The 57,671-nt window shown below is 64.3% G+C and carries 37 protein-coding genes, 1 tRNA gene and 2 pseudogenes (2 of these 40 cut by a window edge); 18 read left to right on the forward strand and 22 right to left on the reverse strand.

Annotated elements, in window-relative coordinates:
- Nucleotides 1-1,021 carry the 5' portion of a sensor histidine kinase gene (locus ABS769_RS00505; protein ID WP_043889402.1) on the reverse strand. Its footprint begins 173 nt before the window's first position, so only the first 1,021 of its 1,194 coding nucleotides appear in the window; its start codon is at nt 1,019-1,021; the stop codon falls past the left edge of the window.
- A gap of 292 nt (nt 1,022-1,313) precedes the next feature.
- Here ABS769_RS00505 and ABS769_RS00510 point away from each other — a divergent pair, with 292 nt between their 5' ends.
- From ABS769_RS00510 to ABS769_RS00520, 3 genes are all read left to right on the forward strand, one after another.
- Nucleotides 1,314-1,751, forward strand: coding sequence for a DUF2946 family protein (locus ABS769_RS00510; RefSeq protein WP_317059814.1), 438 nt, complete (start codon nt 1,314-1,316; stop codon nt 1,749-1,751).
- Nucleotides 1,752-1,946: 195 nt separating this feature from the next.
- Entirely contained in the window at nt 1,947-3,947 is a 2,001-nt protein-coding gene (locus ABS769_RS00515; protein ID WP_317059937.1) for a TonB-dependent receptor, read from the forward strand.
- Nucleotides 3,947-5,653, forward strand: coding sequence for a PepSY-associated TM helix domain-containing protein (locus tag ABS769_RS00520; protein WP_317059815.1), 1,707 nt, complete (start codon nt 3,947-3,949; stop codon nt 5,651-5,653). The genes ABS769_RS00515 and ABS769_RS00520 overlap by 1 nt, the downstream gene beginning before the upstream one ends.
- 137 nt (nt 5,654-5,790) lie before the next feature.
- Here the strand turns inward: ABS769_RS00520 and ABS769_RS00525 are convergent, their stop codons facing one another.
- The 3 genes from ABS769_RS00525 to ABS769_RS00535 all read right to left on the reverse strand — a co-directional run bounded on the left by ABS769_RS00525 (nt 5,791) and on the right by ABS769_RS00535 (nt 10,175).
- Nucleotides 5,791-6,516 (reverse strand): phosphoadenylyl-sulfate reductase, encoded by a 726-nt coding sequence (locus ABS769_RS00525; RefSeq protein ID WP_047127131.1) that lies wholly within the window; start codon nt 6,514-6,516, stop codon nt 5,791-5,793.
- Complete coding sequence (cysI, locus tag ABS769_RS00530) at nt 6,513-8,219, reverse strand: assimilatory sulfite reductase (NADPH) hemoprotein subunit (protein ID WP_317059818.1); 1,707 nt, start codon at nt 8,217-8,219, stop codon at nt 6,513-6,515. The genes ABS769_RS00525 and cysI overlap by 4 nt, the downstream gene beginning before the upstream one ends.
- A gap of 108 nt (nt 8,220-8,327) precedes the next feature.
- Nucleotides 8,328-10,175, reverse strand: coding sequence for an assimilatory sulfite reductase (NADPH) flavoprotein subunit (locus ABS769_RS00535; RefSeq protein WP_317059819.1), 1,848 nt, complete (start codon nt 10,173-10,175; stop codon nt 8,328-8,330).
- A gap of 180 nt (nt 10,176-10,355) precedes the next feature.
- On the opposite strand from ABS769_RS00535, the gene cysD reads away from it, so the two are divergent.
- The 4 genes from cysD (at nt 10,356) to ABS769_RS00555 (ending at nt 17,707) form a co-directional block, all read left to right on the forward strand.
- Nucleotides 10,356-11,264, forward strand: a complete 909-nt coding sequence (gene cysD, locus ABS769_RS00540; RefSeq protein WP_317059938.1) for a sulfate adenylyltransferase subunit CysD — start codon at nt 10,356-10,358, stop codon at nt 11,262-11,264.
- Nucleotides 11,264-13,240 (forward strand): sulfate adenylyltransferase subunit CysN, encoded by a 1,977-nt coding sequence (cysN, locus tag ABS769_RS00545; RefSeq protein WP_317059820.1) that lies wholly within the window; start codon nt 11,264-11,266, stop codon nt 13,238-13,240. Before cysD ends, cysN begins: the two co-directional genes overlap by 1 nt.
- A 259-nt stretch (nt 13,241-13,499) precedes the next feature.
- A complete protein-coding gene (locus ABS769_RS00550; protein WP_317059821.1) occupies nt 13,500-14,585 on the forward strand; it encodes an efflux RND transporter periplasmic adaptor subunit in 1,086 nt (361 codons plus the stop codon).
- On the forward strand, nt 14,582-17,707 hold the full coding sequence (locus ABS769_RS00555) for an efflux RND transporter permease subunit (protein ID WP_317059822.1): 3,126 nt from the start codon (nt 14,582-14,584) through the stop codon (nt 17,705-17,707). Before ABS769_RS00550 ends, ABS769_RS00555 begins: the two co-directional genes overlap by 4 nt.
- 122 nt (nt 17,708-17,829) lie before the next feature.
- On the opposite strand, the gene ABS769_RS00560 is transcribed toward ABS769_RS00555, so the two are convergent.
- From ABS769_RS00560 to ABS769_RS00575, 4 genes and pseudogenes are all read right to left on the reverse strand, one after another.
- Nucleotides 17,830-18,480 (reverse strand): hypothetical protein, encoded by a 651-nt coding sequence (locus ABS769_RS00560; RefSeq protein ID WP_317059823.1) that lies wholly within the window; start codon nt 18,478-18,480, stop codon nt 17,830-17,832.
- Nucleotides 18,481-18,520: 40 nt separating this feature from the next.
- Nucleotides 18,521-22,165 carry a hypothetical protein gene (locus ABS769_RS00565; RefSeq protein ID WP_430544114.1) on the reverse strand — a complete coding sequence of 1,215 codons (3,645 nt, stop codon included), beginning with the start codon at nt 22,163-22,165 and terminating at the stop codon, nt 18,521-18,523.
- Nucleotides 22,166-22,679: 514 nt separating this feature from the next.
- Nucleotides 22,680-23,309 carry an imm11 family protein gene (locus tag ABS769_RS00570; RefSeq protein WP_317059824.1) on the reverse strand — a complete coding sequence of 210 codons (630 nt, stop codon included), beginning with the start codon at nt 23,307-23,309 and terminating at the stop codon, nt 22,680-22,682.
- A 46-nt stretch (nt 23,310-23,355) separates the two neighbouring features.
- Nucleotides 23,356-24,306, reverse strand: a pseudogene (locus ABS769_RS00575) (hypothetical protein); the annotation flags it as partial.
- Nucleotides 24,307-24,409: 103 nt separating this feature from the next.
- On the opposite strand from ABS769_RS00575, the gene ABS769_RS00580 reads away from it, so the two are divergent.
- The 4 genes and pseudogenes from ABS769_RS00580 to ABS769_RS00595 all read left to right on the forward strand — a co-directional run bounded on the left by ABS769_RS00580 (nt 24,410) and on the right by ABS769_RS00595 (nt 29,987).
- Nucleotides 24,410-27,085, forward strand: a complete 2,676-nt coding sequence (locus ABS769_RS00580; RefSeq protein ID WP_317059826.1) for a M1 family metallopeptidase — start codon at nt 24,410-24,412, stop codon at nt 27,083-27,085.
- A gap of 66 nt (nt 27,086-27,151) precedes the next feature.
- Nucleotides 27,152-27,311 (forward strand): annotated as a pseudogene (locus tag ABS769_RS00585) (GNAT family N-acetyltransferase); the annotation flags it as partial.
- Between the two features lie 241 nt (nt 27,312-27,552).
- Nucleotides 27,553-28,476 carry a TrmH family RNA methyltransferase gene (locus ABS769_RS00590; protein WP_317059828.1) on the forward strand — a complete coding sequence of 308 codons (924 nt, stop codon included), beginning with the start codon at nt 27,553-27,555 and terminating at the stop codon, nt 28,474-28,476.
- A complete protein-coding gene (locus ABS769_RS00595) occupies nt 28,476-29,987 on the forward strand; it encodes a carboxylesterase/lipase family protein (RefSeq protein WP_430544109.1) in 1,512 nt (503 codons plus the stop codon). The genes ABS769_RS00590 and ABS769_RS00595 overlap by 1 nt, the downstream gene beginning before the upstream one ends.
- Nucleotides 29,988-30,048: 61 nt before the next feature.
- Here the strand turns inward: ABS769_RS00595 and ABS769_RS00600 are convergent, their stop codons facing one another.
- Together ABS769_RS00600 and ABS769_RS00605 are read right to left on the reverse strand one after the other, a co-directional pair.
- A complete protein-coding gene (locus tag ABS769_RS00600) occupies nt 30,049-31,464 on the reverse strand; it encodes a neprosin family prolyl endopeptidase (RefSeq protein WP_317059829.1) in 1,416 nt (471 codons plus the stop codon).
- 370 nt (nt 31,465-31,834) lie between these two features.
- Nucleotides 31,835-33,799: a glycoside hydrolase family 97 protein gene (locus tag ABS769_RS00605; RefSeq protein ID WP_350498043.1), complete on the reverse strand. Its 1,965-nt coding sequence runs from the start codon at nt 33,797-33,799 to the stop codon at nt 31,835-31,837.
- A 219-nt stretch (nt 33,800-34,018) separates the two neighbouring features.
- Here ABS769_RS00605 and ABS769_RS00610 point away from each other — a divergent pair, with 219 nt between their 5' ends.
- Together ABS769_RS00610 and ABS769_RS00615 are read left to right on the forward strand one after the other, a co-directional pair.
- Complete coding sequence (locus ABS769_RS00610) at nt 34,019-37,486, forward strand: glycosyl hydrolase 2 galactose-binding domain-containing protein (RefSeq protein WP_317059831.1); 3,468 nt, start codon at nt 34,019-34,021, stop codon at nt 37,484-37,486.
- Nucleotides 37,487-37,626: 140 nt separating this feature from the next.
- Entirely contained in the window at nt 37,627-40,563 is a 2,937-nt protein-coding gene (locus ABS769_RS00615) for a TonB-dependent receptor (RefSeq protein ID WP_317059832.1), read from the forward strand.
- A 237-nt stretch (nt 40,564-40,800) separates the two neighbouring features.
- On the opposite strand, the gene ABS769_RS00620 is transcribed toward ABS769_RS00615, so the two are convergent.
- The 5 genes from ABS769_RS00620 to ABS769_RS00640 form a co-directional block, all read right to left on the reverse strand.
- Nucleotides 40,801-41,853, reverse strand: coding sequence for a LacI family DNA-binding transcriptional regulator (locus ABS769_RS00620; protein ID WP_317059833.1), 1,053 nt, complete (start codon nt 41,851-41,853; stop codon nt 40,801-40,803).
- A 193-nt stretch (nt 41,854-42,046) separates the two neighbouring features.
- A complete protein-coding gene (locus ABS769_RS00625) occupies nt 42,047-43,465 on the reverse strand; it encodes a M20/M25/M40 family metallo-hydrolase (protein WP_317059835.1) in 1,419 nt (472 codons plus the stop codon).
- Between the two features lie 110 nt (nt 43,466-43,575).
- The gene (gene mscL / locus ABS769_RS00630; protein WP_317059837.1) at nt 43,576-44,007 is read right to left on the reverse strand and encodes a large-conductance mechanosensitive channel protein MscL; all 432 of its coding nucleotides are present in this window, start codon (nt 44,005-44,007) and stop codon (nt 43,576-43,578) included.
- 60 nt (nt 44,008-44,067) lie between these two features.
- Complete coding sequence (locus tag ABS769_RS00635; protein WP_006448454.1) at nt 44,068-44,781, reverse strand: fumarylacetoacetate hydrolase family protein; 714 nt, start codon at nt 44,779-44,781, stop codon at nt 44,068-44,070.
- 88 nt (nt 44,782-44,869) lie between these two features.
- Nucleotides 44,870-45,145 carry a hypothetical protein gene (locus tag ABS769_RS00640; RefSeq protein WP_006448453.1) on the reverse strand — a complete coding sequence of 92 codons (276 nt, stop codon included), beginning with the start codon at nt 45,143-45,145 and terminating at the stop codon, nt 44,870-44,872.
- Between the two features lie 261 nt (nt 45,146-45,406).
- On the opposite strand from ABS769_RS00640, the gene ABS769_RS00645 reads away from it, so the two are divergent.
- Complete coding sequence (locus ABS769_RS00645; protein WP_317059839.1) at nt 45,407-45,745, forward strand: Rieske (2Fe-2S) protein; 339 nt, start codon at nt 45,407-45,409, stop codon at nt 45,743-45,745.
- A 133-nt stretch (nt 45,746-45,878) separates the two neighbouring features.
- Here the strand turns inward: ABS769_RS00645 and ABS769_RS00650 are convergent, their stop codons facing one another.
- From ABS769_RS00650 to thiS, 4 genes are all read right to left on the reverse strand, one after another.
- Nucleotides 45,879-47,741 carry an SLC13 family permease gene (locus tag ABS769_RS00650; protein WP_317059842.1) on the reverse strand — a complete coding sequence of 621 codons (1,863 nt, stop codon included), beginning with the start codon at nt 47,739-47,741 and terminating at the stop codon, nt 45,879-45,881.
- Nucleotides 47,742-47,809: 68 nt separating this feature from the next.
- Complete coding sequence (gene trmB / locus ABS769_RS00655; protein ID WP_317059843.1) at nt 47,810-48,595, reverse strand: tRNA (guanosine(46)-N7)-methyltransferase TrmB; 786 nt, start codon at nt 48,593-48,595, stop codon at nt 47,810-47,812.
- 172 nt (nt 48,596-48,767) lie between these two features.
- On the reverse strand, nt 48,768-49,562 hold the full coding sequence (locus tag ABS769_RS00660; protein ID WP_023904929.1) for a thiazole synthase: 795 nt from the start codon (nt 49,560-49,562) through the stop codon (nt 48,768-48,770).
- A gap of 49 nt (nt 49,563-49,611) precedes the next feature.
- Nucleotides 49,612-49,812: a sulfur carrier protein ThiS gene (thiS, locus tag ABS769_RS00665; protein WP_168959888.1), complete on the reverse strand. Its 201-nt coding sequence runs from the start codon at nt 49,810-49,812 to the stop codon at nt 49,612-49,614.
- Nucleotides 49,813-50,002: 190 nt separating this feature from the next.
- Between thiS and ABS769_RS00670 the strand changes: the two genes are divergently transcribed.
- A complete protein-coding gene (locus tag ABS769_RS00670; protein WP_317059942.1) occupies nt 50,003-51,787 on the forward strand; it encodes an autotransporter outer membrane beta-barrel domain-containing protein in 1,785 nt (594 codons plus the stop codon).
- A 121-nt stretch (nt 51,788-51,908) separates the two neighbouring features.
- Nucleotides 51,909-51,982 (forward strand) — tRNA-Gly (locus tag ABS769_RS00675).
- 121 nt (nt 51,983-52,103) lie between these two features.
- Here ABS769_RS00675 and ABS769_RS00680 read toward each other — a convergent pair.
- Complete coding sequence (locus tag ABS769_RS00680; RefSeq protein WP_317061821.1) at nt 52,104-53,318, reverse strand: MFS transporter; 1,215 nt, start codon at nt 53,316-53,318, stop codon at nt 52,104-52,106.
- Nucleotides 53,315-54,505, reverse strand: a complete 1,191-nt coding sequence (locus tag ABS769_RS00685; RefSeq protein ID WP_317061820.1) for a serine hydrolase domain-containing protein — start codon at nt 54,503-54,505, stop codon at nt 53,315-53,317. Before ABS769_RS00685 ends, ABS769_RS00680 begins: the two co-directional genes overlap by 4 nt.
- A gap of 113 nt (nt 54,506-54,618) precedes the next feature.
- Between ABS769_RS00685 and ABS769_RS00690 the strand changes: the two genes are divergently transcribed.
- Both ABS769_RS00690 and ABS769_RS00695 read left to right on the forward strand, forming a co-directional pair.
- Complete coding sequence (locus ABS769_RS00690) at nt 54,619-55,539, forward strand: LysR family transcriptional regulator (RefSeq protein ID WP_317061818.1); 921 nt, start codon at nt 54,619-54,621, stop codon at nt 55,537-55,539.
- Nucleotides 55,540-55,637: 98 nt separating this feature from the next.
- Nucleotides 55,638-56,060, forward strand: a complete 423-nt coding sequence (locus ABS769_RS00695) for a YqaA family protein (RefSeq protein WP_104552056.1) — start codon at nt 55,638-55,640, stop codon at nt 56,058-56,060.
- Between the two features lie 209 nt (nt 56,061-56,269).
- Here the strand turns inward: ABS769_RS00695 and ABS769_RS00700 are convergent, their stop codons facing one another.
- On the reverse strand, nt 56,270-57,671 hold the 3' portion of the coding sequence (locus ABS769_RS00700; protein WP_350498044.1) for a methyl-accepting chemotaxis protein. It continues 845 nt past the right edge of the window; 1,402 of the gene's 2,247 nt are visible here — the last part of the coding sequence; its start codon lies beyond the right edge, outside the window; it ends in the stop codon at nt 56,270-56,272.

Consider the following 57,671-nt stretch of genomic DNA (forward strand, 5'->3'; position numbering starts at 1 on the left):
CCAGGTTCAGGCCGATGCCGCTGTCGATGATTTCCACCTCGGCATAGCCGGGGCGGCGGCGCACGCCGACCAGCACGCGTCCGCGTTCGGTGTACTTGACCGCGTTGCCGACCAGGTTGCCGATCAGCGTAGTCAGCAGCGTGGCATGGCTGCGCACGCGCAGCGAAGTGGGCACGTGGCGCAAGGCCAGGCATTTGTCGCTCGCCGGTTGCCGCCACACACCGAGGACCGCGTGCAGCACGTCTTCCAGTGCCAGCGGCTGCAGATCCGGGGTGGAGCTCTTGCTCGCGGCGGCCAGTGTGGCCAGTTCGTCGAGGCTGCGTGCCACCATGCCGATCGCATCGCGTGCGGTGACCAGGGTGGGAACGGAATCGACATTGGCGTGCCGGCGCATCTTGTCGATGGCATAGGCCGCAGTGCGCAGCGGAGTTTTCAGGTCGTGCCCGGCGATCGCCATCAGCCGGCTGCGATAGCGGTCGGACTCTTCGGCGTTCTGCAGCGCGCGGCGCAGTTCCAGCTGCGCCATGGTCTGGCGCGCCAGTGCACGCAGCGCTTCGACCTGTTCGTCAGTGAGTTGACGCGGTTGCCGGTCCAGCACGCAGACCGTGCCCAGCGGCAGGCCTTCGCTGGTCTTGAGCAACGCACCTGCATAAAACCGCAGTGGCACCTCGCCGGTGACCAGCGGGTTGCGTGCAAAACGGATGTCTTCGCGCGTGTCGGGTACCACCAGCACGTCGTTGTCGAGCAGCGCATGCGCGCACATCGACTTGAACAGCGGCGTCTCGCGCTCGCCCATGCCGCGCTCGCTCTTGAACCATTGGCGGTCGGCGTCCACCAGGCTGATCAGTGCGATCGGGGTCTGACAGATGATCGAGGCCAGCTTGGTGATGTCTTCGAATGCCGCTTCGCGCGGCGTATCGAGAATGCCGTAGCTGCGCAGCGCCTGGAGACGCAACGCTTCGCTCGCGGGTTTGGGCGCGCAGGGAAAGGGCTCAGCCGCTGGATCGAACAAGACGCTCATGCGCGCGCAGGATGAATGGAATAGAGCGACAAGCATAGGGCATGGCAGGGGCTGGCATGTGGGTGCGATCACGCTCGTGGATGGAACTGTGACTGCCGGCCTCGACAGTGGAGGGGTGGCGTTTTGGTTTGTTTGCGATGTCGTGATGCAGATTGCGCGGTGTGTTGCGGCGGAGCAACGATCAGTACGAAGGGGGTGCGACGACTCAAGGATGCGACACCAGGGTGCGACATCCGGTCGCGCACCGGCCGCAAGCATCGCCGCGCGGCAGGCGGCGGCTTACACTCGCGCGATGCGTTCGTTCCGTCATCACCGTTGGCTGCACCTGCTTGCCTGTCTGGCGGTGGCGCTGATGCTGGTGGCGCCGCTGATCAGCCGTTGGAGCCAGGCGCAGTCGGTCGAACCGATGTGCATGAGCGGGCCGGCATTGGACGCAGGCGGGTCGTTGCACACAGGCCACCAGGCCATGCCGGCGCAGACTGCCGCGCATCATCACGACAGCGCCGCGTCGCCAGCCAAGCCTCCAACTGGCGAACACGCTGCCGGCATGCACGGCGAAGCTTGCGATTACTGCGTGCTGGCTGCGCGCCTGCTGCCGTGGCTGGCGCTGCTGGTGCTGTGTCTGCTGCAACTCCGGTCGGCGCCGGCGCCCATGCACACCCATGCACGGGCGTGGTCGGTGGTGCGCTGGGCCGCACTCGGGGCACGTGGGCCGCCGCTGCAGGCGTGAGTCTGGCCCCATCGCGGGCGTCCGCTGCGTTGTGCTGATTGCACGCCTGATCTTCCGGCGTGCCCGCCTGCCGCTGCATGGACGGCCCGCTTTCCTGAAGTGATGCCTGTGCCCGCTGCTATGCCGCGGCGCACGGCGGTGTTGCCGTGCCGGCACGGCGAAGGGTTGGTCATGCGTCTGCGGTTCTTGAAAACGATGTGGTATGCGCCGTCGTTGGCGTTGGTGTGGTGGCCTGCCTGCCAGGTGCAGGCACAGGATGCGGCGTTGACGCTGGGCAAGGTGCAGGTGAGCCAGACCCAGCGCAGCCCGAACACGGCGCGCGTGCTGAGTTCGGTGGATGTGATCGGCGGCGAGCTGCTGCACGATCAGCACGTGGATTACAGCTGGGAGCTGCTGATGCGCGCGCCGGGTGTGCAGGTCACCCAGTTCCGCATGGGCACCGATGCGGGGCGGTTCTCGTTCCGTGGTTTCAATGGCGAGGGGCGGATCAATGCGGTGAAGCTGCTGATCGACGGCATCCCCAGCAACGACAATGCCGGTGGCATGCCGTATCTGGATGCGGTGTTTCCGCAGGACATCAGCGCGATCGAGATCGTGCGCGGCACCAACGATGCGCGCTATGGTCTGAATGCGATTGCCGGCAGCGTGGACGTGCTGACCCGCACCGGCGGTAACGATGGCCGTTTGAGCGTGACAGGCGGCAGCTTCGGTGCGCGCGAGGTGCAGCTGGGCAAGGGCTTCGAACATGGCGCATGGAGCCAGAACTATGTACTGGCGTGGCGCGATTCCGATGGCTATCGCGACCATGCCGACGCGCGCAAACGCAGCGTGGCCGGCAAGTGGTTCTACACCGACCCGGATGGTGCGTTCCGCGCCGGGCTCACCACGCGTTACTACGACAATCTTGCGCTGGAAGCGGGCTATTTGGATGCGGCCAGCGCGCGTACGGCGCCGCGCAGTTCGCCAGGTTATGCGCAGGACGATCGCAGCGAACGCCAGCTACGGCAGACCGCATTGCATGCGGACGGCAAGCTGGGCGCCGATGCGCAGTGGAGCGCAAAGGCCTATCAAAACGACTATCGTAATCGGCGTTGGGTGCGGTTTTCCGCCGCCGGCCTGCAGCAGGAACGCGATACCGACGAAACCCATCGCGGCCTGCTGTTGCGTGGCAACTGGCAGCCGGATTGGGGCGCGCTGAGCGCCAACCTGGAAGCCGGCGTGGATGCGCAGTGGCAGGACAACCAGTCGCAACGTTACCGCACCGTGGCACGCGTGCGCGGCGCGCAATTGCGCGATTGGGATTACGACCTGCGCACACGCGGAGCTTATGTGCAGGCGGTGCTGACACCGATCGAGCGCCTGCAGGTGGTGCCGGGCTATCGCATCGACCGCGTCGATGGGCAGCTGCACGATGTGCGCACCGGCATTTACGCGCCCACCTACGACTACGGCACCATCAAGCAGCCCAAGTTCAGCGTCAGCTATCGGCTTGTCGGGCAGAGCAGCATGTACGCCAACTGGGGCCGCAGCTTCCAGATCGGCAGCGGCGATGGCGCGTATCGTCGCCAGCCCGGCAACCTGGGCCCATCGATCAACGACGGCTGGGAGGCCGGTTTCAAGTTTGCGCCATCGGCGGTAATGGATGGGCGCCTGGCGTATTGGGAACAGCGCGCCTCCGGTGAAGTCGCCACCATTCTGGGAGTGAACGGCGTGGCCGGTGTCGGCGATGTGGCCAACGTGGGGCGCACGCTGCGGCGCGGCTGGGATGCGCAACTGAATCTGCAGCCGGCCGAACACTGGCGTGCCTGGGTCTCGTATTCGCGGCAGAAGGCCAGCATCGCAACACCCGATCCGAGCGCACCGGCCACGCGCGGCAAGGAGATCGAAAACGTGCCGCACTGGTTGGCGACTGCCGGGCTGGAGTGGCAGCTCACTTCGGCCGTGCAGCTGAGCGCCTGGGGCAATGCGCAAGGCGATTATTATCTGGAGCGCAGCAATACGCTGGGCCGCACCGGTGGTTACGCGCTGCTCAATCTGGGCGCGCGCTGGAACGTGGATGCGCGCAATGCGCTCAGCCTGCAGCTGCGCAACGTGACCGATCGTGCGTATGTGTACGCGTGGTACGACACCGGAAGTTCCGGTTATTCGCCGGGCGACGGGCGTGCGTTGTCGCTGTCGTGGGATTGGAGCTTCTGATGCGCGTATCGACTGCTCAGGGTGCTGGTGCCGAGCTGCGTCAGGACAGCCGCTGGCGCTTCTATCGCGCAGTGTGGCGCTGGCATTTCTATGCCGGCTTGCTGGTGCTGCCTTTCATCATCTGGCTGGCGCTGACCGGTGCGGCGTTTCTGTATCAGGACGCGATCGATCGTAGCGTGCACTACGGGTTGAAGGTCGTGCCGGTGGGCGCGCTGCGGGTGTCTGCGCAGCACCTGGTCGACGCGGCGCAGCGCAGCGATGGCGGCACCTTGTTCCGTTACACCACGCCGAGTCGTGCCGATGCCAGCGCCGAGATCGGCCTGGTCGATGCGCACGGCATGCGGCAGGTGGTCTATGTCGATCCGTACCGCGCACGCGTGCTGGGCACGCTGCCCGAGCATGGCACCATGGGCTGGACGATTCGTCGGCTGCACAGCCTGGAGTTGATCGGGCCGCTTGCGCGCGGGTTGATCGAAATGGCGGCGGGCTGGGCGATCGTGCTGGTGCTGACCGGTATGTATCTGTGGTGGCCGCGAGGGCGACGCGGCGGGGTGTTGAGCGTGCGCGGCAAGCCGGCGCAACGGCTGTTCTGGCGCGATCTGCATGCGGTCACCGGGGCGAGTGTAGGCGCGGTGTTGCTGTTTCTGGCGCTGACCGGCATGCCGTGGTCGTGGCTGTGGGGCGCGCAGGTCAATCGCTGGGTCAATGGGCATGATTTCGGGTATCCGGTCGGGCTGCGAGTGCAGCAGCCGATGTCGCAGCAGCGGTTGACCGAGACGACCGATCCGGCGTGGTCGTTGCGGCAGGCAAGGGTGCCGGAGTCTGTTGTGCCTGAGCGTGGAGCTGTGGGGGTGGATGAGGGTTTGCATGACGGGCGGGTGGGTGTGCCGCGGGCGGATGCGGTGCGTGCGGTCGACCCGCACTCCAACCCCCGCTCCGCGCCCCGGCCCGCGCCAGCAGCGCGGGCGCTCCAAGGCTCGCGCGCCAGTAGCGCGCAAGCGGTTCTTGATCGCCCCGAGGGGACAGGGGCTAACTTCCATCCTGCTCATGCAGAACATCTGGAGCACATAGCGCACATAGCGCACTCACAACACTTGGGACACCTGGAACACTCCGAACACCCAAGCCAGTCGGAACATGCAGCCCACGGCGGCACCGGCAGCGTCGCTGCGCCCGGTCATGGTGCGATAGGGCTGGATGCGGCGATGACGCGCTTCGATGCGCTCGGCATCGTGCCGGGCTACAGCATCTCGCCGCCGCGTGGCGTTACCGGCGTGTACACCGCCTCGGTGTATCCGGCCGACCTGCAACGGCAGCGCGTGATCCATCTGGATCAGTACAGCGGTGCGGTGCTGCTGGACATGACCTATCGCGATTACGGGCCGATCGGGCGCGCGCTGGAATGGGGCATCAATGTGCACCTTGGCCAGCAATACGGCACTGCCAATCAGTTGATCCTGTTGCTGGCGTGCGCGGCGATTGTGTTGTTGTGCGTGAGCGCTGCTGTGATGTGGTGGAAGCGTCGCCCGGCTGGCGGGCTGGGCGTGCCGCCGCTGCCGGCAGATCCACGTACGCTGCGCGGTCTGATGGTGCTGCTGGTGCTATGCGGGCTGATCTTCCCGTTGGTCGGGCTGTCGTTGTTGTTGATGTGGTTGTTCGATCGCTACTGGATGCAGCGCGATCAAACTGGCGTCGCAGCACCATGAGGGGCGGCGTGTCTGCGGCTGCATCGCGCTGAGCATTCGCTGCGGCGAGGCCTTACTTCTTGGGATGGCCAGCAGAAACATTCAGCGCGCCGCAGCGCTTGAAACTTTCGCGAAGAAATCACGACGCGCTGCTGTGCTCAGATGTCCTCGTGAATGCCGCACTCGCGCTTCAATCCGAAGAAACGCGTGTCTTCTTCGCGCATGCCCGGTTCCCAGCGGCGCGTGGTGTGGAAGTCGCCGATCGACACGTAGCCTTGCTCCCATAGCGGGTGATACGGCAGGTCGTGCGCCTGCAGGTATTGCCACACGTCGCGGTCGGTCCAGTCGGCGATCGGGCTGACCTTGTAGCGCTCGCCGCGCTTTTGCACGATCGGCGTCTGTGCGCGGCCGCCGGACTGGCTGCGGCGCAGGCCGGTGAACCAGGTGCCCACGTTGAGCTCGTCCAATGCGCGGCGCATCGGTTCGACCTTGCGCAGGTTGTTGTACTGGTCGATGCCGACCATGCCCTGTTCCCACAGGCGGCCGTGGCGCGCCTCCATCCAGGCGCGGCTGACCAGCGGGCGGTACACCTTGAGGTTGAGCTTGAGCCGGTCGGCCAGCGCGTCGGCAAACCGGTAGGTTTCCGGGAACAGGTAACCGGTATCGATCAGGATCACTGGAATGTCCGGGCGCTGCTGGGTGAGCAGGTGCAGCGTGACCGCCGACTGCGCGCCGAAACTGGACGACAGCGCCGCCTCCTGCGGGCCGTGTTGCAGTGCCCAGGCCACGCGCTCGTCGGCGTGCAGGCCTTCCAGCTGCGCGTTGAGCGCGTCCAGGTCGTCCAACGCGGACGCAGTGATCGATGCAGCGGGCAGCGCGGTCATGCGAGCAATTCCAGGTCGAGGTGACGGTGGGTGGGGTAGGGCGGCAGCGCGATCAGGCCGCTGCGATGCAGGAAATCGCCGAAGCCTTCGTCTCCGGCCTGATCGCGTTCGGCCGCATAGCGCGCCAGCAGCGGTTCCAGTGCGGCGAGAATGTCCGCTTCGGTGATGTTTTCGCGGTACAGCGTGTTCAGGCGCTGGCCGCGGCGGTCGCCGCCCAGCATCAGGTTGTAGCGGCCGGGTGCCTTGCCGACCAACGCGATCTCGGCCAGATACGGGCGCGAGCAGCCGTTCGGGCAGCCGGACAGGCGCAGCACGATCGGGGTGTCGGCCAGTCCGTGCTGTTCCAGCAGCGGCTGCAAGGCGGCGCTGAAGTCGGGCAGATACCGCTCGGCCTCGGCCATCGCCAGGCCGCAGGTGGGCAGCGACACACAGGCCATCGCGCCGCGTGCCAGTGCGGTGGGCGCGCGATTGCCGGCATCCAGACCGTACTGCGCAACCAAGGCATCGACGCGTGCGCGCTCGCTGGCAAGCACACCGGCAATGACCAGATTCTGGTTGGGCGTCATGCGAAACTCGCCGACGTTCAACTGCGCAATCGCACGCAGGCCGCTCAGGTGCGCAGCGGCCTCGGTATCGGCGATGCGCCCGGCCGGTAGCGAGAGAGTCAGATGCCACAGCCCGTCTTCGCCTTCGACCCAGCCGTAGCGATCGCCGTTGTGCTCGAAGGCGAACCGCTGCGCCGGCTGCAGCGCGAAACCTGCGCGGCGTTCGATCTCGGCCACGATGGTGTCCAGACCATGATCGTCGATGGTGTACTTGAAGCGTGCGCGTTTGCGCACTGCGCGATTGCCGAAGTCGCGCTGCGTGGTGACCACCGCAGTGGCAACATCGAGCAACTGATCGCGGGTGACAAATCCAATGACATTGGCCACGCGCGGCCAGGTTTCCGCATCGCCATGGCTGGCACCCATGCCGCCGCCGATGCTGACGTTGTAGCCGAGCAATTGGCCCTCGCGCAGGATGGCGATAAAGCCCAGATCGTTGGCGAACACGTCCACATCGTTGAGCGGCGGCGCGGCGAAGCCGATTTTGAATTTACGCGGCAGATAACGGTCGCCGTAGATCGGTTCTTCTTCGCTGCCGGAGCCGGAGACGCGCTCTTCGTCCAGCCAGATTTCGTAATACGCGCGCGTATTCGGCAGCAGATGCTCGGACACGCGCGCAGCATCGGCATACAGCGTGGCGTGCGCCTGCGACAGCAGCGGATTGGCTGCCACTTGCACATTGCGATTCACATCGCCGCAAGCGGCCAGCGTATCGATCAAGGTCGCATTGATCGCCTGCATGGTCGCCTTGAGTTCGCGCTTGATCACGCCATGGAACTGGAATGCCTGGCGCGTGGTGATGCGCAGCGAATGATTGGCATACCGCGTGGCGATGCTGTCCAGGGCCAGCCACTGCGTGGGCGAGATCACCCCACCCGGCGTGCGCGTGCGGATCATGAACTGATACGCCGGCTCGAGCTTCTGCCGACGCCGCTCATCGCGGATATCGCGGTCGTCCTGCTGGTAGCTCCCGTGGTACTTGATCAGGGTCTGATCGTCCTCACGCAACGCACCGGTCACCGCATCGGCCAGGCTCTGTTCCAGCGACCCGCGCAGACGACGGCTTTCGGATTTGATGTCTTCGACGGAGTGAGTCATGGGAATCGGGAGTCGGGAATGGGGAATCGTAAAAAGCGGCTTGGTCTGCCAGGAAAGGTCAGTTGCGGGCTGTTCCGATTCCCGATTCCCCAATCCCGATTCCCGGCTCTAATAGACATCGCGCGCATACCGCCCCTCCACCTGCAGCTGGGTGAGATACGCCGCTGCGGCTTCGGCATCGAGTGCGCCGTGGGTGGCGACGATGTCGAGCAGGGCGGCGTGCACGTCCTTGCCCATGCCGATCGCGCCGCACACATACACATGCGCGCCGCCTTGCAACCAGGCGTAGACCTCGGCGCCGCGTGCGCGCAGGCGATGCTGCACGTAGATTTTTTCGGCCTGGTCGCGCGAGAACGCCAGGTCCAAGGCATGCAGTTCGCCGCGCTGCAGGGCCTGCTGCCATTCGGCCTGATACAGGAAATCGGTATTGAAATGCTGGGCGCCGAAGAACAGCCAGTTACGGCCCTTGGCGCCGGTTTCCGCGCGCTCCTGCACAAAGCCGCGGAACGGCGCCACGCCGGTTCCCGGGCCGATCATCAGGATGTCGCGATCGGGGTCGGCCGGCACGCGGAAGCGTTCGTTCGGCTCGATATAGACCGGTGCGGTGTCACCTTCGCGCAGCGCGGCAAGAAAGCCGCTGGCCGAGCCCAGGTGTGCATGGCCGTGCGCCTGGTAGGTGAGTTCGTCCACGACCAGGTGCACTTCCTCGCCCACGCGCTTGCGGCTGGAGGCGATCGAGTACAGGCGTGGGGTGAGCGGACGCAGGGCGGCCAGCAGGCCGCCATGGTCCCAATCCGCCGGCCAGCGTCGCAGCACGTCGATCAACTGGTGATCGGCGAGCAACGACGCCAGGCCGGCAGTCTGGGTCGGGGTGAGCAGCGTCTGCAGCTCCTCGGCGCGCGCACGCTCGGCATGTGCGGCCAGCAGCGGCCGCGACAGCTTGGTGAGTTCGCGCCGGGTGGCAAGCCACTCGTTCAAGGCCAGAGTCTCTTCGCCGATGGTGACCGCGACATGACCATCCAGGCGCAGCGTTTCCAGCACTGCATCCACCAGTGCGGGCGGATTGCGATGACGGATGCCCAGCGCATCGCCGGGCTCGTAGCTCAGCCCGCTGCCTTCAAGCGAAAATTCCAGATGACGCACGCGCTTGCCGGGCAGTGCATAGACGCGAAACTGCGGACCCTTGAAGTCGCGCCCGCTGATGATCTGGTTGGCCAGCACCTCTGCAGCGAACGGGTGCTGATGCGACCACACTGCTGCGGCCGCGCTGCTGCGCAATGGCGTGATGGTGGCCGAAGGCGGGCCACTCTTGAGGTGCTCGCGTGCGTGCGTGAGTGCTTGCGCACGCCAGGGTGCGGCGACGCTGTCGATATCCAGATCGGCTTCGCCACGCGGCTGCACGCGGCTGCCGCCGAGTTCGGCCAGGCGCTCGTCGATGCGGCGTGCAATGCCGCAAAAATCCGCGTAGCTGGAATCGCCCAGCCCCAGCACCGCGTACTTGAGCTCGGGCAGCTTGGGCGCGCGCCGGCTGGCCAGAAATTCAACCAGCCCGATCGCATCGTCCGGTGGGTCGCCCTCGCCCTGGGTGCTGATCACCACATACAACAGGCGTTCGCTGGCCAACTCGCGGGTGGGGTAGGCGTCGGCGCGCAGCAGGCGCACGCTCAAGCCCGCAGCCTCTGCCTCGGCGGCCAGTTGCTCCGCTTCGCGGCGGGCATTGCCGGTCTGGCTGCCATACAGCACGGTCAGGCGCTGGCTCGCTTGCGCGATCGCGTGGGGCTGGCCGCCGGGCAGGACCGCGAGCGAGCGCGGCGGCTGGCCTTGTGCCAGCCCGGCGGTGTAACCAGACAGCCACCACAGTGACGCAGAATCCAGGCCGTCCACCAACCGTTCCAGCAGCGCCTTGCGCTCGTCGGGCAAGGGGCTGGGCGGTAGCGCGGAACTGGCGGCGGTCATTTGGATCCGGGGGCGTTGATGAGACCAGTGATGTTATGGAAACGTTGCGGCGGCCAGAAAGGATGAGCCGTTATCGCGTTATGCCGGCCGCTTATTTCTGGTTGCCAACAGACAGCGCAAATAGTCGTGCCTTGGCTTACCATAAGTCTGAACATGCCGCCGAAGCCGATCAAAACTGTGCTGACCTCGCTACCCCTGTCACACCTGGACCGGCTCGAAGCCGAAAGCATCCACATCCTGCGCGAAGTCGCCGCCGAGTTCCGGGCCCCGGTGATGCTGTATTCGGTGGGCAAGGACAGTTCGGTGCTGCTGCATCTGCTGCTGAAGGCATTTGCGCCATCGCCGCCACCGATCCCGTTGCTGCATGTGGACACGCGCTGGAAGTTCGGCGAGATGATCGCCTTCCGCGATCAGCGCGCGGCCGAAACCAGCGTGGACCTGCGCGTGCACATCAACCCGGACGGCATCGCCCAAGACATCGGCCCGATCAGCCATGGCGCGGCGGTGCATACCGACATCATGAAGACGCAGGGCCTGAAGCAGGCGCTGGAGCAGGGCGGCTTTGATGCAGCGATTGGTGGTGCGCGCCGCGACGAGGAAAAATCGCGCGCCAAGGAGCGCGTGTTCTCGTTCCGCAATGCGCGTCATCGCTGGGACCCGAAGAATCAGCGCCCCGAGTTGTGGAATCTCTACAACGCGCGCACCAAACCGGGCGAAAGCGTGCGCGTGTTTCCGCTCTCCAACTGGACCGAGCTGGATATCTGGCTGTACATCTACCGCGAGGCCATTCCGGTGGTGGGGCTGTATTTCGCTGCGCTGCGGCCGGTTGTGGAGCGTGACGGTGCGTTAATCATGGTCGATGACCATCGCTTGCCCTTGCACGAAGGCGAAACACCGCAGCTACGCTCGGTGCGCTTCCGCACGCTGGGCTGCTATCCGCTGACTGGTGCGATCGAATCCACCGCCGACACGCTGGAAGCGGTGATCGCCGAGATGCTGGTCAGCACCAGTTCCGAGCGCCAGGGCCGCATGATCGATCATGTGCCGGGTGCGTCGATGGAGCAGAAAAAGGTTGAGGGGTATTTCTGATGGGCCGGGATTTGGGAGTGGAAATTGGAGATTCGCAACAACGGTTCGCCGTGGACGGAACGGAGGAAGCAGCTGCCTTTGCCAATCCTCAATCCCCACTCCCGAATTCCCGCGCTATCCGCGCCTACCTGCATCAACACGAATCAAAGCCGCTGCTGCGCTTCATCACCTGCGGCAGCGTAGACGATGGCAAGAGCACGCTGATCGGGCGGTTGTTGTACGACAGCAAGCGCTTGTTCGACGACCAACTCGCAGCACTGGAAAGCGATAGCCGCCGGCATGGCACGCAAGGCGAGGGCATCGACTATGCATTGTTGATGGATGGCCTGGCCGCCGAGCGCGAGCAGGGCATCACCATCGATGTGGCGTACCGCTATTTCGATACCGACCAGCGCAAGTTCATCGTGGCCGATTGCCCTGGGCATGAGCAGTACACGCGCAATATGGCCACCGGCGCCTCCACCGCCGATGTCGCGGTGGTGCTGGTGGATGCGCGTAAGGGATTGTTGGCGCAGACGCGCCGGCACAGTTACATCGTGTCGTTGCTGGGCATCCGGCATGTGGTGCTTGCGGTCAACAAGATGGATCTGGTGGACTACGACGCGCAGGTATTCGCCGAGATCGCCGATGCCTATCGCGTGCTGGCCGCGCAGCTGGGCATTGCCGATGTGCAGTGCATTCCGCTATCGGCACTGGATGGCGAAAATCTGTCCAGCGCCTCGACGCGGATGCCGTGGTACAGCGGCCCGCATCTGTTGCAGCATCTCGATACCGTGCAATTGGAGGCGCCGGAAGCGGGCAGCGGGTTCCGCTTGCCGGTGCAGTGGGTCAACCGTCCCAACCAGCATTTTCGTGGCTATGCCGGCACCATTGCGGCCGGGCAGGTGCGGGTTGGCGATGCCGTGGTGGTGGTGCCGTCCGGGCGGCGCACGCAGGTGGCTTCGGTGCTGGATGCCAATGGCGACGTGGATAGCGCGCGCGCCGGCCAGGCGGTCACGCTGACCTTGCGCGAAGAGATCGATATCAGCCGCGGCGACATCATCGCTGCCGTCGACGATCCGCCGGAAGTGGCCGACCAGTTCGCCGCACATCTGTTGTGGATGGACGATGGCGCGTTGCTGCCGGGGCGCCCGTACTGGCTCAAGATCGGCACCCGCACGGTCACCGTGAGCATCAGCGAGATCAAGCACAAGGTCGATGTGAACACGCAGGAGCGGCTGGCCGCCAAGCGGCTGGAGCTCAATGAGGTGGGCTACTGCAATCTGGCGCTGGACGAGCCAATCGCGTTCTCGCCGTATGCGCGCAACCGCGTGCTGGGCGGTTTCATCCTGATCGACCGGCAGAGCAATGCCACGGTGGCCGCCGGCACGCTGGAGTTCGCGCTACGCCGCGCGGGCAACGTGCACTGGCAGCATCTGGATGTGGATCGCGCCGCGCGTGCGCGCATCAAGGGCCAGACCCCGCGCGTGCTGTGGTTCACCGGCTTGTCGGGCGCGGGCAAATCCACCGTTGCCAATCTGGTCGACAAGCGCCTGCATGCGCTGGGCTATCACACCTTCATCCTTGACGGCGACAACGTGCGCCACGGGCTCAACCGCGATCTGGGCTTCACCGACGAAGACCGCGTGGAAAACATCCGCCGCGTGGCCGAGGTGGCGCGCTTGATGGCCGATGCCGGCCTGATCGTGCTGGTGAGCTTCATCTCGCCGTTCCGCGCCGAGCGGCAACTGGCGCGCGAGCGCTTCGATGCCGGGGAGTTCGTCGAGGTGTTCGTGGACGTGCCGCTGGCGGTCGCCGAGGCGCGCGATGTGAAGGGGCTGTACCGCAAGGCGCGGGCCGGGCAGATTCCCAATTTCACCGGCATCGATTCGCCCTACGAGGCGCCGGAGGCGCCGGAGGTCCATCTTCACGCCGATGGTGAGAACGTAGAGGCGCTGGCGCGTCATGTGCTCGAGTTTCTCGGGCTGGAACGCTGAGCGGGGCTGACAGGACATAGCGGCAGGCGTCAGGTGGGTGTGGGCAACGCGACGCCGCAATGCATGAATGCGTACATGCAGCGGCCGAGCGGTGGCCGCGCCCGTCCGGCAGCCACGCCGCCGTGTTGGTGGCTGCGCTGGCCAGCGCATCGCGCCGACGACAGCAAGGGTCTTTGGTCATGGTGCAAAGCACGCCTTTCTGTCAACACCCTGGCGGCTAGGTCGTTAAACTTTCGACGTACCTCGCCAGGATGTTCTGATGCTTGTTCTGCCAAGCGCGCGCTTTTGCGCCGCGCTCTTCTTGGCCGCTGCGTTGGCCGGTTGCAGCCGCCAGGCTGCAGCGCCCGCCGTTGCCAAACCCATTCCGGTCTCTGTGCAGGCGGTGACCACCCAGCCCTGGAACTCGACCGTGCAGTCGATCGCCACCGTGCGTGCGCGCGAATCGGTGGCGCTGACCGCCGCGGTGAGCGATGTGGTGGAGCAGGTCAACTTCGATAGCGGCGACGAGGTCAAGGCCGGGCAGTTGCTGCTGCGCCTGCGCGGCAATTCGCAACAGGCGGCGCTGACCGCTGCCCAGGCCACCTTCGAGGAAACCGATCAGCTGTACCGGCGCCAGTTGAGTCTGGTTGGCCAGCAGTTGGTGGCCAAGTCCACTGTCGATACGCAACGCGCGCTGCGCGATGCGGCACAGGCGCGCGTGCAGCAGATGCGCGCGGAGATCACCGACCGCGAGGTGCGTGCGCCGTTCTCCGGCGTGCTCGGCATCCGCCAGATCAGCCCGGGCTCGTTGATCACCTCCAGCACGGTGATCGCCACGCTGGACGATGTGGAGCGCATGTACGTGGACTTTCAGGTGCCGGAGTCGCAGTTCGGCCTGGTGCAGCTCGGCAATACCGTCAATGGCACCGCGGCGGCGTATCCGGGCGAGCAGTTCGAAGGCGTGGTGGCAGCGATCGATTCGCGCATCGACGAGACCACCCGCGCGGTGACGGTGCGGGCGGATTTCCCCAACGGCGACCGTCGCCTGCGCCCGGGCATGTTGCTGGATGTGCGCCTGTTCCAGCCGGCGCGGCAGGCGGTGGTGATCCCGGAGATTGCGGTGGTGCAGGTGGGGCGCGAGTCCTATGTATTCCGGGTCAAGCCCGACAGCAGCGTGGAGCGCGCCGACGTGCGCCTGGGCGAGCGCCGCGACGGCAAGGTGGAAATTCTCGACGGGGTCAAGGCCGGTGAGCGCATCGTGGTGGATGGCACCGGCAAGCTGCGTCCAGGCTTGAAGGTGGTCGATCAGGCCGCACCCGTGCCTGCATCGACATCTGCAGTGGCGCCCACGCAGGCAGCGCGATGAAACTCTCCGATCTGTCCATTACCCGCCCGGTGATGGCGGTGGTGATGAGCCTGTTGCTGATCGTGCTGGGGGTGATGTCGTTCACCCGGCTCACGCTGCGCGAGTTGCCGGCGATCGACCCGCCCATCGTCTCGGTGGATGTGGAATACACCGGCGCTTCGGCGGCGGTGGTGGAAAGCCGCATCACCCAGGTGCTGGAAGATGCGCTCGCCGGTATCGAAGGCATCGAGACCATCGAGGCGCGCAGCCGCAATGGCTCCTCGGACATCAGCATCGAGTTCGTGCAGTCGCGCGATGTGGAAGCGGCCGCCAACGATGTGCGCGATGCAGTCAGCCGCGTGTCCGATCGCATGCCGGACCAGGCGCGCCCGCCGGAAATTTCCAAGGTCGAAGCCGACGCCGACCCCATCCTGTGGCTCAACATGAGCTCCAGTACGATGGACACGCTGCAGCTGTCCGACTACGCCGAGCGCTATGTGGTGGACCGCTTCTCCAGCCTGGACGGCGTGGCGCAGGTGCGGATCGGCGGACGCCAGCGCTATGCGATGCGCATCTGGCTGGATCGCGACCAACTGGCCGCGCGCGAACTGACCGTGGCCGATGTGGAAGCGGCGCTGCAGAACGAGAACGTGGAACTGCCGGCCGGCAGCATCGAATCGGCGCAGCGCGATTTCACCTTGCGCGTGGAGCGCAGTTATCTCAAGCCCGAAGACTTCGCAAAGTTGCCATTGAGTAAAGGCGAGGGCGGCTATGTGGTGCGGTTGGGCGATGTGGCCAAGGTCGAGCTGACCTCGGCCGAGCGCCGCGCCTACTTCCAGAGCAACGGCGTGCCCAATGTGGGCCTGGGCATCGTGCGCAACTCCACCGCCAACGCGCTGGACGTGGCACGTGAAGCACGCGCGCAGGCCGAGGAAGTGCAGAAGTCGCTGCCGCAGGGCACCAACATCTTCGTGGCCTTCGACACCACAACCTTCATCGATGCGGCGGTGGAGCGCGTCTATCACACGCTGATCGAAGCGGTGGTGCTGGTGCTGGTGGTGATCTGGGTGTTTCTGGGCAGCGCACGTGCGGCCTTGATTCCGGCTGTGACGGTGCCGGTGTGTCTGATCGCCGCCTTCATCGCGCTATACGCGTTCGATTTTTCGATCAATCTGCTGACCTTGTTGGCGCTGGTGCTGTGTATCGGCCTGGTGGTGGACGATGCCATCGTGGTGGTGGAAAACATCCAGCGCCGTATCGACCTGGGCGAGCCGCCGCTGGTGGCCGCCAAGCGCGGTACCGGGCAGGTGGCGTTTGCGGTGATCGCCACCACTGCGGTGCTGGTGGCGGTATTTTTGCCGGTGGGCTTTCTGGAAGGCAATACCGGGCGCCTGTTCCGCGAGCTTGCGGTGGCGTTGGCGGCGGCGGTGGCGATCTCGGCGTTCGTGGCGTTGACGCTGACGCCGATGATGTCGTCCAAATTGTTGCGCTCGCACGGGCAGGCCAAACCCAATCGCTTCCATCGCTGGTTCGATGGCCGCATGCAGGCGGTGTCCGGCGCGTATGGGCGCTCGCTGGAGCGGCATGTGCATCGCACCTGGATCTTCGCGCTGCTGATGCTGCTGGCGCTGGGCGCCAGCGCGTGGCTGATGAGCCGCATTCCCTCCGAGCTGGCACCGGCCGAAGACCGTGGCAATTTCCAGATCATGATCGATGGGCCCGAAGGCGCCGGCTTCGATTACACCGTGGGGCAGATGCATCAGGTCGAAGCGATTCTTGGCCCCTACGTGGGCCCGGACAAACCGATCGTGCGTGCCAACCCGCGCGTGCCCGGCGGATTCGGTAGCAGCGAGGAAATGCACACCGGCCGGGTCAGCGTGTTCCTGCAGGATTGGGAAAAACGCACGCGCCCCACCACCGAAGTGGCCGACGAACTGCAGCAGAAACTCAACGTGCTCAGTGGCGTGCGTGCGCGCACGCAGGTGAGCGGTGGGTTGGTGCGCAGCCGCGGGCAGCCGTTCCAGCTGGTGCTGGGCGGGCCGGATTATGCCGAGATCGCGCAGTGGCGCGATCGCATCCTGCAGCGCATGGAAGCCAATCCCGGGTTGGTCGGTCCCGACTCCGACTACAAGGAAACCCGCCCGCAGATGCGCGTCAATATCGACCGTCTGCGCGCGGCCGATCTGGGCGTGCCGGTGACGGCGATCGGTGGGGCGCTGGAAGCGATGATGGGCTCGCGCCGCGTGACGACGTTCGTCGAAAACGGCGAGGAATACGACGTGATGCTGCAGGCCGGCCGCGAAGGCCGCATGGCGCCGGAAGACCTCACCGCGATCCGCGTGCGTTCGATCCGTGGCGAACTGATTCCGTTGTCCAACCTGGTGAGCTTGAGCGAAGTGGCCGAAGCCGGCACCTTGAACCGCTTCAATCGCCTGCGTGCGATCACCATCAGCGCCGGTCTGGCACCGGGCTACCCGCTCGGCGATGCGATCGCCTGGGCGCAGCAGACCGCACGCGAGGAATTGCCCGAGTACGCGCAAGTGGACTGGAAGGGCGAATCGCGCGAGTACCAGCAATCCGGCAGCGCGGTATTGCTGACCTTCGGTATGGCCTTGCTGGTGGTGTATCTGGTGCTGGCCGCGCAGTTTGAAAGCTTCGCCCATCCGCTGGTGATCATGCTCACCGTGCCGCTGGCGGTGCTGGGTGCATTGGTCGGTTTGTGGCTCACCGGTGGCACGCTCAATTTGTTCAGTCAGATCGGCATTGTGATGCTGGTGGGCCTGGCGGCCAAGAACGGCATCCTGATCGTGGAGTTCGCCAATCAGCTGCGCGACGAAGGCCGCAGCGTGCACGAGGCGATCGTGGAATCGGCATCGGTGCGTTTGCGCCCGATCCTGATGACCTCGATCGCCACCGTGGTCGGCGCAATTCCGCTGGTGGTGGCCGGCGGCCCCGGCTCGGCTAGCCGCGCCACCATCGGCGTGGTGGTGATCTTCGGCGTGTCGCTGTCCACGCTGTTGTCGCTATATGTGGTGCCGGCGTTCTACAGTTTGATCGCGCCATTCACCAAGTCGCCCGAAGCGGTGGCACGCGAGCTGGAGACCCTGGAGGCGCAGACGCCGTCGGTGGGTGGGCACGCGTAAGCGATGCCGGCGCCAAAAGTGCCTTCCGTCTTTTCCTCTCATCGCCCATAACCGCAACCGCTGGGCTCAACTACCAGAGCCTCCCTTTGAACGGGCGCTAAGATCAATGCGACCAAGGGGCATCATTTCCCAGCAGGCAGCGTGCGCACATTGATCGCTCTGTATTGCCTCTGGTTGCCATAACGCGGCCCGTTTTTCTCGAAGGTGGCGCAGAGCCGGCCTTCGCCACAGGGAGCCAGGTCGGCACGCGACACGCGATCCATGTAGTCGATGGATGCGCGAAGCTGTGCGAGTTCGGCTCGCTTCTCGTTGATGATGCCCACCGAGTAAGCAACCGCCCCCAGGCCCAGGATGCCTGCCATGAGCATCGTGGCGGACGCGATGCCCATGCGACGCGTGAGCCGTGTTTCCAAGGATTGCTGGGCCTGCGCGTAACGTCGAGTGGCTTGCTGCAGTGTCTCGTCCGCATGGGCCATCTCTTTGTTGAACCGCTTGGCGGCTGGCTCCAGCGTCTGCGTCAACGCTTGATTGGTCAGCTGCGTCAGTCTCGGCAGTGCGTTCTCCAGCACCCGATTGACCTTTTGGTCGGCGCTGCCCACTGCGTTTTGCAGTACATGGAGTTGTTCGGCGATGAGATCGCGCAGGTTTTGTTCGCGCTGTTGCATCGATGACATCAGCGTGGTCAGCACCTTGATGGTCTCCTGCAAGGACGCATTCGATGCATTCAATGTCGCCATCATTTCCGCCATTGCGGCAGCGTCTTGCCTGTCCATGAGGTCTCCTAATCTCGGCTGGTCACGGAAACGATTTTGACTAACCGCCGCCCCCACCACCACCGCCTCCTCCACCGCCCCCACCGCCGTCTCCACCTCCACCGCCGTCCCCTTGGGGACCGTTCTGCATCGGCCCCTTGGCAAACTCTGGCAAGGTCATCACCATCACCGGCCCGCGGCTGGTGTTGATCTCCGCTGCGACATCCATTCCCAGCGCCTGGCGAGTGGCGACATGCTCCTGAGCCTCCTGCTGGGCCTGCGCCTCAAGAAAGTCGTTGCCTCTTTTGATCAGCGCCTGGGTTGCTGCGCTGTTGGCCACCCGATTCAGCGCCTGCTCAATCGCCAGCTCGTTCTTGCTATCGAGCGCGTAGAGCACCTCGTCCACGTCCGGGTCGCCGGTGATGGATTTCCGCTCAGCTTTCGACGAATCATTTGGGGCATCGCCTCCTCCTGGACCGGCGAAGCGCTGAACTAGAGTTGGGAAGGCATCGGTTTGCTCAATAGCTTCACTAGGAGAGCGGTGGATTTGTTCGTGTGCGCTGAATGCATCAATGCTTCCACTCTCCTGGTCTCGCGCGCCGTCGCGAGCGAAGGGATAGGGTTCTCCTCGCTCGCGATACTCCTTCCATTCCTGGTGGAAGCGTTCGTCTTCCCGATCTGCCAGCTCAATCTCCTGTTGCAGTTGGCGCAACGAGCGCATGGTTTCTTCCAGGAACAGTGCGCCACCCGGGTCTGCGGCGCTGCGGTCCTGCGCCGGGGTCGATTGCGTTTGTTGGTTTTCTAAGTCCGCTGGCACGGCGGGCACGGCGGGCACGCGGGTGTCGGCACTGCTTGCCAATAACTGCTCACGTGCTTGCGCGAGGTGTTCTGGGGGCAGCACCGGCACACCATGATCAGCGAGCAAGACGTTTGAAGGACGAGGCAGTTCTGCTTCGGCTTCTCGCTCAGGCGTGGTAGACGCTGTGGAAAGCGATGCAATCAACGGATCTGCTGTCGCAGGCGTTGTTTGGTCCATGAGACGAACCGGCTCTGCCTCCTGCTGATGCGCCACGTCCTGCTGGTGGACCGATGCTTGCTCAATCTCAGTTTGGAACGCCTGAGCGCTGTAGTCCAGCACTGACGGCACTGCAGTGGCCCCTGCGCTGTGCGGAGTGTGGCTGCGAGATTCCGGAGTCTCGGATGAAGTCACTTGAAGGCGCGCGGCGTCGCGATTCTCCACCGGCTGCACTTCCAGCGTGAGTTCGGCGTCTTGTGCCTGACGCGGCTTCGTATCACCTGGACCAGGCATTTGGTTCAGTGGGTCATGTGTGTAAGGAGCCAGATGTTTGCGTGCTTGCTGGTTCTGCGACTCGGGCTGCTGGCGTGCGTCTTCCTGCCGCGACTGAGCACGCGTCGTTTGTTGAGCCAGTGCGGCAGCTTGAGCATGTGACTGAGTGTCCGGTTGCTGGAGGGCTTGCCGACGTTGGTCTTGCTGCTGGGCTTGCTGAACCTGACCTTCCTGGACCTCAATTTGCCTGGCTTCTTGAGCCTGGCGGTCTTGTTGCTCCCGCTGCTGGTTGTCCTCAGCTCGGCGTTCTTGCGCCTGACGTTGCTGGACGTCGCTTTCCTCGCGCTCCTGCAGCTCGCGTTGCTGGCTGGTCTGTGCCTGGCGCTGCTGTTGCTGGCGTTCTTCCTGTTCGCGTTGCTGCTTCACTTGGCGCTGACCTTCCAGTACGGTGTGCGCCTGGAATGCGTGCTCACTCTGTGTGCGGTCTTCGTGTTCCGACGGTGCCTGCTGGATGTGCTCGCGCACCTGCGCGGCGTGCTGCTCTTGCGAGAGACGATCTTGCTGTTCGCGTTCTTGCCGCGCCTGCGCCGCGACAGACGCCTGCATGCGCGCCTGGATGTCCAGCACCTGCTGCGGGTTGGACGATGCGTTGCTACTCGACGTAGTGCCGTCGGTCGATCCATCCGAACCGTTCGCCGCACTCGCTGTGGCGGCGAGCGGACCTGCTGGCCGGTCGGGCAAGACCGGCGGCGGTTGTTGCCCCGCCCGTACCTCCTGCAACGCCTGGCGGATGTCTTCGCTGCTGGTAACCGCCACGATGCGCTCCACGCCATTAGCATCGCGCTGCAGATGCGCGATGGGGCTATCGGCGCCAAACTGACCGCCCGGCCCGCGCTGCAACTGCATTGCGCTATCGCCAATGAGTCCCTCGGTCGCACGCGTGCGTTGAGTCGCCAGTTCGATCGCTTCGCGCCACTGCGGCTGCAACTCCGTGCCGACGATGCGATAGCGGTAGAGCGTCTGCTCGCGCTGCAACTCCTGCGCCGACGGTGGCGATTGCTGGATGGTGGCAATCGCCTGGGCCTGCTCCGCAAGCGCAGGCTGCAGCATCGCGCGCGTCGTCTCCAGTTCCAGCACGCGGTTGCCATCGGGCGCGGCGCCGTTGGTGGTCCACTGATCATCGATATTGCGGTAGTAGCGCTGGCCGTTGGAGGCAGTCAACGCATCCGGATCGGGCAACACCTGCTGCACTGCTGGCGACATCGGCAGGCCATCGGCTTCCCACCCGCTGCGGTAGTGCGCCAGTTCGTAACGCGCAGCAATTGCACCGGGACTGTTGGCGATGTTGCGGGCGATGACATCCTGCGCTTGCGCGTCCAGTTCGGCTGTGCGGGGCGGCAAGGCAGTTTCCTGCACGTAACTGCCGCGATCATTGGCGCCAGAGATCTCGGCCTTGACCAGCCGATGCCACTGACCGTCCGCTGCATCGCGTCGCCAGTCGGCGCTGCTCAGGCTGGGACGGTCAGTGGCATTGGCCGGCTGGCGATACGGATCCTGCGGAGCGGGCGCATCCTTCAAGGCCAACGCGGCAGCGGCGTTGGTGGCCTGGTAATTGAGTTCGCGTGCCTTCTCGTAGCTGGCGACGATGGGGGTGGAGGTGGGGTTGTCTACCCCGTCGTTGGTGGTGTCGGCCTTGCCCTCGCGTGTCCAGGCGGTGCCATTGAACGACCACTGGGTGCCCTCGCGATCGGTCTGGGTATAGATGGCGCGGTTGTCGAGCAACGCAGCGGCTTTCTCGCCAGCGGCACTCAAGAAATACGCATCGGCCGCGATCAGCACCATCGGCCCGGCGCCAGAGGTGCCCAGCGCGTAGGCAGCAGCGGTACCGCCGGCCCAGCCGCCGACGTTGCGGCCGGCGAAGTGAGCCAACTCGGACTGTGCGGCGAGCGGGTTGTCCTGGCCAAGAAGCTGCGTGGCGCGTTGGCCGGTCATCACCGTGTCGGCGGCGGTGGCGAGCAGGCCGGCAGTGCGCAGTGCCTGGCCTGCGGATAGGTCGCCGGCCAGCAATTCGGCAGTGATAAAGCCGCGCTGCGACAGCGGTCTATACGACGCATGAGGTGCGGCGCTTGCGCCTTGGCGAATACTGCGCGCACCACCGCCGATGGTTGTCGGCGTGTCATCCAATACCTGCTGGACCAACGCCGCATTTGACTCGGATAACCTCACACGCCCGGCATCTTCGGCATGCGCGATGGCCATACGAAATTCTTCTCTGCCGACGATCTCGCGGATGACGGCATCGCGTTCATTCGGGACAGCGACCAGATTTTTGCCCGTCGTGCGTGCGTCATCGATTACTTTTGCGATCCGCTGCTCGGAGTGGGTGATGGCGGCCCATTCGGCTTCGACATTGCTCATGGAGCGCAGCGTCTTCAACTGGTCGGCGTGGGCGGCGCGGTATTGCTCGTACTCGGAGAGCGTTCTGCGGTTTTGCGCGTTGGTTTCGGCCTTGGTCAAGTGATCCGGGGTCGTTGCGAACATATCGCCATTGATCAGGGCGATTTTGATGGTGTCTTGCAGGTCGTGGACTTGGGCAGAGACTCGCTTCAATGCTGCAGCGTCATCGCTCATGGCGGCTTCGCCATCTGGGGACTCAATCAGATCGTCAAGATAGCCGATTATTGCTTTTGTGTAGGAGCTGCGCGTGCGTCCTCTATGTGGGGAAGCTTCGATTTCGTCGGCCAGCTTGCCCTCTACCGGAAGATACAGGCGATTGGTCGATACATCCTTGTCGATCAAGTCATGTTCAAGCAATTTCTTGAGCAAGTCATGGTCTCGAAAGACAATGTTTTCAATGACATGATGACTCTCAAGGATGACGTTACTGGCCGGCATCTGCTTTCACTCCATCAAGCGCTCAAAGATTCATCGCTCAGCAACCGAAAGTATCTATCAGCCAGACGCCGCGCGTCCTGGGCGATTTGCCAAATCCCTGCGCAATCAAGGTGTCGCGCAAGAATTGATCGCAAAAGGCATCTGATGTATAAGGTGTCTTGAAGACATGCGCGGCCCCGATCACGTCTTTCCTGAATGCAAAGTCGGCGCCACCAGCAACACTGTAGTGCTTGCCATTACGGTATCCGGTCAACACTTTGACCCTGGATGCCTCTTCGTCGATGGCGTCAATAATCCGCACTACCTCGCAAAGATAGTGCGGTGCTCCTGGCGTACCATCTTCCAAGCGGAAATCGCATAGCGCAAAAGCAAAGCCCTCCGGGTCCGCAGCTTCAAGGATCAGCTTCAGCGGTTCGGAAACGAGCCAGTACCGCTTGAATCCACTGTGCATGTCATTGGGCATATCGCCGATGCGGCTGTCGTAGCGCAGGCGCGGGGTCTCCTTTAATGCGGCTAGTCCCGAGTCCTCCCCTGGCCGGCTGTAGGCAATGGGGAACGGCACTGCATCTTCGTTCTCGAATTCCACGCCATGCCCGCGACCGCCGCCACGCATGTCGGACCTAAGGAGATAGAACTCACCTTTTTTGGGTTTATTCTGGATAGACACTTTTTGCTCCAAGACACTATTGCGATCAAGCGTAGCAAACTGCGCCACGGTAATAACGCTGGCCGTTTGAGGCGGTCAACGCATCCGAATCGGGCAGCGCCTGCTGCACGGCCGGCGACTTCGGCAGGCCATCGGCCGCCCAGCCGCTGCGGTGGTGCGCCAATTCGTAGCGCGCGGCGATGGCGCCGGTGCTATTGGCGATGTTGCGGGCGATCACCTCCTGCGCCTGCGCGTCCAGTTCGGCTTTGCGGTGCGGCAGGGCGGTCTCCTGCACGTAACTGCCGTGATCATTGGCGCCCGACACATCGGCCTTGACCAGCCGATGCCACTGGCCGTCCGCTGCATCGCGTCGCCAGTCGGCGCTGCTCAGGCTGGGGCGGTCAGTGGCATTGGCCGGCTGGCGATACGGATCCTGCGGCGTGGGCGGATCTTTGAGGGCGAGCGCTGCAGCGGCGTTGGTGGCCTGGTAATTGAGTTCGCGTGCCTTCTCGTAGCTGGCGACGATGGGGGTGGAGGTGGGGTTGTCTACCCCGTCGTTGGTGGTGTCAGCCTTGCCCTCGCGCGCCCAGGCGATGCCGTTGAACGACCACTGCGTGCCCTCGCGATCGGTCTGGGTGTAGATGGCGCGGTTGTCGAGCAACGCTGCGGCCTTCTCGCCAGCGGTACTCAAGAAATACGCATCGGCTGCGATCAGCACCATCGGCCCGGCGCCCGAGCTCCCCAGCGCGTAGGCAGCGGCGGTACCGCCGGCCCAGCCGCCGACGTTGCGGCCGGCAAAATGCGCCAGCTCCGATTGCGCGGCGAGCGGGTTGTCCTGGCCAAGAAGCTGCGTGGCGCGTTGGCCGGTCATCACCGTGTCGGCGGCGGTGGCGAGCAGGCCGGCGCTGCGTAGCGCCTGACCCGCAGATCGGTCGCCGGCCAGCAACTTGGCACTGACAAAGCCGCATTGCCAGAGCGGTGTGTACGACGGATGCGGAGCTGTGCCGGCGCTTTGGCGAGTCTAAAGAGTGGCCTGTCCCAACCCACGCAATGACGAAGGTCACATGACAGTCATGCCCGGCTGTGGTCGACTTCCGCGGTTACCCTGCCCGGAATCGCCAATGCGTCGTCTTGCCTGCCTGCTTGCTCCCTCCCTTCTTGCGCTGTGCTGCGGCACCGCGCTGGCGCAGTCCTCCGGCGAGCCGGTGCCCAATGGCCGCCTGCCGACCTGGGCGGTGCCCGAGCGCTACAGCCTGTCGTTCAAGATCGATCCGGACCAGAGCGAGTTCAGCGGCCGCACCAGCATCCGCGTGCAGCTCAAGCAGGCTTCCGATCACCTCTGGCTGCACGGCAAGGAACTGAAGGTCAGCAAGGTCACGGTCAAGCCGGTCAAGGGCAAGGCACTGACCGCACGCTATGTCGAAGCCGATGCGCAGGCCGGTGTGGTGCGCCTGGATTTCGGCCGCACGCTGCAGCCGCAGACGCTCACCGTGGACATCGTCTACAGCGCGCCGCTCAATCAGCAGCTGCAGGGTCTGTATCAGGTGAAGTACCAGGGCCAGGCCTATGCGATGACGCAGATGGAGCCGATCAGCGCGCGCTACGCGTTCCCCGGTTTCGACGAACCCGCATTCAAGACTCCGTTCGACCTCAGCCTGACCGTGCCCACCGACGACCAGGCGCTGGCCAACACCATCGCCACCTCGACCAAGCCGGCCGGCAAGGGCTGGAAGACGGTGACCTTTGCCCCGACCGTGCCGCTGCCGACCTATCTGGTCGCCTACGCCGCCGGCCCATGGGATGTGGTGGACGTGCCGGCCATGCCGGCCACCCCGCAGCGGCCCAACCCGACCCCGCTGCGCGGCATCGCCGCCAAGGGCCAGGGCCCGCGCATCACCCCGGCGCTGGACCAGACCCCGGCGATCATCGCCGCGCTGGAGGACTATTACGCCTTCGGCTATCCGTTCGACAAGCTCGATCTGGTCGCCGCCCCGGACTTCAGCGCCGGTGCAATGGAAAACCCTGGGTTCGTCACCTTCCGCGACTGGCTGCTGTTGCTGGACAAGGACTCGCCGGCCGAGAACGTGCAGCGCTCCTTCAACACCAATGCGCATGAGCTGGCTCACCAGTGGACCGGCGACGCCGTCACCATGGAATGGTGGGACGACCTGTGGTTGAACGAAGCGTTTGCCACCTGGATGCAGCAGAAGATCACCATGCAGCTGCATCCGGAATACCGCGCCAATCTGGACCGCATCACCGGCGCACAGCACGCGATGGACAACGACAGCCTGGTCAGCGCGCGCAAGATCCGCCAGCCGATCACCGGCAACGGCGATATCGAAACCGCCTTCGACGGCATCACCTACCAGAAGGGTGCGGCGGTACTGGCGATGTTCGAAGCCTTCGTTGGTGAAGACGTGTTCCGCGAAGGCATGCGCGCCTATATCGCCAAGCACAAATTCGGCAGCGCCACTGCCGACGATCTGGTCGATGCGATCGCCGAGGCCGCCGGCAAGGGTGAGGATTTCAAGGCCGCGTTCCGCAGCTTCCTCAATCAGCCGGGCGTGCCGTATCTGCAGACCCAGGTTGCGCGCGAAGGCGGCAAGACAGTGGTCAAACTGCAGCAGCAGCGCTACCTGCCGCTGGGCTCCACCGGCTCCACCGCGCAGCAATGGGGCGTGCCGGTGTGCGTGAAATACGGCAAGGGCAAGAACCAGGTCGGCACCGCCTGCCAGATGCTCGAAGACGGCAGCGGCAGCATCGTGCTGGAAGGCGCGGGGAAAAATACCTGGGTGTTCCCGAACGCGCGCGGCGCCGGCTATTACCGATTCAGCCTGCCGAAGAAACAGCTGGCAGCGCTCGGCAAGCAGATCGGCCAGCTCGACGAAAACGAACAGCTCGCCTACGCCGATGCGATCGATGCGGCCTACCGCCACGGCGATATCGACAGCGATGCGGTGCTGGCGGCGATCAAGCAGTTGGCGCCGTCCGCATCGGCCGATGTCTCGACCGCGCTGCTGGATCGCTTCGTGTGGATCTGGCGTTACCAGGCCACCACCGAGGCGCAGCGCGGCGCTTTGCGCAAGGCGGCCGAACAGGCGTATTTGCCGCGTCTGCAGCAGTTGGGTTACACGCGGCGCAGCGGCGAATCGATCGACGACACCACGCTGCGCGCGTCGCTGGCCGGCCTGTTCGCGCTGCGGCTGCAGAACGCGCAAGTGCGCAAGGCGATGCTCGCGCAAGGCGATGCGGTGCTGGCTGGCGGCAACGGCGCACTGGACTTCTCCAAGGCCAATCCGGATCTGCTCGGCACCGTGCTGGCGGTGACCGCACAGGAACGTGGTGCGCCCGCCGTGCAGGCGTTGATCGACGCATTGCGCACGCATGCCGACCCCGCGCAGCGCAATGCGATGATCACCGCACTGGGCACGCTGCAGGACCCGGCATTGCTCAAGCAGGCGCGCGACTTCGCGCTCACCGATGCGATCAAGGTCGGCGAGATGAAGGGCTTGCTGTCGCGCGGGCACAGTTATGAGGCCTCGCACGATTCGATGTGGGCATGGTTCACCGCCAACTTCGATCGCATCGTGCAGCGCAGCGGCTCGTTCGACGGCGGCGGCTTGCCGGGAATGGGCGCAACCGGCAGCTGCAGCGTGGAAGACGCCGATCGCCTGGATGCGTTCTTCAAACCGCGCCTGGCCAAGCTCAGCGGCGCCGACCGCGGCCTCGCCCAGACCGGCGAAACCATCCGCCTGTGCGCTGCACTGAAGCAGGCGCAAACCGCCAAGCGCTGAGTTGCAGCGTGCGGCCCGGGTGCGCAGTATCGGCAGTGTCGATGCTGCGCACATAGGGGCGGAGCATTGGACGATTCACCGACGCAGCACGGAGCCGGCGTCGTGCTGCGCCGTTGGCGCCAGGACGACCTGGATGTCTTGTTGCGGCACGCGATGACCCGCTGGTGCTGCGCGGCTTGAGCGAGCGTTTCCGCACCCGTATACACACACCGATGGCGAAGCCTTCCAAATGGAGGCACGCCGATCCTGCGCGCCAGAAGTCGGTCCCGGCAGGCAGGCAAGGCTTTGGAAATCGGCTTCATCCCAACCGCCGTACACGGCCCATCGCGCCAGTGGCTTACCATCGTCGTCACTGTTCCTGCGGCAGCGGCCCTGGTGGCGCTGCAGGATGACCGATACAGCAATCGCGGAACGGTCGAGAACGGCCTGTTCCGCACTGCAAGAAACACGAACGACTGGATACGACGATGACACAGCATGATGGACGGGGCTCACGCCCGCCGCGCGATGGCGGCACCTCCGGCGGCGCGCATAACCCTTGGGGCCGCGCCGCGCCGCGTGCACCTGCAGCGCGGCCACCCGCACCGCAGGCGCCTGCGCAGTACACGCCCTCGGCCACGCCCGCTGCTTCTTCAACCTCTGGCGGCAACGCGCGCGAAGTGCGGCTGTACGGCATCAATGCGGTGCAGGCGGTGTTCAAGGCGCGGCCGGAGGCGTTGCGCAAGCTGTATCTGAGCGAGGCGCGCATTCCGCAGTTCAAGGCGCTGCTGGCCTGGTGCGTTGCCCAGCGCATCGGCTACCGCGTGGTCGAGGACGCCGATCTCAGCAAGCTGGCCGCCAGTACCCACCACGAAGGCGTGGTGGCCGAGGTGCTGCGCGTCACCCCGCAGCCGTTGCAGGACTGGCTGGCCGCCTTGCCGGCCGGGCCGGTGCTGGCGCTGTGGCTGGACGGCGTGGGCAACCCGCATAACTTCGGCGCGATTTTGCGCTCGTCCGCGCACTTCGGTGTGGCCGGTTTGCTGCTGCCGGCCGGCTCCACGCTGGGCTTGTCCGGTGCGGCGGCACGCGTGGCCGAAGGTGGTGCCGAAGCGGTGCCGCTGGTGCAACTGCCCGACACTGCATTGGCAATGGCGCAACTGCGTCAGGCCGGATTCGCAGTGGCCGCCACGCTGGCGGACGGTGGTGAAGACGTGTTCGCCGCAGCTTTGCCGCAGCGGCTGGTCTATGTGATGGGCGCAGAAAGCGAAGGCATGGACCGCCAGTTCGCACGCGACTGCGACCTGCAGTTGTCGATTCGCGGCAGTGGCAAGGTCGAAAGCCTCAACGTGGCCTCGGCCACGGCGGTGTTCCAGGCCGCCTGGCGCGCCCGCGTGCTTAGCGGGCAGTCCTGATGCGTGCGTCTGCCTGGTTGCTCGCCATTGGCGGGGTGCTGAGCGCCAGCAGTGTTGCGGCAGCTCCCACCACCACGGCTGCCGCCCCGGAGGTGCGTACCGATCACGGCATGGTGCGCGGGCAGTGGCAGGACGACGGCAGCGCGGTGTTCCGCGCGATTCCCTTCGCTGCCCCGCCATTGGGCGCATTGCGCTGGCGGCCACCGCAGCCGGCTGCGGCATGGTCGGACGTGCGCGATGCCACCCAGGCGGCCACGCCGTGCGTGCAGCCCGCGCTGGGCTGGAACAACGCCATGGCCAAGCGCGGCACCGAAGATTGCCTGTATGTCGAAGTGCAGACGCCGAAGTTGCAGCCGGCCAAGACGCTGCCGGTGTTCGTGTGGATTCACGGCGGCGCCAATGTGGCTGGCGGCGCGGATGGTCATCTGCCGACCAATCTGGTCGCACAGAACATGCTGGTGGTGACGCTGCAATACCGGCTTGGCGCACTCGGTTTTCTGTCGCTGCCGGAACTGCGCGATGGCGACAACCAGGCCGCCGGCAACTACGCCTTGCTCGATCAGATCGCCGCGCTGCAGTGGGTGCGCGACAACATCGCGCAGTTCGGTGGCGATCCTGCGCGGGTCACCATCGCCGGGCAGTCGGCCGGTGGTCAGGACGTGGGCCTGCTGATGCTCAGCCCGCTGGCACGTGGCCTGTTTTCGGCAGCGATCGAGCAGAGCGGCACCGCCGGTTTCGGCTTGCCAGCGCGCTCGCTGGAAGAGAACCGCACGTTGGGTGTGAATATCGCCAAGCGTGCAGGCATCGATGATGCTGCAACGCGTCTGGCACAGCTGCGTGCGCTGCCGGTGGAGCAGGTGATCAAGGCCGCGCAGGGTGTCGACGTGCCGGCCCTGGACGACGATGGCTACATCTGGTTGCAGGCGGTTGTCGACGGACGCGTGCTGCCACGTGCGCCTACCGCGTTACTGGCCGAAGGTGCTCAGGCCAAGGTGCCGCTGTTGATCGGCTACGTGGTGCAGGAGCTGGAATATGGCGGCAAGCAGGGCGCGCAGGCGCGTCTGCGTCGCGACTATCCCGCGCAGGCTGATGCAGTGCTGCAAGTGCAGCGTGCATACGCGGCGCAGCGTGCCGCGCGTCAAGGCGATGCGGCGATGCAGCTGTCCACCGATCTCACCTTCCGTTGCCCGGCAGTGACCGTCGCACAGCAGCAGGCCGCGCTTGGCGTGCCGGTGTGGCATTACGTGTTCGATACCGCCGCACCGGGCGGTAAGGTGACCCATAGCGCCGAGCTGCCATTCCTGTTCAATGATCTGCCGATCGGACAGCCGCCGGTGAGTTTGCAGCGTTATTGGGCCGCTTTCGTGCAGCGTGGCAATCCCAACGCCAAGGGATTGCCGGCCTGGCCTGCGTTCGCGCCCAAGCATGCGGCATTGCAGTTCGATGCCAACGGCGTGCGGCAAATCAAGGATGCGCGCCCGCCCGTGTGTGCAGGCGTGGACTTGCCGTAAGCGATCGTGCGCACCGAAATCGCGCGCACCGAAACGGTACGCGCGATAGACCCTACTCAACTCAGCGTGGGCAGCCCGGCCCGCCGAAGTAAAAGCCGCCGTTCTGCATTTCCGGCGACAAGGTGGTGCGGGTAACGCCAGCGCCCAGTGCATACGGATACGTGTAACCGGCAATGGCTAAGGTGTAACAGCTCGGATTCTGCAGCCCGATCGCATACAGTTGTTTTATCGGATGGTTGACCATCGCCGCATCCCGATAAAAGTGATTGGCCTGGAAAGCCGCCTGGCGGTAACCGGATGCGGCGAACTTGCCGCTACCCATCATAGTGAGAGGTTTGCCGTTGTTGTTGGACGTTTCGCCTCCTGCATTGATGTAGGCCACTCTGCCGTTGGCAAGATCGCCGGAGTACAGCTCGGCCTTGTAGTAGCCGATCCATTCGTTGTTATAGCCAAACCACCAGTAGCCATCTTCATTGCGCTGAAATTCCACACGCATCATCGTCTGCGTGCCGCCAGCCGTGCTGTAGCCGTTACTAGGTACGACACCGAGCACGTTGGCATCGCTGATCTGCACGAAGTCGGCACAGTCCAGATTGTGGCAGCCGGTGGTCGCGTAACCGTCCTGGGTGGAGTAAATGAAAACGATTGGCTTGCTACCCCAGCCGGCGCCTGGTTGCACTTGCCAGCCGGCTTCAAGCGTCTGGTCCTTGCCTTGTGCGCTGGTGCCTACGATCCAGATCTGGCTGATCGATTGCGTTTCGTCGGTATTGCGAATCGTTGGTGCCCAGAGATTGAGGTCTGCGCCTGCCCCTGTGACCGACGAGGTGTCGACGTCCAATGCGACCTGTGCATGAAAGTGATTGCTGTACACGGGTGGCGCGGTAACCGCTTGCGGTCCACTGCGCGGAGGCAGCCCTGCTTTCAGAAAAGCGCGTAGATCGCGGTGTTCGGCAAGCTCGGCGATGCCGATACGTTTCAATGGAACGCTGCCCGCATCGCACCGCTGTGAGACGTTGCGTGCAGGTAAAGCAGCGGCGTTTGCCGCCGGCGCTGTTATCGGTGGCGGTGTGGCGATGGCGCTGCCGTCGCGAAGTCCCGGTTGTTGTTCGCGCGGGATGCAATCGAATACGGTCTGCCCCTGACGCACGCTACGCAACACCGTCAGCCCGTTATAGCGATTGAACAGATAGCGCTGCATTTCGGCAAATGCGGTCTGGTCGGCGACCTTGGCCGTGGCATCGCGGGTGGCGTAGCTGATCTGGGCCTGTGCCTGGAGAAACTGCTTGAACTCGCGCGTGACCTGCGGAAATGCCCGCGACACCGATAGCGACGCGCGTAGCGCATCGCGCTGGGCGGGTGCGACGCTTGCCGTGGCAGGCGTCCGCAGTAGCGGTGGCATCAGCGTGTCGATGCTGCGATCGCTGGTTGCCGAAATCGACGGCGGCAGCAACGCGGCGGCGTGAGTGGCAGGAGCCAATGCACAAACGCAGAGCGCAGCAACGGCGCGGCCGATCGCTATCGGCCGATTGGAACGGAAGGTCATATGTGTTTCCCCTGACGCCAGAACGAAACTGCCTGCACGTGGCGCACCATGCAGCACAGTGCTCTCAGTGTCGCAGTTGCGTCCCGAGGTTCATTCGGTGGCGCATGCCTGCGTTGAAGGCGTGCGCATCCTAACTGTCTAAAAAGGGAATATATCGGCAAGCACGCATTACGTGACATCAGGCACACGCCAAGCGCAATGCGCTAAGCGGATGCCATGTCGATGGTCATGCACACCCTTGCGTACGGCGTATTGCCAATGCGCAAAGGTGTGCACGGTCACTCCGCCATAAGCATGGCTGTTCTTACTTTTTTTGCAGCCTCACTGCAGCGCCGCCGCTTGCAGCCAGCGCAAGCTGCAACGTGTCGTTACGTGTGAGCTTGCGCGTGTCGATACGCACTTCTGTCGGCGCCTCGCCATCGGCGTAGATGGTCGCGGTCCAGGTGCCCTTGCCCAGAAACGACAAGGGCAACTGCAGCGTGCGTGCCTGCTCGTTGGTCATTGCGCCCACATACCAGTCCTTGCCGCTGCGCCGCGCCAGTGCGATGTGTTCGCCGATGGCACCGTCCAATGCCCGCGTCTCGTCCCAGCTTGCCGGCACATCGCGCAGGAACTGCGCTGCCGGCACGTTTTCGTATTGCTCCGGGCTATCGGCCACCACCGCGAACGGGCTTTCGTAGACCACATACATCGCCAGCTGCTGCGCGCGCGTGGTCATCACTTGCGGCGCGATGTGCTGCGCCTTGAAGTCGGCCGGGCGCACATTGCGGAAGCCGCCGGGCGTGTAGTCCATCGGCCCGAGCAACATGCGCGTAAACGGCAACGTGAGGTTATGCGTGGCGGTGATGCGCGTGGTCCACTTGTTGTATTCGGCGCCGAGCACGCCTTCCTGCGTGAGGTAGTTGGGATAGGTGCGGGTCAAGCCGGTGGGGTGATAGGCACCATGCAGATCTACCAGCAATTTGTGCTTGGCGGCCTTGGCGAGCAGGCGGTGATAGAAATCCACCATCTGCTGATCGTCGCGGTCCATGAAGTCGACCTTGATGCCCTTGATGCCGAGCTGCTGATACCACGCAAGCGCTTCGTCCATGTGCGCGTCGAGCGCGCGCCAATGCGCCCACAGCCACAGCCCGACATCGCGCTGCCGTGCGTAGGCCACCAGGCCGGGCAGGTCGAGTTGCTCCACCGGCCTGCGGATATCGGCATCGACGTTGTACTGGCCGTCGCCGGTGCTGCCGAAATACCAGCCGTCGTCGATCAGCATGTATTGCAGTTTCAATTGCTGCGCGTGATCGATATAGCGCTGAATCGTGGCGGTATTCATGCCCGGGTGCGCCACACCGCTGGCCAGCGAGCCGGACCACCAATCCCAAGCCGATTTGCCCGCACGCACCCAGCTGGCATCGAAGTCAGGCGGTGGATTGAGTGTGGAAATCAGATTGGATTCGATCAGGCTTGCCGGGCTGTCGCCGAGCATGATCACCCGCCATGGCGTGGCGAAATCGTGGCCTTTGGCATCGAAATCGACCGCCAGCTTGGGGTCGTCCAGGCGTGGCGATAATTTCGCCGACACCCCCAGCCCGCCATCCTCGCGGCCGGTGAGATACAAGCCGGCGTAATCGCGCAGGTTGGCCTCGGCAATCGCCAACGTGGTGCCGCTCGCATCGGTCTGGCACACCAGCGGCAGTTCAAGCAGATTGTGCGGGCGCAACTTCGAGGCGGCGATCGCATCGTATTCGCCCTCGTGGCTGGTGCCGAAGCGACCGAGATTCAAGGTCCAGCAAGCGTAATCGCGCGGAAATGCAAAGCTGGTGAGCTCAGTGCGAATGCGCACTTCACCGGTGTCGGGCAGCACGTAACGCAGTGCTACGCCATCGTCGTAGGTGCGCAACTCGATGGTGAGTCGCCGCTGTTGTGCATCGGACAACTGCACGCGCAATTGGCGATAGTGATCGCGCATCTGGCGCGTTTTGCCCACGCTCAAGGCGAACTGGCTGTCATGCGTTTCGGTGGTGCTGCTTTGCAGCGTCATATCGCGGCCGAGCTTATTGGCTCTGCCCAGATCCAGCCCAAGCGGTGCATCGTCGAGTACCACTTTGTTGCGATACAGCACGCGATAGGTTGGAATGCCGCCCTCGCGTAAGGTGAATTCCACTTGCGTACGTGCGTCGGGCGATTGCACACGCAAGCTCTGTGCTGCAACCGGCGCAGCGATCACACACAGCAATGCGCATGCCGCCGGTAATGCGGACTGGATCAGGTTTCGCATGAGTCCCTCCTCCTGGGAGCGCCAACCCTAACGCAGAAAGGTTGTTGTCGGTATCTACCTGGGGTAACGTTACCTCGCACCATGGCCGCTGAAACAGGGGCGGCAGCCACGGGCGGCATCACTTGGAAGCAAAGCGACAAGACAGTTGCGAGTCGTCTTGTTGGTTGCGTCCGGCGATGTGCACCGTTGTTTGGCAGTAGAGCTTGGGAGAGGCCTCTAATGCTGATGGTTCGCAAGGCGTTCCGCCGTGGAGCGCTGTGGTTGTTGTGTGGTTGCATCGGTTGGACTGCAGTGGAGGCTGCGCCTGCCGACGATCCGCCGGGTCCTTACGACGTGCGCGTGCTTGCGGGCGGGGTGGGGCTGACCAAGAAGCTCGCCGCCGATACGCCGTTGCTTGCCGCCAACACCGATTGGAGCGTGTCCGGTTGGGTGCGCCTATCCAGTGCAACGACAGGCCCTGCGTTGATCGCCGGTGTGGGCGATCCGCAAGGCACTGGCCGTTATTTTGTTGTCGACGACGGCAAGCTCGGCTTTGTGCAGGCCGGCGACAACTTGCTGCGCAGCAAGCAGACACTGCGCGCAGGGACGTGGACATACGTCGCCGCAGTTGCACAAGGCACGCGTCTGACGCTGTATGCAAATGGCCGTGAGGTTGCCAGCGGCAAGGTGCAGCAGCTCGCGGTTGCGCCAACATTGGTATTCGGCCCGCGTCAGCAACCGGCTGCGTATACACAGCACTTCGGTGGGGAGATCGCGGGCTTTACCGCGCAGGCGGGTGCACTGGATACGGCAGCCATCGCGCGGCTTGCAAGGCAGGCGCCGGATCCTGCGTTGCAGCGCTTTGAAGACGCATCGCCTGGCTGGCGTGTGCAGGTCAAGCAGATGGCTGGGCAGCTTGCGCCGCAGCCTGCGGCGACCTTGCCACGCAGTGCGTCGGCCTTCTCGACGCCGGTTGCCAAGCCGGTGCCGGACGCACCGGCGCTGCAGCCCCTGGATGCCGCGTCATGGCGGGTGGGTGCATGGCAACTTGCTGCAGCACCGGAACTCGGTCAAGCCACCGGTGCAACGCTGTCGCGCAGCGATTACGCAGCGGGCAAGAGCACGTGGCGCGCCGCGACCGTGCCGGGTACGGTGCTCACCACCCTGGTGGATCGCGGCGTGTATCCGGATCCGGATATCGGCCTCAACAACATGGAGATCCCCGAATCGTTGAGCCGGCAGGATTGGTGGTACCGCAGCAGTTTCGATGTGCCTGCGGCACTGCAAGGCAAGCGCCTGGAACTGCTGTTCAACGGCATCAACTATGCCGGCGAGATCTGGGTCAACGGCACTCAGGTCGGGCGCACCCGTGGTGCATTCGCGCGCGGTCGTTTCGATGTCAGCAAGCAGCTCAAGCCGGGCAGGAATGTCATCGCAGTGCGCGTGTCGCCGCCGCCGCATCCGGGCATCGCACACGAACAATCGATGACGGCGGGCGTCGGCGAAAATGGCGGTATGCAGGCGCTGGACGGGCCGACCTTTATCGCCAGCGAAGGCTGGGACTGGATTCCGGCGGTGCGCGATCGCAATGCCGGTCTGTGGCAAGACGTGCAGTTGCATGCAACAGGTCCCGTGGCGCTCGGTGATACGCAAGTGGTCACCGCACGGCTGGCACCGGATCATCACCGCGCGGAACTCGAGGTCAGCGTGCCACTGCGCAACGACACCAACGCAGCAGTGCAGGGCACCTTGCAGCTGGCCTTCGGCGATGTGCGCATCCAGCGCGAGGTCACGGTGCCGGCCGGTGGCAGCACGCTCAAGCTCAGCGCTGCCGATACGCCGCAATTGGTGATCGCCAATCCGCGCCTGTGGTGGCCCAACGGCTATGGCGAGCCTGCGCTGTATACCTTGCAGGTCGGTTTCGATATCGCCGGCACGCGCTCGGACGCGCAGCAGCTGCGCTTTGGCATTCGTCAGGTGACCTACGAACTGTCGTTGTTCGACGACGATGGCGCGCTACGCCGCGTGCTGGTGGATCTCAATCAGGCGCGGCAACGCGGCGAGCGCATTATCGACGTGCGTCATGACGCGATTCGCCCGGTGCCTGGTGGCAATGCACAGTCGTTGTATCCCGGCGCGTTGTCTTCGCCCGCCGTGCAGCAACTCGACGACATTAGTCTGGCCCCGCATCTGGCGCTGCGCATCAATGGCGTGCGGATTGCTGTGAAAGGCGGCAACTGGGGCATGGACGATTGGCGCAAGCGGGTTTCGCGCGAGCGGCTGGAGCCGTACTTCCGCCTGCAGCGCGATGCGCACTTCAATGTGGTGCGCAACTGGGTGGGGCAGAACACCGAAGCCAGCTTCTTCGAGCTGGCCGACGAATACGGCATGCTGGTGTTCAACGACTTCTGGCAGTCCACCCAGAACTACAACCTGGAGCCGGCCGACGCGGCGCTGTTTCTGGACAATGCCGCCGAGGTGATCAAGCGCTTCCGTAATCATCCTTCCATCGTGCTGTGGTTCGGGCGTAACGAAGGCGTGCCGGCTCCCATCCTCAATGAAGGCCTGGACACACTGGTTGCCGAACTCGATGGCACGCGCTGGTACACCGGCAGTTCCAACGAGATCAATCTGCAGGTCAGCGGGCCGTACAACTATCGCGAGCCGGTGGCGTACTTCAACAAGCTGGCGCAGGGGTTTTCGGTGGAAGTGGGCACGCCTTCGTTCTCCACGCTGGAATCGTTCAAGGCGTCGGTACCTGCGGTGCAGGATCAGTGGCCGATCGGTGATACCTGGGCGTACCACGACTGGCACCAGTCCGGTAACGGCGATACCGCAAGCTTCATGCGCTCGCTCACCGACAAGCTCGGCGCGCCGACCAGCCTGGCCGATTTCGAGCGCAAGGCGCAGCTTCTCAATTACGACACCCACCGCGCCATCTTCGAGGGTTTCAACGCGCAGCTGTGGAGCAAGAACAGCGGGCGCTTGCTATGGATGAGCCATCCCGCCTGGCCCAGCAACATGTGGCAGATCTACAGCCATGACTACGATACGCATGCCGCTTACTACGGTGTGCGCAATGCAGCGGAGATGCTGCATGTACAGATGAACCTGCCCGGCCACGAGGTGGTGGTGGTCAATAACGCAGCCGAGCCGGTCAGCGGCTTGCGTGTGCGTGCCGAGATCTACGGTGCCGATGGCAAGCTGCTGCAACAGCGCGAGCAAGCGGTAGAGGCCGCAGCGGTTGCGGTGTCGGCGCCGGTGCTGCAATTGACGCCATTGCTGAAAGAGACCAACGGGCTGGGCTTTGTGCGGCTGCAATTGCTCGATCGCGATGCGGTGGTGCGCTCGCGCAATTTCTATTGGGTGGCGCGCGATGCGGCCGCCATGCGCGGCCTGGATACGCTGGCGGCAGTGCCGGTGCAGCTCAGCACGCAGTTGCAGGATGGTGCGGAGCCGGTGCTGCGCGCCACCGTGCGCAATGCATCGCAGCAGGTTGCGCTCAACACCAAGCTGACCCTGGTGGATGCGCAAGGCCAGCGCATCCTGCCGGCGTATTACAGCGACAACTATCTGAGTCTGGTGCCGGGCGAGCAGCGCGAGGTGGAGATTCGCGGCCCGTCTGCGGCGAGCTTGCGCAATGCCACGCTGCAAGTGCGCGGCTGGAATGTCGAACCATCAACAGGCGCTGCCAACGGGCTTCCGTAGCGGCGCCAGCAAGTTGCCGCGCCGTGCCTTGCACGGCGCTCGTACTGACGTGCCGATCGCACGTCAGCCAATACCGCATTGCCGTGCCTGCAATGCCATTCGAAACGGTCGTGGATTGTCGTCATCCCTGGGAGGGGACCATGAACAAGCTGCATGCGAACACCCGTCACACCCCATTGGCTGCCGCACTCGCGGCGGCGCTCACATTGCTTGCCGGCAGCGTCAACGCGCAGGACGCCAGCACCACTGCTGGCGTCACCGAACTGGACAAGGTCATGGTCAAGGGCGTGCGCGGGGCGCAGGCCGAGGCCATTGAAAACAAGCGTACCGCCGCGCAGATCATCGATTCGATCTCTGCCGAAGACATCGGCAAGTTGCCCGATGTCACCATCACCGATTCGCTGCAGCGCGTGCCCGGTGTGCAGATCCGGCGCTCGGCCGGCGAAGGCTCGCAGCTCAATATTCGCGGCATGCCGCAGGTGCAGACTACCATGAACGGTGAGTTGTACTTGAGTGCCGGCGGTGGCGACCAATACGGCCAGCCCAATATCGGCCGTGCGCAGCCGGACTTCGTGGACATCCCGCCGACCTTGTTCAGTGGCGTGGACGTGATCAAGTCGCCCACCGCCGCCGATCTGGATGGCGGCATCAGCGGCACGGTGTCGCTGAAGACGCGCCGCCCGTTCGATCTGCCGGAAGGCTGGACCTTCAGCGGCCAGGCCGAAGGCTCCTACGGCGATCGCGTGCAGGAACTCAACGAGCTGTACTCAGGCCTGGCCAGCTTCCGCACCGAGCGTTGGGGGGCGTTGCTGGCGGTGTCTTACTCCGATGCCACGCTGGAGAACAAGCACCCCAGCGTGTATTCCAACGGCGCGCAGAAATCCACCGAGCAGAACGTGGGCTTCGATTTCAACGGCGATGGACGCATCGGCAGCAATACCGACCCGAGCAATCTGCCGCGCGATTATTTCTACAACTGGGTGGCCACCGAACTGGATAACCGCAGCACCGATCGCCAGCGCACCGGCATCAACGGCTCGTTCCAGTTCAACATCAACGAGTCGTGGACGGTGCTGGCCGATGCGGCCTACACCAAGCTCGAAGACCAGGACACCTCGGTGGCCGCGCAGCTGCATACCGGCTGGGCAACCAATCAGCTGCAGCCGGGATCGGTGGTCGATCCCAATGGCGTGCTCGAATATGGCCAGTTCCGCTACAACCGCTTTCAAGCGCATTCCATGGCCGGTGTGGCCGATTCGAATGCGTTGAACACCAATCTGGAACTCCGCTTCGACGATGGCGGCCCGTTTCGCGCCTCGTTCCGTTGGGTGCACGGCGATGCCGAGCGCACCTACGACGAAGCGCGTGCCGACGCCGTAGTGACGCGCGGCGACCAGATCACCCGCGCCGGTGGCGTGACGCAATGGGCAAACGCCAATGGCTTGCCAACGGTCGATGCCTCGGTGGATTTCCGTGGCACCTATCCGGCGGTCAACCTCGGCACCGATGTGTCCAACCCGGACAACTGGCAGCTGATGTCCACCTGGGCGCAGGGCAACAAGATCGAAGCGACGATGGATGCATTCCGCGCCGACGGTACCTTCGAGTTCGATGAGGGCGTGGTGCGCGGTTTCCAGTTCGGCATTCGCTACGGCGAGCGCGAGGTCAAGCTGGATACCTATCGCTACCTGTCGCCGGTGTCGAGCAGTTGTGCAGACCCGAACCGCTCGCTGTATTACTTCAAGGATCCGCTGATCGTGGATACCTGCAGCGGCGTCTCCGAAGCGCGCCTGCTGCCGTTCAATTCGATCCCCGGTTACTGGGCCTACTTCAATGACTTCGATCCGCTCAAGGTCACCGGCCTGGGCAGCCAGGGCCTGCCGGCGATCAACCCGCAGGTCATGAAGGACCCGGTGGGCTATCTCAACAGCCTGTACCCCGGCAACGTGGCGTACCAGCAGGCCGCTGATTCGTACAAGGTCACCGAAAAGAGCACGGCGGCGTACTTTCTGGCGAATCTGGAAGGCGGCACCGGCAGCGCGGTCCCGTGGACGGCGAACATCGGCGCACGCATCGTGCAGACCAAGCTGGCGATCGATCAGTATCTGAGCAGCGGCAATGTGTTTATCGGCAATGTCGAATGGAACGGTGTCAGCCCGGCGATCGGTACCAATCGATTGAACCGCCAATACACCGACGTGCTGCCCACCGCCAACCTGTCGCTGGACATCACCGATGCGCAGAAGCTGCGCTTTGCCTACAACAAGGCGGTGGCGCGCCAGGATCTGCCCGATCTCGGTCGCGGCCTGGTGAGCTTCTATGCGGTCAACGGCACACCGCCGCGCAATCCGTCGTTGCCCTCGGATGCAGTGCTGTTCCTCAACGGCCGCTCCGGAAATCCGGATCTGGATCCGTACCGCGCCACCAACTACAACGCCTCGTGGGAATGGTATTTCGCCGATGCCTCGTTAATCAGCGTGGGCGCGTTCCTGATCGATGTGAAGTCGTTTCCCACCACCGTGACCAATATCGAACTGTTGCCTGACGCCGATGGCGTGGTGCGTCAGGGTGGAACGGTCGAGCGCATCGTCAACGGCGGCGGCGGCAAGATCAAGGGTTTCGAAATCGGCTACCAGCAGGCGTTCGATTTCCTGCCCGGCTGGCTCAGCGGCTTCGGCACCAACATCAACTACACCTTCTCCGATGCCGACACCGACAACACCGATATCGACGGCAACACGCTGCCGATCGGCGACAACTCCAAGCATCAGGCCAATGCGGTGCTGTGGTACCAGAAGGACAAGCTGCAGGCACGCGTGGCCTACAACTGGCGCAGCAAGCGCTTCAGCCAGGTCAACAGCGGGGCCTGGGGCGATGAACTGGCGATCTGGAACGACGATGTGGGCTATCTGGATGCATCGCTCAGCTACGACGTCAATGATCACCTGACGCTGTACGCACAGGCCACCAACCTCACCGGCGAAAGCGAACGCCGTTACGCGCAGTGGACCAATCACTACTACGACCAGAACATCTTCGAGCGTCGTTATTACGCGGGTTTGCGTCTGCGCTTCTGATCCGCTTGCACCGATGTGCGACACGGCGCAGCTATGCGCTGTGTCGCACATGTTTGCGTGGTGTCCACTCTCCAAGCGGTCATTGCGCTTTCTTCCCGTCGCCGTTGAATGCGGCGCTGCAGTACGCCCGATGGAAACGTCGGGCACCCTCCCATTCGGCTGCATCGTCGGGAAGCGATGCGGCCGTTTTTTGTGCGGAATGGCACAGGGTTTACACGCTACGGATCGATGTAGCGGTTACCGTGCCGGCGGCCCCGCGGTGGATCCGCGCTTGACCAGCGTGTACTTCATCACCTGATGCACGCCCGGTGCGGTATCGCCCTTGCGTCGCTGACGGATTGCATCGGCCAACAGCGACACTGCAGCGCGTCCCATCGCGGTGACCGGTTGATGCACGGTGGTGAGCTCGGGCCAGATGGTGGTGGCCACCGGGGTGTCGTCGAAGCCTGCGACCGACACGTCCTCGGGCACGCGCAAGCCCAGGCCGTGTGCCACCGCAACGGCCGCAGCGGCCATATCGTCGTTGCTGCAAAAGATGGCGGTGGGCGGTTGTGTTTGTGCGAGCAGGCTGCGCGCAGCGAGCAGGCCGGAGCGATAGGTGAATAATCCTTCGGCGATCAACTCCTCGGCCACCGTCAAACCTGCAGCCTGCAAGCTGTCGAGATAGCCATTGGCGCGTAACGCGCTCGGGGTGTGCTTGGGGTCGCCCTTGATCAAGGCGATGCGGCGATGGCCCAGTTCGATCAAATGATCGACGATGGCGCGCGCGGCCTGATAATCGTCGATGCGCACCGAGCTGATTTGCGCCATCGGCGCGCCGCTGGCCACCGCCACGACCGGGATGCCGCGTGCATCGAGTTCCGCAATGGTCTGGCGCGAATCGCATAACGGTGGCGGCAATATCACCCCGTCCACGCCGGCCGCCAGCAATCGTTCGGTGGCGGCGCGCTGGCTGCGGATGGCGCCGCATTTTTCCACCAGCACCTGGCTGCCATTGAGGCTGCTCTGTTCGAGCAAGCCGAGCATGAACTGATTGAGATAGGCGGCGCTGGGATTGCTGTACAGCACACCGATGCGCAACAGACCGCTGGTGCGTAACGAGCGGCCGGCCAGGTTGGGCCGGTAGCCCAATGCCTGCACTGAGGCTTCCACGCGAACGCGCATGTCTTCACCGACATGCGGGTGGCGGTTGATGACGCGCGAGGCGGTCATCGGCGAGACGCCGGCGTGTTTGGCGACATCCAGCAGAGTCGCTGCAGTGTTCGCACTGCGTTGCCGCTTGGCCGCCATCGTGTGTGCTCGTCCTGGAGTGGAAGCGAAAGGGCAGGTGGTGCGCTTGAAGCCTGCAGCGACTTATATTGTCTTCGCTGCTGGTAAGCGGCGCTGTCGATGTTCGGGATCGGCACCGATAACGCACACCGTGTGCGTCACCTATGCCGCCTATGCTCAACCGACGTCCGCCCGCGGACGTCTTCAGCCGCGCTTACTCGCTCGGTGGCTGCACAACTTTCGCGCGACTACCGAAATCGCCATCTGCTTCGGCCGCCAGATACGCAAACACCGTATAGGCGGCCACGTTTTGCGCGAGCGCCTTCGGGTCGATCTTGTCCAGGGTGTCGTCGGCGGTGTGGTGCAGATCGAAGTAGTCGGTGCCGTCCTGCGCCAGCCATGCCCACGCGCCACCCTTGGCCGAGATCGGGCCGACATCAGGGCCCGGGCCGCCCTTGCTCGGCTCGTAGGCGATGCCCAACGGTGCGAGCACCTCGGCAATCTGCTTGGTCGCCGCACGTGATTCTTCCGGTGCCGCCGAGCCGGTGTTGAACGCATAAATACGCCCGGCACCGAAATCGCTCTCCGCGCCGATCTGATGCAGCGCCATGTCCTTGGCATCCTTGCCGTGCGCGGCCGCGTACGCCTTGCCGCCATACAGGCCTTGCTCCTCGTTGGCGAAGGCCACCACGCGAATCGTGCGCTTGGGCGCCTGTTTGAGTTGGCCGATCAGGTGGCCTGCGGCCATGGTGATCGCAACGCCTGCACCATCGTCGATCGCGCCGGTGCCCAGATCCCACGAATCCAGATGCCCGCCGATCACCACCACTTCCTTCGGCTTGCTGCGCCCGGTGATTTCGCCGATCACGTTGTACGAGGTCGCCGTGCCGTCCCAACCGCAATCCAGTGCCAGCCGCAGACGCGTGCCGCCCAGCGCGGTGAGCCGCGCGAGCTGGTTGGCGTCCGGTACCGACAACGCTGCTGCCGGCACCGGCGTCACGCCTTCATCGAAACGGGTGATGCCGGTATGCGGCACGCGGTGCGAGTCGGTGCCGGCCGAGCGCATCACAAATCCGACCGCGCCCTTGCGAATCGCCTCCGATGGCCCCTTGCTGCGCACCGCACCGCCATTGCGGTAATCCTGGCCGTCGCGCGCCTTGGTCATCTGGTAATCGACGAACGCGATCTTGCCGGTGAGCGAGCCGGCCGGTGCAGCCTGCAATGCAGCGAGATTTTCGAAGCGCACCACCTCGCCTTCGACGGTGCCGCCCGGGCTGCCGCCCAGTGCGGTGATGTGCAGCGGCTGCGCATGCGCGCCGATCACCGTGGCCTGCTCGCTGCGACGCTGCCACTTGGGAAACGTCACCGGCTCGGTCCACACCTTGTCGAAGCCCAGCGCAGTGAACTTGGCCTTGGCCCAGGCCACCGCGCGCGGATCGGCTTCGCCGCCGGCAATCCGCGGGCCCACTTCGGTGGTCAACGATTCCACCACTGCAAAGCCGGTGCTGTCGGCCAACGCCTGCTCGCGCAGCTGTGCGGCGGTGCGCAGCGCGCTATCGGCGATGGTGGTTGGTGCGGCCAGCGCAGGCGCGCAAGCGAGTAGGGCAGAGATGGCGACAGCGAGACGACGCATGCAGGGCGGCTCCAACGACAAGGGGGACCCCGAGCTTATCAGCGCGAGGTCCCCCGTCTGCGTGCGAAAGGTCATCCTCCTGCGCGAAGTTGTGCAGTGGATGTGTCCGCTTACGGCACGCCTGGCGTCTTCAGCGTGTCGTTCTTCAGCGAGTCGCGAATCTCGCGCAGCAGCAGCACTTCTTCGCTCGGGCCTTTGGGAGCATCCGGCTTGCGCTGGGTGAGGCGGTTGATCAGCTTGACCACCAGAAAGATCGCAAAGGCAATGATCACGAACTGCACGACGGTGTTGATGAAATCGCCATAGCCAATGGCCACGGCCGGGATTTCCTTGCCGGTGACATCCACGCCGGCCGGTTTGAGCACCCACGCCAGCCGCGAGAAATCCACATTGCCGATGGCCCAGCCGATCGGCGGCATGATGATCTTCTCCACCAGCGCGGTGACGATCTTGCCGAACGCCGCACCGATGACCACACCGACCGCCAGGTCGATGACATTGCCACGCATCGCGAATTGCTTGAATTCGCTGACCATTCCCATAGCGCACTCCAGATGCGGTCGCGGACCAACTGCCGCAATGAGATCGTAGCGGGCTGCGTGTCAGCCCGCGATGATGCCGTGGCGCTCGGCGACGTTTTCCAGGCGGGCGCTGAACTGATCGCCGGGCAGCAACGGACCGACACCGGCCGGCGTACCCATGAAAATCAGATCGCCCGCGCGCAATGCATAGAGCTTGGAGAGCTCATGCAGAATCTCCGGCACATTCCAGATCATCTGATCCAGCAACGATTGCTGGCGCACCTCACCATTGACCTCAAGCGACAGATTCAATGCGTCCAGCGCGCCCACCTCGCCGGCATGCACCAGCTCGCTGACCGGCGCGGAATGATCGAAGCCCTTGGCGATGTCCCACGGCAGGCCCTTGGCTTTGGCAGCTGCCTGCAGATCGCGACGGGTCAGATCCAATCCCACGCCATAGCCATAGATCAAGGCCTCGGCCTGATCCACCGGCAACTCGCCGGCCGGCGCATCGCGGCCCAGCGCCACCACCAGCTCCACTTCGTGGTGCAGTTCCTTGGTGCCGGGCGGATACGGAATATGGTCGCCGTGACCGACCACGATCGCATCGGCAGGCTTCATGAAAAACGTCGGCTGGCCGCGTTCGGCTTTGGAGGCAGGCGCGGTGGCGCCCATCTCGCGCGCGTGATCGGCAAAGTTGCGGCCCACACAGTAGATGCGGTGCACCGGAAAATTGCCGCCACCAACCACCGGAATGCGCGGAACATCGGCGGCGGGAATCACATCGTGGGTCATGCACGCATCCTTGGAGAACGGGACGCGTGAGTCTAGCCGTTTGGCGGTGTACGACAACACCGTCTGCGCGTCATGCGCGCAGCGTCGCTCAGTGCGACAACGGCAACGCGGGCTTGCGCACCACGCGGTATTCGGCCTCGACCACGCGCGCTTGCTGCGGCGCACGTCGGTTGGACTTGCTCAACAATTTCCAGGCGATGCCGCCCAGGATCATGGCCGCACCGACGAACACGCTGAAGAAGATCAACACCGCAAGAATGACCAGACCCGCCAGACCCGCAGCAACGCGCACCAACGGATGACGCGGTTTGCGCGGTGCAAACAGGTGGTGAATGTTGCCGAATTGGAAGATGCGTGCAGGCATGGCGGTGGGTTGCCGGGCAGGAAACAGGCAGTCAGTATCGTTGCGGTTTCATGTCATTGAGTGAAAAGTTCGTTAAATGCACTCTGGTTTTGCGGCGGCCATCACGTTCGGCCTAGCGCAGAGGCCCGCCCGTCGTCGCTTGCGGCCTGCGATGGACGAGGTATTCGCGGTGCGCTGATGCGCTGATCCCGCCGATAGTGCAGTGCAGCAGCGATCCATGTGCATGCCACAATCGGCATTCGTTCTCGATCGGCTGATCGCATGTCTTCGTCATCGCCCACCACGCTTGAATTGGTGCAGATTCCCGACGCAGGATTTCTGGAAGTCGAAGCGCTGTGGGAGGGCGGCCCGGAATCGCTGGTGTTGTATCGCGAAGGCGCGCAGGTGCGTGCGTGGTTGAACGTGTGCCCGCATGCCGGCCGTCGGCTGGATTGGGCGCCAGGCCAGTTCCTCAAGACCAAGGAAGGCCATCTGGTCTGCGCCGCACATGGCGCTGCATTCGAGCTCACCGGCGGCGAATGCATCAGCGGCCCATGCCGCGGTCAATCGTTGCTGGCGGTGCCGGTGCGCATCGAGGGCGAGCAGGTTTTCCTGGGCTAGGTCGCTCCGCTCCTCCGGCAGCGACGTTGCCTGCAAGCCACGGGCGAGTGCGTGCAGCGTGTCGGCGATATCTATGGTGGTTGCGTGCCAGGTCGCGTGCAGCTCGCGTGCTGCTAAAAATCGCTACACCGACTCAGCGCGCCGCCCACCAGAACATCAGGTTGATCATCGACACCATCACCACGATGTAGATCAGCGACAGCGGCGCGCCCACGCGCCACAGCTCGCGCGGTTGATAGTTGGCCGGGCCGGCCACCATCGAGATCACCGGGTTGGAGGCGGTCATCAGATTGTTGGATGCCGACAACGCCACGATCAATGCGAATGCAGTGGGATTGCCATTGGCCGCCAGCGCCAGATTGACCGCGATCGGCACCATCACGATGGTCGCGCCGACATGGCTGATCACCAGCGAAAACGCAGTGGTCAGCAATGCCAGACTGATTTCCAGCGCCCACACCGGCACGCCTTCGGGCAGGCGGTCGATGGTGTGGCCGGCCACCCAGGCTGCGGTGCCGCTGCTGTCCATCGCCCAACCCAGCGGGATCAGGCCGGCCATCATGAAGATGGTCTTCCAGTTGATGGAGGCGTAGGCCTCGTCCATACGCAGCACGCCGCTGACCAGCATGCAGGCCACGCCGGTCATCAACGTCAGCGCCACCGGCAGGCGCGAGGTCAACGCGATCAAAATGGTGAAGGCGAAGATCGCCATCGCGATCTTGAACTTGTGCGGGCGCTGCTCGCCCTTGGGGAAGTCGGTCACCGGCACGAAGTCGCGGCTTTCCGCCGCCTGCGCCAGGTCCTGCCAGATGCTGTGGAACACCAGCATGTCGCCGCCGCGCAGCGGCACGTTGCGCACGTCCTCGCGGATCACCTGCTTGTCGCGGTTGATCGCCAGCAGGCTGATGCCGCTCTGCTTGCGCAGGCGCAATTCGCCGGCGGTCTTGCCGATCAGCCGCGAGTTCGGCGGAATCACCGCTTCGGAAATACCGGCCAGGCTGGGGTTGAACAGGTCGCCCAGGTTGCGCAGGCGCGAGGACATGCGCAGGAAGTGGTTCTGCGCAAAGTCGGTCACTTCCTGGCGCGGCCCCATCGCACCGAGCACGCTGCCGACCCAGATGCGCATGTCGGCCGGCGGCGCCAGGCGGGTGTCGTTGCCGGTCTTCAGGGCGAGCAGCAACGGCGCGTCGTGCAGCGCTTCGGCCTCGCCCAGGGTCATGCCGACCAGCGGGCTTTCGGCGCTGACGGTGAGCTCGAACACATCGCCGTCGATGCCGTAGGTCTTGGCGAAATAGCTCTCGGTGCGCGAGGGCGTGACGCCTTCGTTGATCAGCCGTTCTTCTTCGATCAGCTTGCGGTCGCCATAGAAACGGAAGTACAGCAACGCGGCGATCAGCAACGCCACCCCGATCGGCAGCGGAGCGAACATCGTCAACGGCTCGATGCTGGCCATGCCCGAGGGCAGGTTGTTGTTGGCAGAGACCAATAGATCGTTGAGCAGGATCAGTGGCGAATTGCCCACCATGGTGAGCGCGCCGCCCATCACGATGGCCGCCGCGATCGGCAGCAGCATGCGTTGCAGGGTGAGCCCGGTGCGTGCGGCCAGCCGCGAGGCCACCGGCAGGTACAAGGCCATCACCGACGGGTTCTGCATGAACGACGAGTTCAAGCCGGAGATGGCCAGCGTCATCATCATCAAGCGTTGTTCGCTGCCGTGCGAGCGCCTCAATAACCACGTCGCCAACCGATTCAACGCACCGGTGCGCTCGAGCCCCGCCCCGAGAATGGTGGTGGCGATGATGCTCATCACCGCGTTACCGGAGAAGCCACCGAACAGTTCTTCCGGCGCCACCAGCCCGGTCACGCCCAACACCACCAGCACGATCAACGCCACCACATCGGCGCGGATGCGCTCGAACAAAAACATCGCCATCGTAAAACCGACCAGCCCGAGGACGAGCTTCATATCGTTGGTCAGTGTCAGCGCGGTGTCCATTGAGGTCCGGGAATGGGGAGTCGGGAATGGAGAATGGGAAAAGCGGGGAAGGCCGACGCAGGTGGACGCTATCCGGATACCGGAGGCAGTTGCCCTTGCGATTCCCCATTCCCGACTCCCCATTCCCGGTCATAAACCAGATCCCATACGCCGTGGCCGAGCTTCTGGCCGCGTGTTTCGAAGTGGGTCTGCGGGCGCCAGGCGGGGCGTTCGACGTGGCCGCGTGGGCCGGCGCGATTGACCAGGCCCGGTGTGGCGTCGAGCACGTCCCACATCTGTTCGGCGTAATCGGCCCAGTCGGTGGCCGCGTGCAGGCGGCCGCCATCGCGCAGCTTGCGCACGAGCAACTGCGCAAACGCCGGTTGGATCAGGCGGCGCTTATTGTGGCGCTTCTTGTGCCATGGATCTGGGAAATAGATGCGCACTTCGTCCAGCGCGCCATCGGCGATTTCGTGCTCGAGCACTTCCACCGCATCGTGGTGATAGAGGCGCACATGCGTGCTGTCGTCGTCGTGCAAGGCATTGAGCAAGCGGCCGACGCCGGGCGCATGTACCTCGATGCCGATGTAGTCGCGGCCGGGATCCTGCTGCGCGGCAAAGCGCAACGCTGCGCCGTTGCCGAAACCGATTTCCAGCACTTTGGGTGCGGCGCGGCCGAAGGCAGCATCGAAATCGCGCGGTGTCCCGACGTAATCCAGACCGAAGCGCGGCCACAACTCATCGAACGCGCGCTGTTGCGCAGGCGTAAAGCGGCCCTGCCGCAGCACGAAGCTGCGCACCTGCCGGCGGCCCTCTTCGATGGTGAAGGGCTTGGGCGGCATCTTGGCGCCGTCACTGGTAAACGGATCGGTCATGAATTAAGTCATCAGTAAAACGAAAGCCCCTCTCCCGCCGGAAGAGGGGTTGGGGTGAGGGTACGGCGTGAGGGCGCACGCGCAGCAACGCGCGATCTAGCAACGGCAACATCCGGCACGCCGCACTGCCAATCATTGCGCCTCGACTGCAATGTCAACGCAGTACACCCACTCATCCAATCACACCATCAACCGGGCTCGACGCCGACGCATACCGCTTGCGCGGAATCCGCCCGGCCAGAAACGCCTCACGTCCCGCTTCGATCGCCTTGCGCATCGCACTCGCCATCAGGATCGGGTCGCGCGCACCGGCAATGGCGGTATTCATCAACACGCCATCGCAGCCCAGCTCCATCGCGATCGCCGCATCAGAGGCCGTGCCTACGCCGGCATCGACAATGATCGGCACCTTGGCGTTCTCGATGATTTCCAGCAGGTTGTACTTGTTCTGGATGCCCAGCCCGGAGCCGATCGGCGCGGCCAGCGGCATCACCGCCACGCAGCCGATCTCTTCCAGCCGCTTGGCCAGGATCGGATCGTCGGAGGTATAGACCATGACGTCGAAACCATCGGCGACCAGTTGCTCGGCGGCCTTGAGCGTCTGCACCACGTCCGGATACAGCGTGCGCTCGTCGCCGAGCACTTCCAGCTTGGTGAGGTTGTGGCCGTCCAGCAGTTCGCGCGCCAGCCTGCAGGTGCGCACCGCATCGTCGGCGGTGTAACAGCCGGCGGTATTGGGCAGCAGCGTGTAGCGATCCGGCGGCAGCACGTCGAGCAGGCTGGGCTCGTTCGGGTTCTGGCCGATGTTCACCCGGCGGATCGCCACGGTCACGATCTGCGCGGCAGCGGCTTCGGTGGCCAGGCGGGTTTCGTCCAGATCCTTGAACTTGCCGGTACCGGTCAGCAGACGCGAACGGTAGGCCTTGCCGGCGATGATCAATGCATCAGTGGGGGCAGTAGTCGTCATCGGGCAATTATCACCGATCGCGCGCAGCTGCGCCGGCTTGCGCGCAGCATCAACCGCCGCCCAGCGCGTGCACGATCTCCACCACATCGCCTGCGTGCAACTGGTGTGTGGCATGCCGCCCGCGCGACACGATTTCGCCATTGACCTCGACCGCGACGCGTCGCTGTGCAAGACCTTCCTGCTCAAGCAGGGTGATCAGGAGCAAGTCATCGGGAACGTCGCGCTGGGTGCCGTTGAGTTGGATGTTCATGTCATCATTGTTGCATCGCGTGCCGTCGGAGCGCGCGTTTTTGCGTTATGCGGCAATGCAGCGTGAGCGCGGGCGGCGAGGGTGAAACCATGTGCCATTCGCCGGCGTACGTATGCCGGTCCGGTCCAGTTCCACACACCTTTGAGCAGGCACTCCCATGGCTACATCTCTTCGCCCGATCCGTTCCCTGATGGCCGTTGCCATCGCCATTGCGGCCACCCCGGCCATGGCTGCGTCTGCGTTCGACCAGACCGTGTTCTTCGGTGACAGCCTCACCGACAGCGGCTACTACAACCCGTTGCTGCCGGCCGCCTCGCGCGCAGTCACCGGCAAGTTCACCACCAACCCCGGTTTTGTCTGGGCCGAATACGTCGCCGACCATTTCGGCACCAACGCCGCACCCAACGGCAACGGCCAGACCGGCGACAACTACGCTGCCGGTGGCGCCCGTATCCAGGCCGGTTCGACCAGCGTCCTCGGCGCTGCACCGTCGGTGACCAGCCAGATCAACACCTATCTCACCGCCAATGGCGGCCGCGCCAACCCGAATGGGCTGTACACCGTGTGGGGCGGCGCCAACGATCTGCTCGCCGCTGCCACCGCGCCTGCGCAAGCGCAGACCATCATCGGCAACGCGGTCACCGCGCAGGTCGGTGCGGTGGGCGCCCTGCAGGCTGCCGGCGCGCGCTACGTGATGGTGCCGACCATTCCGGATGTGGGCATCACCCCGCGCTTCCGTGCCGGCGGTGCCGCCGCGATGGCGCAGGGCACTGCTGCGGCGACTGCCTACAACACCGCATTGTTCAACGGCCTGCGTTCGGCCGGCCTGCGCGTGATTCCGGTCGACACCTTCCACATCCTGCAGGAAGTGGTCGCCGATCCGGGTACCTACGGCTTCAGCAACGTCACCAGCACCGCCTGCAACCCGGCAGTGCCGCTGCCGGCGTGTAACCCGACCAGCTTGGTCGCGGCCAACGCACAGAACACCTATGTGTTCGCCGACGGTATCCACCCGAGCACCGCCACCCACCAGATCCTGGGCCAGTACGCCATCTCGCTGCTGGAAGCGCCACGTCTGCAGCAGGTGCTGACGCATTCCGCGCAGGCCATTGGCCGCGCACGCGCCGACCAGGTGGCGTGGCATCTGGACGGCAAGCCGGACGCCGATGGTCTGCGTTGGTGGGGTAGTGTGCGTGGCGACATGCAGCGCTACGACCATGCCGATCTGTACGACGGCATGGCCCCTGCCGGCCTGTTCGGTGTGGATTGGAGCGCGGGCGATCTGGTGTTCGGCGGCTTTGCCGGCTTCGGCAGCATGGATGCCGATTTCGGCAACCGCAACGGCAGCTTCAAGCAGGACGACACCACCCTGGGCGCGTTCTTCGGCTGGTACACCGGCCCTGTGTGGGTCAATGCGCAAGTCAGCTACAGCGCGCTGCGCTACGACGTCGACCGCGAAGTGCAGCTCGGGCCAGCCACGCGCGTGCATAGCGGCTCGCCCGACGGCAGCAACCTCACCGCCGCGGTCAACGCCGGCTATTCGCTGGGCGAAGGCAACGTCAAGTACGGCCCGGTGGTCGGCCTGACCTGGCAGAAGCTCAAGCTCGACGGCTACACCGAAAGCAACGAAAGCTCCACCGCGCTGGGCTACGCCGATCAGGACATCGATTCGCTGGTGGGCCGCATCGGCTTCCAGGTCCGTCTGGACGGTGCTGCGGTCAAGCCGTACGTGCAGGCCACCTACGACCACGAGTTCAAGGACGGCACCGAGGCCAGCGCCTGGCTGCAGTCGATGCCGGAAGTGGGCATGTACACCGTGCCGGGCCAGAACTTCGATCGCAACTACGCCACCGTCGTGCTGGGCGCCCGCACCGGCCTGTGGGGCCTGCAGAGCAATATCGGCCTGAGCACCACCACCGCCCAGCGCAGCGCCCGCGATGCAACGCTGTTTGTGAATTTCAGCGGCAACTTCTGATCCACGCCGCACAGCTGTCCACGCGGTAGATCTGCAAGACACGAGGGCCGGGCAACCGGCCCTCGTCACGTCTGCGCATTGCGCCCGACACCCGCACCCGCCTAAACTCTCGCAACGCCACGCGGGCGTAGCTCAATGGTAGAGCTGTAGCTTCCCAAGCTACTGACGAGGGTTCGATTCCCTTCGCCCGCTCCAGATGCAGCAAGCGTTTCGGCACATCTGCCCGCTCCGCAATCCTCAGTGCGCTCCGCAATTCGATGCGTCTTTACTGCGCAAGCCGTCCTGCGCGGTGGCATCGGCTCCCTACGTCCAGCGTTTATGCCTGTCTTCCGACCGTAGCCGGCCGCGATACGTCGCTGTCATCGTTTGATGCCGCAAAGCCATGTCGCTTGGCCGTCCACGTCACGACCAGCGTTGCGGCAAGCAGCACCAGCAGTGCAGGCGGGAACGCGCCGACACCGTATTGATCGAGCAATACGCCACCGAGCAGTCCGCCGCCGGCGATGGCGGTATTCCACGCGGTCACCAACATGGATTGAGCGACATCGGCTTCGTCTCCGGCGGATTTGGCGAGCGCTGTCTGAAACAACGTCGCGCTGCCGCCGAAGGCAAGCCCCCAGACGCCGACCGCGATGTAGACGATCGCGGGAGACGTGCCGGCCAGGCCCAGTGCCAATGCCGCAACGCAGAACAGCAGCGTGCTGGTCAGCGTCAGTGCGCGTAGATGGCGGTCGATCAGTACGCCCACGATCCAGATGCCGATCAGCGATGCGCCACCGAAGACCAGCAACACCAGATCGGTGCGCTGCGCCATGCCGGCCTCCGCCAGGAACGAGGCGATGTAGGTGTAGAGAATGTTGTGGGCCAACACGAAAGCCAGCACCACGAACAGCACCGGCCGAATGCCGGGCAACCTCAACACATGCGCCAGACGTTGCTGCTTGCCGTGCGCCTGCCCGGAGAAATCCGGTACCTGCAGGCGCACCCACAGCATCAGGATCACCGCCAGGACGCTCATGATGCCGAAGCACACACGCCAGCTCACCAGGCTGCCAAGGAACGCGCCGGCCGGCACGCCCAGCGACAATGCCAGCGGTGTGCCAACCATGGCGATCGCGATGGCGCGGCCTTTCTGATGCTCGGGCACCATGCGCGCCGCATAGCCGGCGAGCAACGCCCACAACAATCCGGCCGAGACGCCTGCCAGAAAGCGCACCACCATCGTCAGCGCATAGCTGCTGGACAGCGTGGTGATCGTGTTGGCGATGGCGAAGCCGGCGATGGCCGCCAGCAGCAGCGGGCGACGGGCAATGCCCTGGGTGGCGATGGTCAATGGTATCGCTGCCAACAAGGAACCGAGGGCATAGATGGTGACGGTCTGACCAACCCAGGCTTCGGAGACGGCCAGGCCATCTGCCATCTGCGGCAGCAGACCCGCTGGCAGCGCTTCGGTGAGGATGGTGATAAAGGCGGCCATGGCAAGCGCGAGCAAGGGTGCCAGTGGCAAGCGGTCTTTCGCAGTCGAGTTCATTGCCTTGCTTCCACAGTGGCATACACCGCATCGCGCAGATCGGTGACGAAGCTGCCCGACATGCCTTCGTACAAGGTGTTGGTGAAGGCGACCACGCTCAGGCCTAGCGCCCGGTCAACAAACCACGAGTGGCCATATGCACCACCCCAGCGCCAGGTGCCGACAGATTCCGGCGATGCGGCGAGCGCGGGGTCGCGCAAGACCGAGAACCCCAGTCCGAAGCCAAGCCCTGGCAGATCCTGCAGCGCAGCGCCTCCGGTCTGATCGCTCGCCATCTCCTCGATCAACTGGCTAGGCAGCAGCTCGCCATCGCCATCGCGCAAGGCTTCGAGCAGACGCAGAAAATCCTCGGCGGTGCCCACCATGCCGGCACCGCCAGAGGCAAACGCCTGCGGATCGAAGATGCGGGCGGGGCTGTAACGGATGCCGATCGCACCTTCGAAGGCCGAGACGGTTTCTGCTTCTGCCAGGCGATGCGGCTGCGGCGCTGCGTTGACGTAGGCGGTCGCCACACGCTGCGTTTCGGCGGTGACGAAATCGGTGTCCGCCATGCCCAGTGGTCCGGTCACCAATGCGCGCACCGCGTCGTTCAACGGGGCACCGTACACACGTGCAATCAACGCACCCAGCACGTCGGTTGCCAGCGAGTAGCCCCAGGCCGTGCCTGGCGCATAAAGCAGCGGCACGCTGGCAATGCGGCGCAGATTTTCTTCCAGCGTGATGTCAGCGGCATCCATGCCGTCGGAGACGCCGGCGACTGCATAAGGACCATTGGCGTCTGCTTCAAGAAAGCGATAGCCAAGGCCGGCGGTATGGCTGAACAGTTGGCGTGCCGTGATGCGTGCAGGGCGGCCATCGGCCAGCCGTGGCTGGAACTCGGGCAGCCAGCGATCGATGCCTGCGTCCAGATCCAGGCGCCCTTGCGCCACCAGCACCAGCGCAGCGGTTGAAATGATGGGTTTGCTGACCGATGACAGACGAAAGAGCGCATCCACGCGCATCGCGCGACGGCTTTCCCGGTCTGCCCAGCCAGCGGCCTGCCGGTGGATCAGCTCACCATTGCGGGCGACCAGGACGACCGCTCCCACCAGACGTCGATCGTCCAGGGCGTGCTGAACGACCGCCTGGATGTTGGTGGTCAGTGCGGGCGGCATGGCGATGTGCAGCGGAGAGAGGGACGTTGTCATGAGAGTGGTCGGTCGAGAGACAGTGCAGGCAGCGTAGACAGCCTTCGATTAAAGAAAAACTGGGGTAGAGTTCCGCGTTGTGCGGAACCAGATGTCCGCAATGGAGACGTGTGGTGGAAAGCCTGAGCGGGTTCGTGGTGTTCGTGCAGGTTGCCGAAACGCGCAGCTTCGTCGCGGCTGGCCGGTTGTTGGGCGTGTCGGCGTCTGCGGTCGGCAAACGCGTGGTGCGTCTGGAGGAAAAACTTGGCGTGCGGCTGTTTCATCGCAGTACGCGCAGCGTCACGCTGACAGCCGAAGGCACGTTGTTCCTGGAGCGTAGCCGCCGCATCCTCGCCGAGATCGAAGCAGCAGAACTGGAACTTTCGCAAGCCACTGCCGCGCCGCGCGGGCGCTTGCGGGTGAGCCTGCCGCTGGTCAGTGCGTTGGTATTGCCGGTGCTGGGTGACTTCATGCGCCACTATCCCGAGATCGAGTTGGATCTGGATTTCAGCGACCGGATGGTCGATGTGATCGAGGAAGGATTCGATGCGGTGGTGAGAACCGGCGAGCCGAGTGATTCGCGCCTTTCGGCCAGGCGTCTCGGTGGCTTCCAGATGATGCTGGTGGCTGCGCCCGAGTATCTCGCGCAGCGCGGCACTCCGCGTGTGCCGGTCGATCTGCTGCAGCATGCCTGCCTGCATTACCGTTATCCCAACTCGGGAAAACTGGAAGCCTGGCCGCTGCATACGCGGCGCAACAGCGGCGAACTGGTGCTTCCCACCTCGATGATCTGCAACAACATCGAAACGCGCGTGTACTTCGCAGCGCAAGGACTCGGAATAGCCTGCCTGCCGGATTTCGCTATCCGCGACCTGCTGGCAGACGGGCGCCTGCTTCCCGTGTTGGCCGAGCACGTGCGGCGCAGCGGCGCGTTCCACGTGCTTTGGCCAGCAAGCAAGCACCCTTCGCCGAAGGTGCGGGCGTTTGTCGACTTTCTGTGTGCCAGGGTGTTTCCTGACGAAAAGGTCAAGCGGCGAAAGCCGGTCAAGCGGTAACGCTGCGCCATGTCGCATTGGCGTCGGTCGTGGCGTAGATGCTGCGCCGGATGCATCGCCCAACCTCCTGCATCATCACAACATGCGCAACGTAGCCAATGACGTATCTCTCGCTTTTCGCACTTGCGCTTATCGCAGCCACCTTGCTCCCTGCGCAGTCGGAGACGGCATTGGTGGCGCTGCTGTTGCGCGGTGATTCTGCGTTGGGGCTCGTGGCTGCTGCGAGCATCGGCAACGTGCTCGGCTCGCTGATCAACTGGTGGCTTGGGCGCGAGGCGTTGCGTTTTCAGGCAAAGCGCTGGTTCCCGATCAAAGCGGCTGCATTACTGCGCGCCCAGGCCTGGTATGGCAAATACGGCAAATGGTCGCTGCTGCTGAGCTGGATGCCGATCATCGGCGACCCGTTGACACTTGCGGCGGGGGTCATGCGCGAGCCGCTGCGCGTGTTCCTGCCGCTGGTTGCGATCGCCAAGACCACCCGTTACGCCTTGCTCGCATGGGCGACGCTGAGTATTGCGTAGACAGCGCAACATCTGAGCATCGAGCGACTCGCCAGCGCGTTATAAATTTCAAGCGTGGGGCGATTACGTAGACGCTCGGTCGCCTACCACTTGGGAGCGGGTCCAATGAAGACGATCAGGCGCATGGACAACCTGCACGTACATGCCTGGACGTGCCTTGATGAAGCAAAAAAACCCGGCATTGCCGGGTCTTTGAATGCGGTCGAGGCTTAGAATTCCTGCCAGTTACTCCCGTCACTGGAAGCAGTGGCAGCCAGCTTTTTCGGTGCAGACGCTTGGCGGGTAGCGGCTTTGACCGGTGCTACTGTTCGGCCGCTGACCAGGCTGAGCTTTGATGATGCGGTTGGTACCGAACGCGCGCTGTGCGTGCTCGTCTGCGCGATCTTGAACACCGCAACCGCTTCGGTGAGCTGGCCGGCCTGTTCTTCCATCGAGCGCGCGGCCGCGGTTGCTTCTTCCACCAGTGCCGCGTTTTGCTGGGTGGTCTCATCCATTTGCGTGACAGTGATGTTGACCTGCTCAATGCCGACCGACTGCTCCTGCGAGGCCGCAGAGATCTCACCCATGATGTCGGTCACGCGCTGCACGCTGGCCACAAGCTCGGCCATGGTGTTGCCGGCGGTGTGCACCAGCGTGGAGCCTTCGGTAACGCGCTGTACCGAGTCGTCGATCAAGCCCTTGATCTCCTTCGCAGCTGCGGTTGAGCGCTGGGCGAGCGTGCGCACTTCCGAGGCCACCACGGCAAAGCCACGGCCCTGTTCGCCGGCGCGCGCGGCTTCCACGGCCGCGTTCAGCGCAAGGATATTGGTCTGGAACGAAATGCCGTCGATGACGCTGATGATGTCGGCGATCTTCTTGGACGAGGCTTCGATGCCGGCCATGGTGCCCACGACCTTGCTTACGATCTCGCCGCCTTGCGAGGCCACGCTTGCCGCACCGATCGCCAGCTGATTGGCCTGGCGTGCATGCTCGGCGTTCTGGCGAACGGTGGAGGTGAGTTCTTCCATCGAGGCTGCGGTTTCTTCCAGGTTGGCCGCTTGCTGTTCGGTACGGTGCGACAGATCCTGATTGCCGGCGGCGATTTCGCTGGCAGCCGAATTGATGGAGATTGCCGAGTGCTGGATGCGCCCGACGATTTCCGCCAGCTGCGCGGCGGTGGTGTTGGCGTCATCACGCATCTGTGCGAACACGCCATTGAACTCGCCGCTCATGCGCGCCGTGAGGTCGCCCGCTGCGATGGACTGCAGCAATGCAGACAGCGATTGCAGGTTGCCGTCTGCGGTGGACATCAGGTGATTGAGGCTGGTGACCATGGCGCGGAAATCATGCTGGAAGCGCTCGGTGTCGCCACGCACGCTGAAGTCCCCGGCTGCCGCTGCCGAAGCCAGGCGGCTGATTTCCTGATTGATCGCCTGCAGATTCTGTTTGACCTGGTTCATCGTCTCGGTCACCACCGCCTTCTCGCCCGGCAGCCGATCCATTTCGTCGGAGAGATCGCCGATGGCGTAGCGCCCGATGATCTGTGTCAGGCGCATCGTCATGGCGATATGCGAACTGGCCAGGGCGTTGGCATCGCGCACCATGTGACCGAACTCGCCAGGAAACGCATTT

It is taken from the genome of Xanthomonas hortorum (assembly GCF_040279205.1).
Taxonomy (GTDB): domain Bacteria; phylum Pseudomonadota; class Gammaproteobacteria; order Xanthomonadales; family Xanthomonadaceae; genus Xanthomonas; species Xanthomonas hortorum_F.

Coding starts and splice junctions, on each gene's coding strand:
- ABS769_RS00510 (WP_317059814.1), top strand. CDS start 1,314: ATGCGTTCGTTCCGTCATCACCGTTGGCTGCACCTGCTTGCCTGTCTG.
- ABS769_RS00515 (WP_317059937.1), top strand. CDS start 1,947: ATGTGGTATGCGCCGTCGTTGGCGTTGGTGTGGTGGCCTGCCTGCCAG.
- ABS769_RS00520 (WP_317059815.1), top strand. CDS start 3,947: ATGCGCGTATCGACTGCTCAGGGTGCTGGTGCCGAGCTGCGTCAGGAC.
- ABS769_RS00525 (WP_047127131.1), bottom strand. CDS start 6,516: ATGACCGCGCTGCCCGCTGCATCGATCACTGCGTCCGCGTTGGACGAC.
- cysI (WP_317059818.1), bottom strand. CDS start 8,219: ATGACTCACTCCGTCGAAGACATCAAATCCGAAAGCCGTCGTCTGCGC.
- ABS769_RS00535 (WP_317059819.1), bottom strand. CDS start 10,175: ATGACCGCCGCCAGTTCCGCGCTACCGCCCAGCCCCTTGCCCGACGAG.
- cysN (WP_317059820.1), top strand. CDS start 11,264: ATGGGCCGGGATTTGGGAGTGGAAATTGGAGATTCGCAACAACGGTTC.
- ABS769_RS00550 (WP_317059821.1), top strand. CDS start 13,500: ATGCTTGTTCTGCCAAGCGCGCGCTTTTGCGCCGCGCTCTTCTTGGCC.
- ABS769_RS00555 (WP_317059822.1), top strand. CDS start 14,582: ATGAAACTCTCCGATCTGTCCATTACCCGCCCGGTGATGGCGGTGGTG.
- ABS769_RS00560 (WP_317059823.1), bottom strand. CDS start 18,480: ATGGACAGGCAAGACGCTGCCGCAATGGCGGAAATGATGGCGACATTG.
- ABS769_RS00565 (WP_430544114.1), bottom strand. CDS start 22,165: ATGAGCAATGTCGAAGCCGAATGGGCCGCCATCACCCACTCCGAGCAG.
- ABS769_RS00580 (WP_317059826.1), top strand. CDS start 24,410: ATGCGTCGTCTTGCCTGCCTGCTTGCTCCCTCCCTTCTTGCGCTGTGC.
- ABS769_RS00590 (WP_317059828.1), top strand. CDS start 27,553: ATGACACAGCATGATGGACGGGGCTCACGCCCGCCGCGCGATGGCGGC.
- ABS769_RS00595 (WP_430544109.1), top strand. CDS start 28,476: ATGCGTGCGTCTGCCTGGTTGCTCGCCATTGGCGGGGTGCTGAGCGCC.
- ABS769_RS00605 (WP_350498043.1), bottom strand. CDS start 33,799: ATGCGAAACCTGATCCAGTCCGCATTACCGGCGGCATGCGCATTGCTG.
- ABS769_RS00610 (WP_317059831.1), top strand. CDS start 34,019: ATGCTGATGGTTCGCAAGGCGTTCCGCCGTGGAGCGCTGTGGTTGTTG.
- ABS769_RS00615 (WP_317059832.1), top strand. CDS start 37,627: ATGAACAAGCTGCATGCGAACACCCGTCACACCCCATTGGCTGCCGCA.
- ABS769_RS00620 (WP_317059833.1), bottom strand. CDS start 41,853: ATGGCGGCCAAGCGGCAACGCAGTGCGAACACTGCAGCGACTCTGCTG.
- ABS769_RS00625 (WP_317059835.1), bottom strand. CDS start 43,465: ATGCGTCGTCTCGCTGTCGCCATCTCTGCCCTACTCGCTTGCGCGCCT.
- mscL (WP_317059837.1), bottom strand. CDS start 44,007: ATGGGAATGGTCAGCGAATTCAAGCAATTCGCGATGCGTGGCAATGTC.
- ABS769_RS00635 (WP_006448454.1), bottom strand. CDS start 44,781: ATGACCCACGATGTGATTCCCGCCGCCGATGTTCCGCGCATTCCGGTG.
- ABS769_RS00640 (WP_006448453.1), bottom strand. CDS start 45,145: ATGCCTGCACGCATCTTCCAATTCGGCAACATTCACCACCTGTTTGCA.
- ABS769_RS00645 (WP_317059839.1), top strand. CDS start 45,407: ATGTCTTCGTCATCGCCCACCACGCTTGAATTGGTGCAGATTCCCGAC.
- ABS769_RS00650 (WP_317059842.1), bottom strand. CDS start 47,741: ATGGACACCGCGCTGACACTGACCAACGATATGAAGCTCGTCCTCGGG.
- trmB (WP_317059843.1), bottom strand. CDS start 48,595: ATGACCGATCCGTTTACCAGTGACGGCGCCAAGATGCCGCCCAAGCCC.
- ABS769_RS00660 (WP_023904929.1), bottom strand. CDS start 49,562: ATGACGACTACTGCCCCCACTGATGCATTGATCATCGCCGGCAAGGCC.
- thiS (WP_168959888.1), bottom strand. CDS start 49,812: ATGAACATCCAACTCAACGGCACCCAGCGCGACGTTCCCGATGACTTG.
- ABS769_RS00670 (WP_317059942.1), top strand. CDS start 50,003: ATGGCCGTTGCCATCGCCATTGCGGCCACCCCGGCCATGGCTGCGTCT.
- ABS769_RS00680 (WP_317061821.1), bottom strand. CDS start 53,318: ATGAACTCGACTGCGAAAGACCGCTTGCCACTGGCACCCTTGCTCGCG.
- ABS769_RS00685 (WP_317061820.1), bottom strand. CDS start 54,505: ATGACAACGTCCCTCTCTCCGCTGCACATCGCCATGCCGCCCGCACTG.
- ABS769_RS00695 (WP_104552056.1), top strand. CDS start 55,638: ATGACGTATCTCTCGCTTTTCGCACTTGCGCTTATCGCAGCCACCTTG.